The 56,147-nt window shown below is 63.7% G+C and carries 53 protein-coding genes (1 of these 53 running past the window's edge); 41 read left to right on the top strand and 12 right to left on the bottom strand.

The features are described from left to right. The 6 genes in view from J0O65_RS13350 to J0O65_RS13375 are tightly spaced (at most 47 nt apart) and all read left to right on the top strand, a layout consistent with a single transcriptional unit that may run on beyond the window. Positions 1 to 385 carry the 3' end of an ABC transporter substrate-binding protein gene (locus J0O65_RS13350; RefSeq protein WP_215407411.1) on the top strand. The gene continues 590 nt to the left of window position 1, outside the view, so only the last 385 of its 975 coding nucleotides appear in the window; its start codon lies beyond the left edge, outside the window; its stop codon occupies positions 383 to 385. Between the two features lie 9 nt (positions 386 to 394). After that, entirely contained in the window at positions 395 to 1,948 is a 1,554-nt protein-coding gene (locus J0O65_RS13355; RefSeq protein WP_251373737.1) for a sugar ABC transporter ATP-binding protein, read from the top strand. Positions 1,949 to 1,995: 47 nt separating this feature from the next. Then, positions 1,996 to 3,027, top strand: coding sequence for an ABC transporter permease (locus J0O65_RS13360; protein WP_251373754.1), 1,032 nt, complete (start codon positions 1,996 to 1,998; stop codon positions 3,025 to 3,027). Then, positions 3,024 to 3,998: a galactofuranose ABC transporter, permease protein YjfF gene (gene yjfF, locus J0O65_RS13365; protein ID WP_215407414.1), complete on the top strand. Its 975-nt coding sequence runs from the start codon at positions 3,024 to 3,026 to the stop codon at positions 3,996 to 3,998. The genes J0O65_RS13360 and yjfF overlap by 4 nt, the downstream gene beginning before the upstream one ends. 3 nt (positions 3,999 to 4,001) lie before the next feature. Continuing rightward, on the top strand, positions 4,002 to 4,196 hold the full coding sequence (locus J0O65_RS13370; protein WP_215407679.1) for a hypothetical protein: 195 nt from the start codon (positions 4,002 to 4,004) through the stop codon (positions 4,194 to 4,196). Between the two features lie 47 nt (positions 4,197 to 4,243). Beyond that, entirely contained in the window at positions 4,244 to 5,185 is a 942-nt protein-coding gene (locus tag J0O65_RS13375) for a LysR family transcriptional regulator (protein ID WP_070219038.1), read from the top strand. Between the two features lie 62 nt (positions 5,186 to 5,247). On the opposite strand, the gene J0O65_RS13380 is transcribed toward J0O65_RS13375, so the two are convergent. The 4 genes from J0O65_RS13380 to J0O65_RS13400 form a co-directional block, all read right to left on the bottom strand. Next, positions 5,248 to 6,513, bottom strand: a complete 1,266-nt coding sequence (locus J0O65_RS13380; RefSeq protein WP_215407416.1) for a DUF6445 family protein — start codon at positions 6,511 to 6,513, stop codon at positions 5,248 to 5,250. Between the two features lie 46 nt (positions 6,514 to 6,559). Next, a complete protein-coding gene (locus tag J0O65_RS13385; RefSeq protein WP_251373738.1) occupies positions 6,560 to 7,291 on the bottom strand; it encodes a hypothetical protein in 732 nt (243 codons plus the stop codon). 31 nt (positions 7,292 to 7,322) lie between these two features. Then, positions 7,323 to 8,144: a hypothetical protein gene (locus J0O65_RS13395; protein ID WP_215407420.1), complete on the bottom strand. Its 822-nt coding sequence runs from the start codon at positions 8,142 to 8,144 to the stop codon at positions 7,323 to 7,325. 85 nt (positions 8,145 to 8,229) lie between these two features. Beyond that, the gene (locus tag J0O65_RS13400; RefSeq protein WP_215407422.1) at positions 8,230 to 9,609 is read right to left on the bottom strand and encodes a caspase family protein; all 1,380 of its coding nucleotides are present in this window, start codon (positions 9,607 to 9,609) and stop codon (positions 8,230 to 8,232) included. A gap of 175 nt (positions 9,610 to 9,784) precedes the next feature. On the opposite strand from J0O65_RS13400, the gene J0O65_RS13405 reads away from it, so the two are divergent. The 16 genes from J0O65_RS13405 to J0O65_RS13480 all read left to right on the top strand — a co-directional run bounded on the left by J0O65_RS13405 (position 9,785) and on the right by J0O65_RS13480 (position 27,068). Further along, entirely contained in the window at positions 9,785 to 10,549 is a 765-nt protein-coding gene (locus tag J0O65_RS13405; protein WP_215407424.1) for a hypothetical protein, read from the top strand. Next, complete coding sequence (locus J0O65_RS13410) at positions 10,546 to 11,577, top strand: hypothetical protein (protein WP_215407426.1); 1,032 nt, start codon at positions 10,546 to 10,548, stop codon at positions 11,575 to 11,577. Before J0O65_RS13405 ends, J0O65_RS13410 begins: the two co-directional genes overlap by 4 nt. A gap of 33 nt (positions 11,578 to 11,610) precedes the next feature. Continuing rightward, entirely contained in the window at positions 11,611 to 12,459 is an 849-nt protein-coding gene (locus J0O65_RS13415) for a hypothetical protein (protein WP_215407428.1), read from the top strand. A gap of 1 nt (position 12,460) precedes the next feature. Beyond that, entirely contained in the window at positions 12,461 to 14,101 is a 1,641-nt protein-coding gene (locus J0O65_RS13420) for a hypothetical protein (RefSeq protein WP_251373739.1), read from the top strand. Further along, positions 14,076 to 14,990, top strand: coding sequence for a glycerophosphodiester phosphodiesterase (locus J0O65_RS13425; protein ID WP_215407430.1), 915 nt, complete (start codon positions 14,076 to 14,078; stop codon positions 14,988 to 14,990). The genes J0O65_RS13420 and J0O65_RS13425 overlap by 26 nt, the downstream gene beginning before the upstream one ends. 191 nt (positions 14,991 to 15,181) lie before the next feature. Continuing rightward, entirely contained in the window at positions 15,182 to 16,360 is a 1,179-nt protein-coding gene (locus J0O65_RS13430) for a hypothetical protein (protein ID WP_215407432.1), read from the top strand. Positions 16,361 to 16,420: 60 nt separating this feature from the next. Beyond that, on the top strand, positions 16,421 to 17,476 hold the full coding sequence (locus J0O65_RS13435) for a hypothetical protein (RefSeq protein ID WP_215407434.1): 1,056 nt from the start codon (positions 16,421 to 16,423) through the stop codon (positions 17,474 to 17,476). Between the two features lie 84 nt (positions 17,477 to 17,560). Next, entirely contained in the window at positions 17,561 to 18,175 is a 615-nt protein-coding gene (locus tag J0O65_RS13440; RefSeq protein WP_215407436.1) for a hypothetical protein, read from the top strand. A gap of 71 nt (positions 18,176 to 18,246) precedes the next feature. Beyond that, positions 18,247 to 19,686 (top strand): CsgG/HfaB family protein, encoded by a 1,440-nt coding sequence (locus J0O65_RS13445; protein ID WP_215407438.1) that lies wholly within the window; start codon positions 18,247 to 18,249, stop codon positions 19,684 to 19,686. 267 nt (positions 19,687 to 19,953) lie between these two features. Continuing rightward, the gene (locus J0O65_RS13450) at positions 19,954 to 20,979 is read left to right on the top strand and encodes a LacI family DNA-binding transcriptional regulator (RefSeq protein WP_215407440.1); all 1,026 of its coding nucleotides are present in this window, start codon (positions 19,954 to 19,956) and stop codon (positions 20,977 to 20,979) included. Beyond that, positions 20,979 to 22,466, top strand: coding sequence for a sugar ABC transporter ATP-binding protein (locus tag J0O65_RS13455; RefSeq protein ID WP_215407442.1), 1,488 nt, complete (start codon positions 20,979 to 20,981; stop codon positions 22,464 to 22,466). Before J0O65_RS13450 ends, J0O65_RS13455 begins: the two co-directional genes overlap by 1 nt. Next, complete coding sequence (locus J0O65_RS13460; RefSeq protein ID WP_215407444.1) at positions 22,447 to 23,466, top strand: ABC transporter permease; 1,020 nt, start codon at positions 22,447 to 22,449, stop codon at positions 23,464 to 23,466. The genes J0O65_RS13455 and J0O65_RS13460 overlap by 20 nt, the downstream gene beginning before the upstream one ends. Before the next feature lie 97 nt (positions 23,467 to 23,563). Further along, positions 23,564 to 24,505, top strand: a complete 942-nt coding sequence (locus tag J0O65_RS13465) for a substrate-binding domain-containing protein (RefSeq protein ID WP_141172894.1) — start codon at positions 23,564 to 23,566, stop codon at positions 24,503 to 24,505. Between the two features lie 46 nt (positions 24,506 to 24,551). Further along, positions 24,552 to 25,604: a sugar phosphate isomerase/epimerase family protein gene (locus J0O65_RS13470; protein ID WP_215407446.1), complete on the top strand. Its 1,053-nt coding sequence runs from the start codon at positions 24,552 to 24,554 to the stop codon at positions 25,602 to 25,604. 9 nt (positions 25,605 to 25,613) lie between these two features. Next, positions 25,614 to 26,762 carry a Gfo/Idh/MocA family protein gene (locus tag J0O65_RS13475; protein WP_251373740.1) on the top strand — a complete coding sequence of 383 codons (1,149 nt, stop codon included), beginning with the start codon at positions 25,614 to 25,616 and terminating at the stop codon, positions 26,760 to 26,762. Between the two features lie 15 nt (positions 26,763 to 26,777). Next, positions 26,778 to 27,068, top strand: coding sequence for a 2Fe-2S iron-sulfur cluster-binding protein (locus J0O65_RS13480; protein WP_215407448.1), 291 nt, complete (start codon positions 26,778 to 26,780; stop codon positions 27,066 to 27,068). Position 27,069: 1 nt separating this feature from the next. Here J0O65_RS13480 and J0O65_RS13485 read toward each other — a convergent pair whose 3' ends face one another. Then, complete coding sequence (locus J0O65_RS13485) at positions 27,070 to 27,381, bottom strand: hypothetical protein (protein WP_215407450.1); 312 nt, start codon at positions 27,379 to 27,381, stop codon at positions 27,070 to 27,072. 91 nt (positions 27,382 to 27,472) lie between these two features. On the opposite strand from J0O65_RS13485, the gene J0O65_RS13490 reads away from it, so the two are divergent. Both J0O65_RS13490 and J0O65_RS13495 read left to right on the top strand, forming a co-directional pair. Then, the gene (locus J0O65_RS13490; RefSeq protein ID WP_215407452.1) at positions 27,473 to 27,742 is read left to right on the top strand and encodes a MoaD/ThiS family protein; all 270 of its coding nucleotides are present in this window, start codon (positions 27,473 to 27,475) and stop codon (positions 27,740 to 27,742) included. Positions 27,743 to 27,746: 4 nt separating this feature from the next. Continuing rightward, on the top strand, positions 27,747 to 28,850 hold the full coding sequence (locus tag J0O65_RS13495) for a WD40/YVTN/BNR-like repeat-containing protein (protein WP_215407454.1): 1,104 nt from the start codon (positions 27,747 to 27,749) through the stop codon (positions 28,848 to 28,850). Here J0O65_RS13495 and J0O65_RS13500 read toward each other — a convergent pair. Then, entirely contained in the window at positions 28,823 to 29,446 is a 624-nt protein-coding gene (locus tag J0O65_RS13500) for a TetR/AcrR family transcriptional regulator (RefSeq protein ID WP_215407456.1), read from the bottom strand. The two genes, J0O65_RS13495 and J0O65_RS13500, sit on opposite strands and share 28 nt — an antisense overlap. 100 nt (positions 29,447 to 29,546) lie before the next feature. Between J0O65_RS13500 and J0O65_RS13505 the strand changes: the two genes are divergently transcribed. Next, a complete protein-coding gene (locus J0O65_RS13505) occupies positions 29,547 to 30,659 on the top strand; it encodes an MBL fold metallo-hydrolase (protein ID WP_502793561.1) in 1,113 nt (370 codons plus the stop codon). Position 30,660: 1 nt separating this feature from the next. Here the strand turns inward: J0O65_RS13505 and J0O65_RS13510 are convergent, their stop codons facing one another. Next, on the bottom strand, positions 30,661 to 30,993 hold the full coding sequence (locus tag J0O65_RS13510) for a hypothetical protein (protein WP_215407460.1): 333 nt from the start codon (positions 30,991 to 30,993) through the stop codon (positions 30,661 to 30,663). A gap of 453 nt (positions 30,994 to 31,446) precedes the next feature. Here J0O65_RS13510 and J0O65_RS13515 point away from each other — a divergent pair, with 453 nt between their 5' ends. Further along, positions 31,447 to 32,457: a substrate-binding domain-containing protein gene (locus J0O65_RS13515; protein WP_215407462.1), complete on the top strand. Its 1,011-nt coding sequence runs from the start codon at positions 31,447 to 31,449 to the stop codon at positions 32,455 to 32,457. A 65-nt stretch (positions 32,458 to 32,522) separates the two neighbouring features. On the opposite strand, the gene J0O65_RS13520 is transcribed toward J0O65_RS13515, so the two are convergent. The 3 genes from J0O65_RS13520 to J0O65_RS13530 form a co-directional block, all read right to left on the bottom strand. Then, positions 32,523 to 33,617 carry a type I restriction endonuclease gene (locus tag J0O65_RS13520; RefSeq protein ID WP_215407464.1) on the bottom strand — a complete coding sequence of 365 codons (1,095 nt, stop codon included), beginning with the start codon at positions 33,615 to 33,617 and terminating at the stop codon, positions 32,523 to 32,525. A 544-nt stretch (positions 33,618 to 34,161) separates the two neighbouring features. Then, entirely contained in the window at positions 34,162 to 37,758 is a 3,597-nt protein-coding gene (locus J0O65_RS13525; RefSeq protein ID WP_215407466.1) for an indolepyruvate ferredoxin oxidoreductase family protein, read from the bottom strand. Positions 37,759 to 37,952: 194 nt separating this feature from the next. Beyond that, on the bottom strand, positions 37,953 to 38,894 hold the full coding sequence (locus J0O65_RS13530) for a LysR substrate-binding domain-containing protein (RefSeq protein WP_215407468.1): 942 nt from the start codon (positions 38,892 to 38,894) through the stop codon (positions 37,953 to 37,955). Positions 38,895 to 39,043: 149 nt separating this feature from the next. On the opposite strand from J0O65_RS13530, the gene J0O65_RS13535 reads away from it, so the two are divergent. Further along, on the top strand, positions 39,044 to 40,270 hold the full coding sequence (locus J0O65_RS13535; protein ID WP_215407470.1) for an HD-GYP domain-containing protein: 1,227 nt from the start codon (positions 39,044 to 39,046) through the stop codon (positions 40,268 to 40,270). A gap of 120 nt (positions 40,271 to 40,390) precedes the next feature. Here the strand turns inward: J0O65_RS13535 and J0O65_RS13540 are convergent, their stop codons facing one another. After that, positions 40,391 to 41,437: a GGDEF domain-containing protein gene (locus J0O65_RS13540; protein WP_215407472.1), complete on the bottom strand. Its 1,047-nt coding sequence runs from the start codon at positions 41,435 to 41,437 to the stop codon at positions 40,391 to 40,393. A 481-nt stretch (positions 41,438 to 41,918) separates the two neighbouring features. Between J0O65_RS13540 and J0O65_RS13545 the strand changes: the two genes are divergently transcribed. The 14 genes from J0O65_RS13545 (at position 41,919) to J0O65_RS13610 (ending at position 55,031) form a co-directional block, all read left to right on the top strand. Next, positions 41,919 to 42,101 carry a Flp family type IVb pilin gene (locus tag J0O65_RS13545; RefSeq protein ID WP_034752975.1) on the top strand — a complete coding sequence of 61 codons (183 nt, stop codon included), beginning with the start codon at positions 41,919 to 41,921 and terminating at the stop codon, positions 42,099 to 42,101. A 53-nt stretch (positions 42,102 to 42,154) separates the two neighbouring features. Continuing rightward, a complete protein-coding gene (locus tag J0O65_RS13550; RefSeq protein WP_215407474.1) occupies positions 42,155 to 42,688 on the top strand; it encodes an A24 family peptidase in 534 nt (177 codons plus the stop codon). Positions 42,689 to 42,781: 93 nt separating this feature from the next. Beyond that, entirely contained in the window at positions 42,782 to 44,155 is a 1,374-nt protein-coding gene (locus J0O65_RS13555; RefSeq protein ID WP_215407476.1) for a DUF8689 domain-containing protein, read from the top strand. After that, positions 44,152 to 45,009 (top strand): Flp pilus assembly protein CpaB, encoded by an 858-nt coding sequence (cpaB, locus tag J0O65_RS13560; protein ID WP_215407478.1) that lies wholly within the window; start codon positions 44,152 to 44,154, stop codon positions 45,007 to 45,009. Before J0O65_RS13555 ends, cpaB begins: the two co-directional genes overlap by 4 nt. A 27-nt stretch (positions 45,010 to 45,036) precedes the next feature. Continuing rightward, positions 45,037 to 46,473, top strand: coding sequence for a type II and III secretion system protein family protein (locus J0O65_RS13565; protein ID WP_215407480.1), 1,437 nt, complete (start codon positions 45,037 to 45,039; stop codon positions 46,471 to 46,473). Positions 46,474 to 46,489: 16 nt separating this feature from the next. Continuing rightward, positions 46,490 to 46,792, top strand: a complete 303-nt coding sequence (locus tag J0O65_RS13570; RefSeq protein WP_215407482.1) for a hypothetical protein — start codon at positions 46,490 to 46,492, stop codon at positions 46,790 to 46,792. Next, positions 46,782 to 48,209 (top strand): pilus assembly protein TadG-related protein, encoded by a 1,428-nt coding sequence (locus J0O65_RS13575; RefSeq protein ID WP_215407484.1) that lies wholly within the window; start codon positions 46,782 to 46,784, stop codon positions 48,207 to 48,209. Before J0O65_RS13570 ends, J0O65_RS13575 begins: the two co-directional genes overlap by 11 nt. Further along, on the top strand, positions 48,206 to 48,688 hold the full coding sequence (locus tag J0O65_RS13580) for a TadE/TadG family type IV pilus assembly protein (RefSeq protein WP_215407486.1): 483 nt from the start codon (positions 48,206 to 48,208) through the stop codon (positions 48,686 to 48,688). Before J0O65_RS13575 ends, J0O65_RS13580 begins: the two co-directional genes overlap by 4 nt. Continuing rightward, the gene (locus tag J0O65_RS13585) at positions 48,678 to 49,292 is read left to right on the top strand and encodes a TadE/TadG family type IV pilus assembly protein (RefSeq protein ID WP_215407488.1); all 615 of its coding nucleotides are present in this window, start codon (positions 48,678 to 48,680) and stop codon (positions 49,290 to 49,292) included. The genes J0O65_RS13580 and J0O65_RS13585 overlap by 11 nt, the downstream gene beginning before the upstream one ends. Positions 49,293 to 49,344: 52 nt before the next feature. Then, complete coding sequence (locus tag J0O65_RS13590; RefSeq protein WP_215407490.1) at positions 49,345 to 50,514, top strand: CpaE/TadZ family protein; 1,170 nt, start codon at positions 49,345 to 49,347, stop codon at positions 50,512 to 50,514. Positions 50,515 to 50,564: 50 nt separating this feature from the next. Further along, complete coding sequence (locus J0O65_RS13595) at positions 50,565 to 51,911, top strand: TadA family conjugal transfer-associated ATPase (protein WP_215407492.1); 1,347 nt, start codon at positions 50,565 to 50,567, stop codon at positions 51,909 to 51,911. A gap of 12 nt (positions 51,912 to 51,923) precedes the next feature. After that, positions 51,924 to 52,901, top strand: a complete 978-nt coding sequence (locus J0O65_RS13600) for a type II secretion system F family protein (protein WP_215407494.1) — start codon at positions 51,924 to 51,926, stop codon at positions 52,899 to 52,901. Positions 52,902 to 53,019: 118 nt separating this feature from the next. Then, positions 53,020 to 53,958, top strand: a complete 939-nt coding sequence (locus J0O65_RS13605; protein WP_215407496.1) for a type II secretion system F family protein — start codon at positions 53,020 to 53,022, stop codon at positions 53,956 to 53,958. 11 nt (positions 53,959 to 53,969) lie between these two features. Further along, on the top strand, positions 53,970 to 55,031 hold the full coding sequence (locus J0O65_RS13610) for a LytR C-terminal domain-containing protein (protein WP_215407498.1): 1,062 nt from the start codon (positions 53,970 to 53,972) through the stop codon (positions 55,029 to 55,031). Positions 55,032 to 55,096: 65 nt separating this feature from the next. Here the strand turns inward: J0O65_RS13610 and J0O65_RS13615 are convergent, their stop codons facing one another. Continuing rightward, positions 55,097 to 56,089: an EDSAP-1 family PEP-CTERM protein gene (locus J0O65_RS13615; RefSeq protein WP_215407500.1), complete on the bottom strand. Its 993-nt coding sequence runs from the start codon at positions 56,087 to 56,089 to the stop codon at positions 55,097 to 55,099. Between the last annotated feature and the right edge of the window lie 58 nt (positions 56,090 to 56,147).

Consider the following 56,147-nt stretch of genomic DNA (forward strand, 5'->3'; position numbering starts at 1 on the left):
TTCGCAAACGGGCGACTTTACGCGCGCCAAGGGCAAGGAAGTGATGGAAGCCTTCCTGAAGGCCGAAGGCAAGAAGATCAACGTGCTGTACGCGCACAATGACGACATGGCCATCGGCGCCATCCAGGCCATCGAAGAAGCGGGCATGAAGCCGGGCAAGGACATCATCATCATCTCGATCGATGGCGTTAAAGGCGCGTTCGAGGCCATGATCGCCGGCAAGCTGAACGTCACCGTCGAGTGCAGCCCGCTGCTGGGTCCGCAACTGATGTCCATCGCCCGCGACGTGGTGGCCGGCAAACCCGTGCCAGCGCGCATCACGACGGTGGAAGGCGTGTTCCCTGCCGAGGTGGCCGCCAAGGAATTCCCGAACCGTAAGTACTAAGCTTGCCGCATGATGAAGACGCAAGCGCATCACGACGCCGCGCCGGCTCCCTTGCTGGAGTTGCGCGGCATCAGTAAATCGTTTCCCGGCGTTAAAGCCCTCAGCGACGTTGCCCTGCGCCTGTATCCGGGCGAAGTGCATACCCTGATGGGACAGAATGGCGCCGGGAAATCGACGCTGATCAAGGTGCTGACGGGCGTCTACACGCCCGACAGCGGCCAGATTTTGCTCGACGGCCGGCCCATCGCCCCCGCGTCCACGTCGGATGCGCAGGCGCTCGGCATCAGCACCGTGTACCAGGAAGTCAATCTGTGCCCGAACCTGTCGGTGGCGGAAAACATCTTTATCGGCCGCTATCCGCGCCGCTTTGGAGGCCGCTTCGGTCCGATAGACTGGCGTGCCATGCAGCAGCAGGCGCGTGCCTTGCTGCAGCAATTGCAGATCGATATCGATGTCACGGCGCAACTGTCCAGTTTTCCGCTGGCCATCCAGCAAATGGTGGCCATTTCGCGCGCGCTGAACATTTCGGCCCGCGTGCTGATCCTCGACGAACCCACGTCCAGCCTGGACGAGGCGGAAGTCAATCTGCTGTTTTCCGTGCTGCGCCGTTTGCGGGAGCAAGGCATGGCGATCCTGTTCGTCACCCACTTCCTCGATCAGACCTACGCCATTTCCGATCGCATCACCGTCATGCGCAACGGCGAGCGCGAGGGAGAATATGCGTGCAGCGAACTGTCGCGCCTGGCGCTGGTGAATAAAATGATCGGCGTGGCGGCCGACACGCAGGAACAGGCGCTGGACCTGGCGCAGGAAGCGGGTGCCGCCAGCTTCGGTCCGGCCGTGCTCGAAGCGCAGGGACTGGGCCGCAAGGGCGCCCTGCTGCCCATGGATTTCCACATCCGCCAGGGAGAATTGCTGGGCCTGGCAGGCTTGCTCGGTTCGGGCCGCACGGAACTGGCGCGCCTGCTGTTCGGCGCCGACAAGGCCGACTCGGGCAGCATCACCATGCAGGGCCAGCCGCGCCACTTTGGCGTGCCGCGCGACGCGATTGCCCGGGACATCGGTTTTTGCTCGGAAGACCGCAAGCACGAGGGGGCGATTTTGTCGCTGTCCGTGCGCGAAAACATCATTTTGGCCTTGCAAGCCCGCACGGGCTTGCTGCGCGCCATCCCGTTCAAGCGCCAGCAGGCGCTGGCCGACGAATATGTGCAAGCGCTGGGCATCAAGACGGCCAGCATCGAGACGCCGATCGGCAGCCTGTCGGGCGGCAATCAACAGAAAGCCTTGCTGGCGCGCTGGCTGGTGACGTCGCCGGCCATGCTGATTCTCGATGAACCGACGCGCGGCATCGACGTGCGCGCCAAGCAGGAAATCATGAGCTATGTGAGCAAGCTGTGCCGCAAGGGCATGGCCATCCTGTTCATCTCGTCCGAATTGCCGGAAGTGCTGCGCTGCAGCGACCGCATTCTGGTCATGCGCGACCGCAAGGCCTGCGGCGACTATGCGCGTGGCGAGCTCGACGACAGTTCCGTGCTGCAAGTGATCGCCGGAGACGCCACATGAGTTTATCCACGCCATCGAGCGCGCCACTGGCGCGTCCGGCTTCCACTATGGGTGCGTCCACCTTGCATACCGTTTTACACCATCCTTTGAGCCGGCCCCTGGCCGCGCTGTTGCTGCTGTTGCTGGTCGATTTCTTCGCCATCCCCGGCTTTTTCCACCTGGAAGTGCGCGACGGCCATCTGTATGGCAGCGTGATCGACATCGTCAACCGCGCCGCGCCGCTGATGCTGGCCGCGCTGGGCATGACCCTGGTGATCGCCACGCGCGGCATCGACATTTCCGTGGGCGCCGTCGTGGCCCTGTCCGGCACCGTGGCCGCCATGCTGATCGGCGGCACCATGGTGATGGACCATGGCGTGCCGACCTATGTGAGCAATATCCCCATGGGCTGGGCCCTGGCGGCGGCCTTGGGCGCGGCCCTGCTGTGCGGCGCCTGGAACGGCGTGCTGGTGGCGGGCCTGGGTTTGCAGCCCATCGTCGCCACCCTGATCCTGATGGTGGCCGGGCGCGGCCTGGCGCAATTGCTGACGGATGGGCAGATCGTCACCGTCTACTACCAGCCCTTCTTCTTCATCGGCAGCGGCTATCTGTTCGGCTTGCCGTTCTCGCTGTTCCTCGTGGCGTTGGTGTTCCTCGTCACGGCCTTGCTGATGCGGAAAACCGCCTTGGGCCTGTTCATCCAGGCCGTCGGCATCAACCCCGTCGCCGCGCGCCTGGCCGGCATCAAGACGGCGACATTGATCTTTTTTGTCTACGTGTTTTGCGCCGCCTGCGCGGGCCTGTCGGGGCTGATGATCAGCTCGAACATCAAGAGCGCGGACGCGAACAATGCGGGTCTGATGCTGGAACTGGACGCCATCCTGGCCGTGACCCTGGGCGGCACCTCGCTGGCCGGCGGCAAGTTCAGCCTGGTCGGCAGCATGATAGGCGCGCTCATCATCCAGACTTTGACCTACACGATCTATTCGCTGGGCGTGCCGCCGGAAGTGAACATGGTCGTCAAGTCGGTCGTCGTCTTCCTCGTCTGCCTGTCGCAATCGTCGGAATTCAAGCAATTGCTGCATCGGAGAAAAGCATGAAGGGTTTGCTGCACACCCCGTATTTCACCTCGCTCGTCACGGTCCTGCTGCTGGTGGTGATGCTGGGCCTGGGCGGCACCGCCTATCCGGGCCTGCTGTCGACGCAAGTACTCTTCAACCTGTTGATCGATAACGCCTTTTTGCTGGTCATCGCCGTCGGCATGACCTTCGTCATCGTGTCCGGCGGCATCGATCTGTCCGTCGGCTCCGTGCTGGCCCTGTCGACCATGATCGCCGCCTGGCTGCTGAACGTGGCGCACTGGCCCCCGGCCCTGGTGATCGCCACCGTGTTGGCGCTGGGCGCCGTGTTTGGCGCCGGCATGGGCGCGCTGATCCATTATTTCAAGTTGCAGCCCTTCATCGTCACCCTGGCCGGCATGTTTCTGGCGCGCGGACTGTGCTATTTGATCAGCATCAATTCCATCACCATCGATGACCCGCTGTTCGTCGCCATGTCGCAGACTCAGCTGGGCTTCCTCGGCGGCTTCGTGTCGCCCGGCGTGGTGATCGCCGTGATCACTTTGCTCTTGGCCATCTGGCTGGCGCACGCCACGCCATTCGGCCGCGCCGTGTATGCGATCGGCGGCAATGAACAGTCGGCCCTGATGATGGGGCTGCCGGTGGGGCGCACCAAGGTGCTGATCTATGCTTTCAGCGGCTTTTGCGCTTCGCTCGGCGGCGTGCTGTTTTCGTTTTACATGTTGTCCGGCTATGGCTTGCATGCGCAAGGCACGGAACTGGACGCGATCGCCGCCGTCGTCATCGGCGGCACCTTGCTCAGCGGCGGCTACGGCTACGTGGCGGGCGCGCTGTCCGGCGTGCTGGTGCTGGGCACCATCCAGACCCTGATCGCCTTTGACGGCACGCTCAGCTCGTGGTGGACCAAGATCGTCATCGGCGGCTTGCTGTTCGTCTTTTGCGTCGTGCAAAGACTGATGGCCATGGGCCAGAAAACCACCCACGGGAGTTAATCGATGTTGAAGCAACACACACTTGCCGCAGCCATCGGCATGGCGCTAGCGCTCGCCTGCGTGGCCTTGGGGCGGGCGGCCAACCCCATCGTGAAAACCATCCACCAGGCCATCATCGCATTCAATGGCAAGTCCTGCATCTTCCATCACAACGACAAGTTGTCCGGCGGCGCATACCAGACACACCGATATCAGTAGTATCGATATTGAATTAAAACTGATATCGATCATGATATGATTTATTGATGGATACCCTCAACCCCAACTGGTTCTTGCGAGCCCGCCTGAAGACGCGGCAATTGCTGCTGTTGATCGCCCTTGACGAGCAGCGCAACATCCACCGCGCGGCGGAAGAATTGCACATGACGCAGCCGGCCGCGTCCAAGCAAATCAAGGACCTGGAAGAGATGCTCGACGTGCGCCTGTTCGACCGCTTGCCACGCGGCATGGAGCCGACCATCTACGGCGAGACGATGATACGCCACGCGCGCATGGCATTAACCAGCCTGTCGCTGGCGCATGACGACATCGTCGCCCTGAAGTCGGGCCTGACGGGCCAGGTGGAAGTGGGCGTCATCATGACGCCGGCCATGGCCTTGCTGCCGCGCGCGATTGCCCGCATCAAGCAGCAGGCGCCGCTGATGCGCATCGGCGTGCACCTGGAGCACAGCAATACATTGATGGACATGCTGCAGCACGGCACCCTCGACTTCATGATCGGGCGCATCCTGGAAAAGGAAAGCAGCGCCGGCCTCATCTACGAGGAATTGACGGAAGAGCCGGCCAGCGCCGTGGCGCGCAATGGCCATCCGCTGCTGTCGCGCAAGAATTTGCAACTGAAAGACCTGGCGGCCCAGCCGTGGATCTTGCCGCCGCAGGGCAGCATCCTGCGCCACCGCTTCGACATGATGTTCCGCCGCGCCAGCCTGGAGCCGCCCGTCGACGTGGTTGACACCACCGCCTTGCTCTTGATCACGTCCCTGCTGCAGCAAACGGATTCGCTGCACGTGATGCCGACGGAAGTGGCGCACTACTACGAATCGCTGAACGTGCTGAGCATTTTGCCCATCGAACTGCCGTGCAAGATGGATGCGTTCGGCATCATCCGCCAGCAGGATCATTTGCTGTCGCCGGGGGCGGATATGCTGCTCAAAGCTGTGCGGGCGACCGCCGCGGACATGTATTAAACCCAACGGCGAATGCCGGGGTCGTACCCTCAGGGTACGACCCCGGATCTTGCTTTTCGGGTTCAATCCGGCACTTCAAAAAAGAACAGTTGCACCAGCCGGCCATTCTCCGGCGTGTCGCCAAACACATTGCTGATCGAGTGGAAATAATGGCCCTTGTAGACGATCAGGCGGTTGTGGCGCATCGGCACTTCCAGCAGCGCTTGCCAACTGTCGCGCTGTTCCTGCAAGTCATTGAATTTCTGCACTTTGCTGTTCGGCAGCCAGCGTTTCTGGAAATCCTTGAAGCTGGCGTAGCCGCCCGCCTTCACGTCCGCTTCGGGCAGTCTCCGGTACCAGCCGCTGGGCTGGTGGCGCCAGAACGTGGTGCCGCCCTGGCACTGCTCGGGCGGGTTCAGATACAGCACGCCCGCATAGAAATTGAAATTGTTGCCCGTCTCGTTATCCACGTGGATATCCGTGCGCGCCGTCGCGTCCGCATAGCTGAGGCGATACGAGCCATTGTCGGGTGAAATGAAGCGGATGGGGCGGCCCAGCGCCGTGGCGATGCGCTCCATGATGGCTTGACTGGGCTGGCCCGCCGTCTGGCTGCCCGGATAATTCTGTCCCGCATAGCGCTGCTGCTCGAACGGCAAGGCCAGCGCCTGGGCGCGCCAGGCGGCCGCGTCGGGCAGGAAATCGTCGACGATGTGCAGGTCCGTTTCGCCGATAAAATCGTGCAGGCTGTCCGCGACATTGAGCGGCGTCAACGTTTCAGGGTGTTCCGCTTGCGGATTGGCAAAGCCGATGCGGCACGTCTGTTCCAGCGCAGGGTGCAGCGCCAGGGCCTGCGCATAGCGTGCCAGCGCCAGATCCTGCTGTCCCGTGCGGTAATACAGCTCGGCCAGTCCCTGCAGGGTTTGCCAACGCTGCGGGCGCAGGGCGTGGGCCCGTTCCAGTTCGGCGATGGTCTCCACCAGCCGCTGTTTCCCCAGCAGCAATTCCGCGTGGCTGATGGCGAAATCGTGCTCGTGCGGCGCCAGCCGTGCCGCCGTGGCGTAGCTGGCCAGGGCCGCTTCGCTGTCCGTGCCGCGCAGCACGTTACCCAGGTTGTAGTGGAACAGAGGGTTCTCCGGCTGCTGCTTGAGCGACAGTTTCAGCAAACCGAGGCCGATGGCGCCCTGGCCCAGCTCCAGCATGGCCAGACCCTGGAAATGCTGCGCTTCGGCCAGGGCCGGGTCCTGTTTGTAGGCCGCCTGGTAGGCGTTGATCGCCTCGATCAGCTTGCCTTGCCGCTGCAGTTGCTGGCCCTGCGCCAGATGTTGTTCCGCCCGTGTTGGTTCGCCCATGTCGCTATCCCGATGCAATGTGGCGAACAGTGTAACCGAGCCCGTTCTACTGCGCCTGGTTGACGGGAATTTCTTCCCCGTTCAGCTTGATCGCCACCTTGACGATCTGCGCCTTGACCTGGTTGCTGGCCATGTCCGCTTCCTGGGCGTAGGCATACACGACGATGGCGAAGTCCTTGTAGCCGCTGCGCGCCGCCTCGATCTTGCGCGCCGCGTCCTGATTCACCTTCAGCAAGGAGTAACCGTCACCATTCGTGAACGCCAGCTTGTAGTCGCCGTTGTCGTACATGTAGTAATACGTGCCCGCTTCGGCGAACTTGGCGGGGAAGCCGGCCTTGTCCATGGCGTACGGCGCCAGCGCGCCCTGGCCATTGATCTGGTAGCGCAGGTAGCGTTTGGTTTTCGCTTCGCTGACCTTGGCATCGATCTGCGGTTTCAGCGCGTCCAGCACTTCCTGCTTGCGGAAGGCGTCGTTGCTGCCCGCATACTCGCGCGAGATGCGCTGCGCCACGGCCGCGTAGTCGGGTGGCACGCCGGACAGGGCGATGTAGCTGTACATCAACTGGTTGCCGCTGGTAATGTCGACATAGCTGGACGCTGGCGTGGCGGCGTCCGCTTGCGGCAGGCTGGCGGCGGCCGCTTTTACCTGCGCCTTGGCGGCCAGCTCGGCGACATTCGCGGCGACGGGGGCGGAGGCGGCTGGTGTGGCGTTATCCGTCTTGCCGCAGGCGGACAGGAGCACGGTGATGGCGAGCAGGGCGGGCAGGGTACGTTGCATGATATTTCCTTTAATGAATGTGTGAGGTGACTTAGCCGATGGTTTTACGTTGGTATTCGCCGACGCCGTAAGCGGCCAGGACGATGGATGACGCCAGCACCAAATAAAAGCCGATGCCGAACGAGAGTCCCTGCCAGACCTGCCCCAGCATTTCGCTGGCCATCTGTTCGGCCATGCGGGCCGCGCGGTTGCCCATGATGCCGCCCATGGCGTTGCCCGCGTCGCTGACGGCGGCCTTGATCTTGATGAACAGCAAGCTGCTGTGGATGACGATGAACAGCAGGGGCGCGCACTTGCCCAGCGCCGCTTTCGGGTGGCGGCTAACCATGGTGGCGCAGCATCCGGCAATGGCCAGCAGGAAGAAGCATTGTGCGGAGGTAAAACCGCCGCCGCCAGCGCCGGCAAAGCTTTCCAGGCTGTCCGCGGACAGGCCCAGCAACTGCCAATACGTGCGCGACACGGAGGCGAACAGGCGGATGCCGATGGTGTTGAAGATAAAGGCGCCGGCGATCAAGACGCCCAGGCTGGCCAGCACCTTGACGCCCAGGGCCGAGACGGCCTTGCCCCACAGTTGCTGGCCCTTGTCGCGCGCCAGTTTCGCCGCGCCGGCCATCTCTTCCTGCGCCAGTTGCTGCGTCGCCACGGCGCTGACGGTGGCGAGCTTGCCCGCGTCATCGAAGCGCACGTCGACGACGGCGTTGATGGCGGGCGCCACGTCCGAGCGCCAATGGGTAGCGACGTCGAAGGCGTGCTGAATGCCGGCCACGCTGACGGAACCTTGTCCGCTCGGCTGGTAGGCGAGGATGCGGCCCCGTTGGCCGGTGGTGATTGCTGCTGGGCTGGATGCTTGCATGGAATTTCCCTGGTCACTGTCATGCTGTATTGCATGTACCCCCGGATAACGGGGGCAGTTCAGGGAAATCCAAAATTATTTTGAATTATTTTTTCGGCGGCTGCATCAGGTCTTTGGCGGCGCCCTGGTAATCCTTCATCAAGCCCATGAAGGCGTCCTGCAAATGCCGTGCCGCATCCTGCGGCGGTGCACCCGTGCGCCGGGCCAGGTCGAATTTGTAGGCATGGGCGGGGCTGTAGCCCGCCTGCGAGGCGGCGTCCAGCAGCACGCCCGCGCGTTTCAGTGAAGTGGGGTCACCCTTGACCATCAGCAATTCGGCCAGATAAGTCTGGGCAATCGGAAAATCCTTGGCTGCCGCCTTTTCCAGCCACCGCATGCCGATCTTCGGCTGTTTGACACCCGCGTCGCCGCCGCCGATGCCGTAGCCGAGGGCCGTCAGCGCCACGAGGTCTCCGCCCCGTGCGCGCTTTTCCAGTTGCTGGCGGGGAAACGGGCGGGCCGCGATCTGCATGCGGATTTCATAATTGATGTCTTGCAGCACATTGCCTGGCCACACCTTGGCGCCGGGTGCGGCCGGCTTTTCCAGCGCTGGGGCTGGCGCGCGCATGCCGTTGTTGCCCGATGCCAGTACGCCTGGCGTTGCCTGGCTGACGCCCTTGCCGCTGCCCATGTTCAGCACCAGGCGCGCCGACGTTTCGCCGAACGACACGCGCGGCTTTTGCACGTCGTGCGTCATGGCGGCGACTCTGGCCGCCACTTGCGAAAACACTTCGCTCATCGGCAAGCCCGGCGCGTCGAGCGCGTCGAGCAGGGCGCTCGTGTAGGGGCTGTTGCGCGAATCGGGCGACCAGAAATCGCGCGCCAGGGCGCCCGGTCCCGCCGAATAGGCGATCACCACGCCGCGTGGCGCTTGCGTATCGGCAAAGCCATGGCTGGCCGCATTGCCGCCGCCGGGCACCGCCACCGCGCCGCCGCGCGTGTATTCCTGGCGGCAAGCGTCGAGGATCAGCACGGCGCCGCGCGCGCCCGTGCGCTGCAAGTCGCCGGCCAGGCTGGAAACGGAGACGCCCTGCGCGGCGATGGCGGACGCGCTGAGCGCGTTCATGTTGGCGCCCAGCGGCAGCACATAATTGGCTTCGCCCGCCTGCGCGCCGTGGCCCGCGTAAAACACGAGGGCGATATCGGCGCCCCGCGCCTGCGTGGAAAACTCGGCCGACGCCTTTTGCAGCTGCGCCGCATTGATATCCGTGCGCAACAGCACCTCAAAGCCCAGGCGGCGCAGGTGCTCGGCCATGGCACGCGCATCGTTGACGGGATTCAATAAAGGCTGCGGATAGGCCGCGTTGCCGATCACCAGCGCGATGCGCTTGCCGGGGCCGCTGGCGGTATTCCCCGTGGCCGCTTGCACGACGTTACCGCAGAGTAAAAAGATGAGGCTGAAAAGCAGGGAAATCAGGCGATGCATCGGCGTCTCGGGAATTGTCGTGAAAGTAACAAAAGTTAGCGATTTTTACTGTGATATGAGAAAATTGCTTAAATGCATTTTACCTTACTGACAAGTTTCTCTTGTCTGGCCAGCGCACGGAGCGCGTCGCTGCCGGCCAGTGGCGCGTGCCGCCCAACACACGATCGGACCGGCTGTGCAATCGGAACAATTTGAACGGATTCATGCTTTCTGGACCCGCCGCCATCAACTGACACAAGGCGAACTGGGCGAGTTTTACCAGCGTGTCATCGCCGCGCTGACCCCATGCCGCCCGCGCGAGGCGGCGTCGCTGGGCGACTCGCTGGCCGACCTGCGCCACCAGTTTTTCATCGAAAAAGTCTTGCACGGCGACAGCGAGGCCGCGCCCCACCACGTCGGTGCCTTGTTCCTCTACTTCAAGCGCTTCATCATCGACCAGCTGCGCAAGCAGCGTGATGACGACGATGCCGATGCGCAGGACGGCTGCGAGCTGCGCGCGCCCGACTCGTATGCCGAACCGCTGCGCGACTACCGGCTCACGCCGCAGCAGGTGCGCGAGGCGGCCGACGTGTTCATCGCCACCTTGCCCCGTGACTTGATCTTGCTGCTGCGCCATTGCGGCTGCGGCGGCATGCCCGTCAAGGCACTGGCCGAGCAGATCGCTTCCGCGCATTATCACGGCGGCAAGCTGGGCCTCGTGCACCGGCAGAAGGGCGATCCCGACAGCGCCGGGCGCCAGGTGGTCGAGCCGGCCCACCGCGCCACCTTGCTGGGCAGCTGGGTCTTGACCCTGCTCAAGCTGCGCGTCGGTGATGCGCTGTCTGCGCGCGACATGCAGGCGGCGCAAATAGTTTTGGATATCTTGTGCGTGGCCGCGTTATCCCTGCACATGGACCCCGCGTCCACCGACCCGAACACTGATGAAAGGCCACCGGCATGACTGCATTGACGCCCACCTTGGCCATCGTTGCCGCCCGCTTGCCGGCGCCGCCGTCTGCCGCCGAACTGCTGGACGGCGAGGTGGCGGGCGAGACCCCCGACTGGCGCGGCATCGCCGTGCCGGAGCACGTGATGCAAGGCTTTGCGCGCCGCAGCGATGCCGCGCCCCTGGCCGCGCGGCCCATCGCGGGCGGACAGATTCATGTGCTGGCGCGCCGCCCCGGCTTTGGCGCCGTGCTGCTCGACGCCTGGGACAGCACGCTGCAGCGCTGGCGCGGCTGGCTCGTCACGCCCGACACATCGTATGCGGACGCCTGCGGCCTCGTGGTCGAGGAGCGCGACGCGCCTGCCGATCCGCGCGCGGGCCTGGTGCTGTGCGACATGCCCGTGACCGTGGCCGTGACGGACCTGGGCGCCTGCCTGGGCGTGTTCAGCCAGGAGCGCCTGCAGGCGGCGCGCTGGCTGGAGCAGCATGGTCGCGCCAATGAGGCCGCCGCGGCGCCGGGCATGATCGCCCGCGTGGCCTTGCCTGGCGATGATTACGCCTTGACGGGCACGCCATTGTCGAGCGAGCTGGGCACGGATGGCCGCGTGGCGTATCGGCAATTGCTGCGCCAGGGGCTGCAGCAGTTGCAGATCGCTTCGGCCGATGCGGCGGCGCCGATAGCCAAGCCGGTGCAGGCGGCCAATGCGAACCGCTGGCTCAAACTTGTCACGGCCGTGGCCGCCAGCGTGATGCTGGTGCAATCGGCGTGGTTGTTCCTGCCGAGAGACGGCGCCGTGGTCGGCAATGCGGAGTTCCGCAACGGTGCTCCACAGCGCAGCGGCGTCGAGACGGGCGTGCGCATGCGCGTGCTGTTCCGCGCCGAGGCCACGGAGGCGGAAATCCGCACGTGGCTGCAGCGCGAGCAGCTGGAAATCGTCGCCGGCCCGGACACCCTGGGCGCCTTCACCTTGCTGTCGCGCGACCGCGGGAAAGTCTTGCCGCCGCCAGGCCCGGGCAATCCGCTGGCCGTGATCCATCCCTGACCCAGAAATAAGAGAAAGTTATCCAGCATGACAATGTATAAGAATTTTGCATCCGCGCACTGGCGCAAGCTGATGGCTGGCGTGGCCGCCGGCGTCCTGTTGACGGGTTGCGCCATGACGCCGAATGGCCGTGGCGGCGTGTTGATGGGCCTCGATACGGCCGAGCTGTTCGGCACGCCGCTGTCCACCTTCCGCCTGCGCGACGGCACGGAAGGCACCTTGCGCAAGGACCCGCAGGGCAAGTACTCGATCAAGCTGTCGCAGGCCTTCCGCGTCGTGCCGCTGGCCAACGCCATCACGGCCCGCGTGGCGCGCGTGGAAAACGTGGGCGAGCGCACCGTGGTGATCGTGGAAACCCAGGAGCGCGGCTGCGCCTACCGCTATGCAGTGCTGGCCTTCCAGGGCACGGACGTGCTGCAGTGGACGGTCGGCAATTGCAAGGACCGTCCCCGCGTGGAATTGGCGGCGGACGCGAAATCGCTGAATATCGATTTCCCCAACTACAACCGTCTGTCGCGCATGATCTACACGGACAACCGCCTGCTCAACGCCAGCGTGGCCGTGCCGCCCGGCGTCGATACGCGCGCCCAGCCGTTCGCCGACGACAGCTTGCGCGGCACGGCCCCCGTCATGACGACTTTGCCGGCTGGTGACGGCAGCGGACGCGTGATTCCCGCGCCGCCGGCCGCCGCCCCGGCGCCTGCCGCCGCGCCGAAAGCGGGCAGCCGCGCCAGCGCCAAGCCGCGCCGCCAGGAGAGCCAGGCCAAGGCGCCCGCCGCCGTCAGCCTGCCCGCGCCGCGTGCCGCAGCGGCGGCCCCGGCCGCGCCGATGATCTTCCAGGCCGAAGAGATCAAGCCCGTCGTCATCGATTTGAGGAAATAAGATGGCCGCGAGTTTGCGCAGTCTGCAAATCCGGCAGACCTTGATCCTGATCGTCCTGACGATCATATACCTGTGCTTCGAACTGGGCTTCAATGCCCGCCTGCTCGACGTGGTGGGCGGCGACGTCAAGCCGCACGACGTGGAAGGCGTGGAATTCTATGGCCGCAGCCTGTCGGGCATCGCCGCCGCGCTGGTGGTGCTGCAACTGATGTGGCGCCGCCGCCTGAAGAACAATGGCAGCGGCCCCGGCTGGAAAAAAATCATCTTCTGCTGCGTCGCCACGGCGGCGGTCGTGTTCGGCATTTTGAAGACCACGGTCACGGTGCTGGTCGAAACGCGCGATGCGCAATTTCGCCGCCTGGCCTTCAACACCACCCTGATGCAGCGCTCGCTGGTGGGCGGCAGCCTGCAATTGCAGGGCCTGGTCGACGATCCCACCCTGTTCGCCAAGCCCGAAGGCAAGGCCTTTCTCGCGCTGTTCCCCTTCCTGGCCGTCTCGGTGGGCCACCTCGACGAGCGCATGGAGCCGGCCAAGGAACAGTTGATCAATTTCAACGTGCGCAAGATCGCCGGCGGCGCCGCCGGTTACTATGAGAAGTACCAGCAGGCGATGCAAGAGGTGCACGGTAAGTGGAAATTGTATTCGGGTATCATTCCCGACGATGACGCGGGCTTGCGCCAGCAGCAGGAATCGGCCTGGAACGATTACCGGCAAAGCCTGTCGCGCCATGGCTGGCAGCCACATTCCGTGCCGGCGCGGCGCAAGGCGGCCGTGGTCAGCAATGTGCGCAAGAAAGTGCCCGTGGCGGCCAACTGGCATCCGGCCGATCAATTGAGCTTCCGCGCCGCCGTCAAGCGCCGCTATGCGTCGGAAGCGGCCAGCAAGGGCTTGCACATCAAGGGCGAGCGCATTCCGCCTGGCTTGTCCTTCCCCGCCTTCGTGGCGCGTCCCGGCATCCAGGCCGTCCTGCGCGACGGACCGGACGGTGGCGACGGCAGCGAAGCGAGCAAGGGCTTGCGTTTGCCCAAGGGCGCCGTGGTGCAGGAGGCGTATGCGAGCCCGGCCGATTTCAGCCGCTTGTTCGACCAGTTCGCCGCGCGCCAGACGGCGGAAAAGCTGGTGGAATACCGCGCCAGCCGCAACGACTTCGAGGTGGGCGGCAAGTACTATGCAGAGGGCAAGGAAGCGGCGCGCGCGGCCATCGTGCCACCCGTGGCGCTGTTCTTTTCGCTCTTGGGCGCCATCGGCCACTTCTCGAAGCTGCTGTACCTGATCGCCACGGTGGGCTTGCTGGTGCTGGCGGCGCGCCGGGGCGAGCAGGCGGGCGCCGATGGCCAGCTGAGCCGCCGTTCCGCGTGGATCGCCACGGGCGTGCTGGCCGGCGCCTTCCTGGGTACCTGGGGTATGTTTACCCTGTCGGACAACAATGTCACGAAGAGCGAGCTGTTCCGCCAGATGCTGGACTGGAACCGCCAGGCGGCCGACGACAGCACGCGCTGGCAAATCGCCGGCAAGGGCTTGCTGGCCAATATCACGCACGTCGTGGCGGTGGGGCAAGGCTACAGCTACCCCGTCAACGAAGCGATCCGCATCCACGTTTTGCAGGGAATTCATTATGGCTATCACCCGCAACAAAAATAAGGCGGCCGCGCTGGCCTTGCTGCTCAGCATGGCCAGCACGGCGGTGCAGGCCGATTGCCTGGGCATGCAGGTGCATGCCCACCGCGGCGCCGGCAATGCGCCGGAAAACTCGCTGAGCGCGCTGCGCAACACATATTTCGGCACCTGGGACGGCGTCGAGACGGATTTGCAGTTGCTGGGCGACGGCAGCTGGGTGGTGCACCACGACCTGCTGACGGGCAGGGTCGTCGACACGGGCTCGCCCCGCACCGTGAAACAATTGACGGCCGACGACTGGCGCGCCGCCAGCATGAAGAACCGCGGCGTGGCCACGCCGGAAACGCCGCCGTTTGTTTCCGACGTCGCCGACCTGGCGACGGCGTTCCCGGCCAAGACCCTGAACGCGGAGATCAAGGATGTCGTTTCGTCGTGCGCGCCGATCGCCACCCTGGTGGGGCAATTGCGCGCGAACATCAAGCACGGCAACTGGTTTTTGACCTCGGGCGTGCCGAACAACCTCGCTTGCGCGCGCCGCGCCGATCCGCAGGGCTACCTGGGTTTGCTCGTGTTTGACGCGCGCAACGCGCAGGCGGCAGGGGCCAACCGGGTCAGCCGCTATATCGCGAAAAATGCCCGCCCGCCCAAGCTGGACAAGCCGTGGCTGCAGCGCGTGCGGCAACAGATCGGCATGCCCGCCGGCGTGCACGTCGATGCGCGCAGCCTGGACGCCAATCCGACTCTGCTGATGGACGCGGCCAGCCTGAGCATGCCCGTCTTCGTCTACGCCGTCGATGGCGACTCGGCCCTGGCCGCGTCCCTGCTGCGCGCCCGGCAGCGCAGCCACCGCTGGCCCAGCGGCGTCATTCTTGACGGCAATCCCGAGACGTTTTGCGCGATGATGCAGAATTAAAGCTGGGCGGCGGCGATAGGTATCCATGCCGTCTGCTAAAAAATGATCCGCGATTCGCCGATATATTTTCGGCGAAATCACGGAACGTGGGGATTTATCAACAAACCTGATAAATCCGCAAAAGACATGGTTGCCTGATTAAAAATAAGTTACAATTTATAATATTTCCATGAGGTAATAGAGGCTGGTCCGTGTGGTCAAAATCCAAGATATTCGCAGTTCTGTCATTCCAACTGATTCTTTCCCTGTTCACGATCCCAGCCTGTGCCGCCGAGATGGCGGTAGCCGGATTTTCATTTTCCGGTGATTCCGCCACAGCCAGCGTTCGTTTCCCGTACACCCATCAATTATATACGCGACTGCGTGCCGATAATTCGGGCCAGACCCTGTCGCGCATCATTCACGACCGCAGTGGCAAGGTAGTCAATCCGGACCTCAGCCTGTTACCACCTGCCTCCCTCGTGAATCTGAGGAACAGCGATCAGGCATTGATCACGGTGTTGGTACTCACCGGCGAAACGGTATTGACGGAAAATTTCGGCAATTATTACAAGACATTCGTCAATTTGCGTGGCGATGCCCTGATATTCGATTACAAGAGCAAGACCGTGGTGCGCAGCTATCCCGTGAATGCAGCCTTGTTTGACGCCACGCCGGACGTGCCCGATGCGGCGCGTATTAGCGGATTCATCGAACAGTTATTGTTGAAGGAAGAAGGCAAGGGCCTGGTGACGCAATATTTGGAGCGCCTGTCGCACGCGACCTTGCCGACGCCGGGCCAACGCACGATCCAGATCCGGCGTGCCAAGGTGGCGCCCGAAGCGCTGGCGGCCATGCCCGACGCGCTGCGTAGCCAGCCGCAGCTTATGGAAAGCATGGTCGTCGACGCCTTTGCCTCGGTGCTGTCCGCCAAGGCCGGTGTGCCCTTGCTGCCGACCAAGGCTGGCGATGCCTTGGGACGCATGTCGCTGCGGTTGGAGAATGGTGACGATGTCGATTTGAGTATCGGCGAGGGTGATTATGTTTTTGATATTTCCCTGAGCAAGTTTGCCAAGATTAAAACGGCGGAAACCGCAGTCGCCGTATCGTATGTATATGGCGCTTATGCGCATGTACAGTTTTCGGAACCGTTGCTCAATTCGGATTTCCTGAATACCGACTTGAAAAATGGTGAAATGGCGATTGTTCCTGCCGGCCGCATAGGTGCTGACGATTTTGCCGCCTATCAAGATGCATTGCGAGGTCTGTTTTTAAAACTGACTGCCGCATTTGAAGGCGGAGATATGAAATGGATACAGACCGCGGCAAGTGCCAAGGATATTGGGAAACAACTTGAGGCAACTCGGGTGATATTAAAGGCGAGTAAATAGATGAAAAAATTGATATTGTTTTGCCTAGGCCTGCTTTTGGCTGGCCCGGGATTTTCCCAAGTGATCCAGGTAAAAGGCACGGCGACCGTGAAATATGCGGCCATGTTGACGGATGCCGATAAGGAAATGGCTTATCAGAAGGCGCAAATGGCGGCGATCGAACGCTATTTCGCCGAAAGCGGCGAAGCGGAATCGGAAAACTTTGAAGCGATCCAGGGAAAAATTGAAGCCAATCTGGATAAATTCCTGCTCAGTACCGTGGTCCTGAACGAGCAGGATCAGGCCAGCCTGCGTAAATATTCGGTGGCGGTGCGTGCCGAATTGAATGTGGCGAAACTCAGAAATACCCTGAAAGGCGCCAGTGCCACCGGTCGGGTATCGAACGGGGAGAAATCGCAGATGGTGTATGTGTTCGTTGGCCGCGAAGTGGCCAGCGTCAAGGCATTCGACGAGCGTGTCGTCAAGCGTGCCGAGCTGACTTTCGACGGCAGCGCGAAAACGACGGGCAGCGTGAATGGCCGCGAAGGCGAATCGCTGAGCGGCGGCGCCATTGCCACGAGCGCCACGGTGCGCCGCAACGAAAATGTTGCACTCAAGCAAACCGTCAAGGTCGAAATGGGTGGCAGCACCGTGCGCAAGGCCGATGAAACCGACTACCGCGTGTTTTCGCTGGCGAACCAGAAGACGGCCGTGACGAGCGTGTTTTCTCAGGCGGGGTATCTGGTCGCCGATCCTGAGTACGTACTCGGAGACAAGGATATTCCATCCGTGAATAAAGATTTCTCCAAAGGCAATGATCTGGCGCCAGCGACCATGCGCTCCATCGTTGCCGCCTTGCGCAAGGCGAATGTACCGCTGCTGGCATTGGCTACCTTTGACGTCAATCCTGCCGCGACCGATGAAGCGACCGGTTTGCAGCGTGTCGTCGTATCGGTCACCGGCCGCGTGCTCGATTTGCGTGGCGCGTTGCCGCGTGAAGTGGCGGCCGTGCCGCCGGTGCAGTATTTTGGCCTCGGCGGGGACAACGCGACGGCGCAGACCAAGGCATTGAAGGACGCTTCCGCGCTGGCGGCCAAGGAAATCATCAGCCGCATGAGTGCTGCCGGCGTGTATTGAGATACCGGGGCGGGCGGCAGGTCGAACGCCCGCATCCTCCCACCCTTCGACTGATTCCCATTCTTATTATAAAAAAGGCAAATTATGAAGCATATCCGTATTTCCGCACTGTTGGGCGCGACCCTGTTGGCAGTTTCGGGCCTGGCATCGGCGCAATTTGGTGGCCTGTCTGGCGCATTGGGCGGCGGCAAGGGTGTTACAGCCGAGCAAATCGTCAAAAAATATGTCGGCGGCACGCAAAGCGTCATGAAGGCCGATGCCACCATGCTGGCCGCGTTTGGTCTGAAGGAACAGTCGGACAAGGCCGCACTGGAAGCGCAGAACCTGACCGAAGGCGCCACCAAGGATAGCCTGCAGGGCGCGAGCAAGATGCAGAGCGACAACAGCAAACTGTTGGAAGAGCAAATGAAGGGCAAGAAAGTGGCCATGGACGATGCCAGCAAGCAGCGCTTTACGGAAGGCCTGGTCGATCTGTCGAAAGGCGTGATTCAGTACGTCGGCATGAGCAAGGACGTGGGCAGCTTCAAGCCATCGGTCAGCTCGCTGGGTGCATCGGCCAATTCGGCCCTGTTCATCGCACAGAACTTGCCATCGTCGATCAAGGCCGTCGGCAGCACCTTGAAAGTGGCGATTGACTTTGCCAAGAACAATAACATTCCGCTGCCGAAAGAAGCCAACGACGCTACGGCATTGCTGTAATTCAAAAGCTTGGCAGGTAGGACAGCAGGGCGACTGGTTCGCCCTTTTTTTTTGCAACAATGGAATTGCCTATGAAGATCACAATGAAATCCGGCATGCCGGCCATGCTGCTGAGTATTGCGCTGGGCCTGGCTGCTTGCGGCGAAAAAGCGGCGCAGGCGCCTGTGGCGTCGAGCGCGCCCAAGCTGACGCAGACACCCGACGTTGGCCAGGTTGAACAAGTCACCACGACGGCAAGCGGCAGCGGCATTTCGCCCGGTGCCGCGCTCAACGACGCACTCAAGCTGGCCATCATGCAAGTCAATGGCACCGCCGTGCAAGCCACGTCGAGCAATGCGTCCATGTTTGAACAAGTAACGGCAACGCTCGATGTCGATTCGACGGCCGGCTCGGGGAGCGCCAGCATGAAGGCGACCATGCAGGGCCAGGCTTTTGCCGAACAGATCATCAGTCAATCGAAGGGCGTGGTGTCTTCGTTCAAGGTGGTCGATGTGTCATCGCCGTTTTCAAAGGGTGGACTTTACAAGGTCGAGATCGAGGCGCGCATTGCCAAGTTCAAGGCACCCGCCGACAGCGGCAAGATCAAGATCGTCGTGGCGCCGCTGCGTAGCGAGCAAGCCAGCTTCAACATTGGCGGGCGCGCGGTGCCGGCGCAGGAAGTGCTGGCGCCGATACGCCAGCAGATCATTGACGTCCTCTCGCAGACAGGCCGCTTCAGTGTGCTGGATCGCCAGTTTGAGGGCGAGTTGCAGGATGAATTGAATATGATTACCTCAGGTAACGCCCCGAGTAGCGACCTTGCCAAGCTGGGACAGGCGCTGAGCGCGGATCTGGTATGGGTCGGCGTGGTCAATGAATTCGCTTACCAGCGTCATGCGCGCAAGTTGCAGACCTCGGACCGCGAACTGGTGTCGTACGCCGGTGCCTGGTCGGTCTCGCAACGCATGATCAATCTGGCCACGCGGCAAATCCTGCAATCGACCACCCTGCGTGGCGAGCCGCCAGCCATTGCCGCCACGACCCTGGGCAGTAACTTCAACGAGAGCCAGACGCTGAAGAATATGCAGGCAGAGATCGTTAAACAGGCCACCGAGGCTATCCTGCTGCGCACCTTCCCCATTTCCATCGTCGAACGCGATGGCGATAACGTCGTGTTGAGCCAGGGGGGCAACGCCGTGGCGGAAAATGGCCGCTATCGTGTGTATCAGCAAGGCAAGGAAATCAAGGATCCGCAGACCGGCCAGTCGCTGGGCAATATGGAAAAACTATGTTGCGAGGTGCGCATCGAGCGCGTGACGCCGAACTTGTCGTATGGGGTGCTGGAAAACGTCAAGATCAAGCTCGACGGTATCGCTGCTGGCGCGTTGCAGGTGCGGGAAGCGGCGCCGGTAGAAAAGTCCGTCGTCAAGGCCGAGCCTGCGGCGGCGGCGGTGAAAACCGAAGCCAAGCGCAGCGCGCCTGGCGCGGCAGCCAAAAATGCCGCCGCAGAGGCGGGCGACAAGGACTGGTGAGAGCTGCATGGCCCAGCGGATCCTGGCACCTCGCCACGGATCCAGGCTGCCGGGCCGTTGCCGGGCCACCGGCGCGCTGTGGCTGGCGCCAGTCTTTTCCTGAAATATCATTTTGCTACGCAACACACGCCCGCCCTGCCCCGCAACGCTGTACTGCGGCGGCATCTGCGGGCCATTTTTTTTTGCGCATCGCAGCATCGATAATGTTTGCATCGCTCGCGCGGCTGGCTTATAAATGTAATCGATTACATTTTATTCAAAAGCACCATGCCGCCAGCCGTTCCCTCTTCCTTGCCGACAGAAACCGTCTCCATCAGCGCCGTTGCCGCGCATGCGGGGGTGTCGGTGGCCACCGTCTCGCGCGTGATGAATGAGCAGGCGGGGGTGCGGGCGCCCACGCGCGACAAGGTGCTCGCTTCCGTGGCGGCGCTCGGCTACCGCATGAACCACCTGGCGCGCAGCCTGCGCACGGCCGAGAGCCGCATGCTCTTGACCATGGTGCCCGACGTGGGCAACCCCTTCTATGCGCAGATCGTGCGCGGCATCGATACGGTGGCGCGCGAACATGGCTATTTCGTGCTGCTGTGCGATACGGGCGCCGACGCGGGCCGCGAGCGCTCCTATTTCGACTTGCTGCGCATGCACCGCGCCGACGGCGCCATCTGCCTCGACCCGGACACGGTGCAGCATGCGCTGTCGCATGAGTCCGTCAGCCTGCCGTGGGTGGCGTGCTGCGAATTCGACCCCGGCGTGGCCGTGCCCTATGTCGGCATCGACAATCACCGGGCCGCCTCCGACGCCGTCGCGCATTTATTGTCGCGCGGCCATACGCGCATCGGCCTGATCAACTCCGACGAACGTTATCTGTATGCGCGGCAACGCCAGCAAGGTTATCTGGACACCCTGGCCGCCGCCGGCCTGCCCGTGCAGCCGCAGTGGGTGCACACGGTGCAAAGCCTCGACTATGAAGCGGGCACGGCCGCCACCCTGCGCATGATGGCGCAGCCCGATGCGCCGACGGCCATCTTCGCCGTGTCCGACACCCTGGCCATCGGCGTGCTGAGCGCGCTGCGCCAACTGAAGAAACGCGTGCCCGAGGACGTGGCCGTCATCGGCTTCGACGATATCGCCATCGCCGCGCAGATCGACCCCGGTCTCAGCACCATCGCGCAACCGATGCGCGAACTGGGCGAGACGGCGGCCCGTTTGCTGCTGCAGCGCTTGGCGGACCCGGCTGTGAACGTGCCTGGGGTGCTGCTGCAACACCGATTAATTCTGCGAGGGAGTGCATAGTGAGCGTTGCCGTCGGTTTCGAGGGGGTGTGCAAGGATTTCGGCCCCGTGCGCGTCTTGCATGGCGTCAGTTTTACCCTGTCGCCCGGGCGCGTGTATGGCTTGCTGGGCGAAAATGGCGCCGGCAAGTCCACCCTGATGAAAATCCTCGCCGGCTACGAGAGCGTGAGCGAAGGCCAGCTGCTGATCGATGGCCAGCCCCGGCGTTTCGCCAGCTCGCGCGCGGCCGAGAGCGCCGGCATCGTGCTGATCCACCAGGAATTCAACCTGGCCGAGCACCTGACGGTGGCGCAAAACATGTTCCTCGGCCACGAGCAGACGCGCGGCTGGCTGCTGGATGAAGCCGCCATGCGCGAGGAAGCGTCGCGCTACCTGAAACAGGTGGGGTTGGACGTGTCGCCCGATACCACAATCCGCGACCTGATCGTGGCCGAAAAACAACTTGTGGAAATCGCCAAGGCCCTGTCGCGCCGCGCCCGCTTCCTCATCATGGATGAGCCGACCGCCACGCTGACGTCGTCGGAAACCCAGCGCCTGTTCGCCGTCATGGCCCAGCTCAAAAGCGATGGCGTGACGATTTTGTATATCTCGCACAAGCTCGACGAAGTGGAGCGCAACACGGACGAGGTCATCGTCATGCGCGACGGCCGCTTCGTCACGCGCGAGCCGACGGCCAGCCTCACGCGCCAGCAGATGGCGAACCTGATGGTGGGGCGCGAACTGTCCGACATGTTCCCGGCGAAAGCGGCGCTGGCCGAGGATGCTCCCGTGCTGCTGAAGGTGGACGGCTTGTGCGTGCCCGGCTGGTCGCAGGACTTGTCCTTCGAGGTGCGCGCCGGCGAAGTGCTGGGCTTTGCCGGCCTGGTGGGCGCGGGGCGCACGGAATCGTTCGAGGCACTGCTGGGCTTGCGTCCGCGCAGCGCGGGCAAGATCGAGCTCAACGGCCAGCCCGTGGATATCCGCACGCCCAGGCAAGCCATGCAGCACGGCATGACGTATCTGAGCGAAGACCGCAAGGGCAAGGGCTTGCATGTGAACCTGGGCTTGCGCGAAAACCTCACCATGATGACGATGGAGCGCTATGCGCGGCCGTGGCTCGATGTGGCAGGCGAGAAAGCGGCGCTGGCCAGGGCCGTGCTGGACTTCAATATCCGTACGGGCGACCTGGACAGCCGCGCGCGCATGCTGTCGGGTGGCAACCAGCAAAAGCTGGCGCTGGCGAAATACCTGCATTCAGATCCGCGCGTCGTCGTGCTCGACGAGCCGAGCCGTGGCGTGGACGTGGGCGCCAAGCGCGACATTTACTTCTTGATCCACCGCCTGGCCGCCGAAGGGCGCGCCGTGATCGTGATCTCGTCCGAACTGATCGAATTGATCGGCCTGTGCCACCGGGTCGCCGTGATGCGCGCCGGCACCTTGCAAGCCACCCTGTCTGCTGACCACCTGACCGAAGAGGAGTTGATTGCCCATGCAACCGGCACGCACTGACACCACCGTATCCCCGCTTGCCACCGCCGTTGCCCGATTCGGCGCGCGCATCAAGGGTTTCGGCCCCGTGCTGGGCCTGTTATCTTTGTGCATCGCGGGCACCCTGCTCAACGGCGACTTCGCCACCGTGGACAACTTGATGAACGTGCTCACGCGCACGGCCTTCATCGGCATCATCGCCGTCGGCATGACCTTCGTCATCATCTCGGGCGGCATCGATCTGTCGGTCGGCTCGATGGCGGCCCTGATCGCCGGCTGCATGATCTATTTCATGAATGCGCTGGCGCAAGGGGCGGGCGGCGACCTGGCGCCGCTCACCATGCTGGTGCTGGGCATCGCCATGGCCTTGATCCTGGGCGCCGGATTCGGCCTGATGCATGGCTTGCTCATCAGCAAGGGCAATATCGAACCGTTCATCGTGACCCTCGGCACCTTGGGCATCTTCCGCGCCGTGCTCACTTACCTGGCCGATGGCGGCGCCCTGACCCTGGACGCCACCCTGTCCGAGCTTTACAGCCCCGTGTACTACACGAGCGTGCTGGGCGCGCCGATCCCGATCTGGATCTTTTTGTTCGTCGCGGCGGCCGGCGCCATCATATTGAACCGCACCACGTTCGGCCGCCACGTGCAGGCAATTGGTTCCAACGAGCAAGTGGCGCGCTATGCGGCCATCAACGTCGACAAGGTGAAAATTGCCACCTACATGCTGCTGGGCGTGTGCGTGGGCATCGCCACGGTGCTGTACGTGCCGCGCCTGGGCTCGGCCACGCCGACCACGGGCTTGCTGTGGGAACTCGAAGCGATCGCCGCCGTCGTCGTTGGCGGCACGGCCCTCAAGGGCGGGGAGGGGCGCATCGTCGGCACCGTCATCGGCGCCATCCTGCTGTCCGTGATCAGCAATATCCTGAATTTGACCAGCATCATCAGTGTCTACCTGAATGCCGCAGTGCAAGGTGTGGTGATCATCGCCGTCGCCTTCCTGCAGCGAGGCCGCAAATAAAACAAGAGCGGCGTTCTGAAAGGGCGGCCACCGGGCGCCCTCAACCTTGGAGGAGAGCAGCATGAAGAGCTTTAGACGGGTAGCAGGGGTAGCAGGGATGGCAGTGCTGGTGATGCAGGCGTGGGCGCTGCCGATGGGGCAGGCACAGGCGGCAGAGAAATTGGTGGTCGGCGTGGCGATTCCCACGGCCACGCACAGTTTCACCTCGGGCATCGTGTGGTGGGCCAACCAGGCCAAGGCGGAGCTGGAGAAGGCCCATCCAGGCGTGAAAATCATCGTCAAGACGGCCGCCACGGCGCCCGAGCAGGCGAACCAGTTGCAGGACATGTTGACGGTGAACAAGATCAACACCCTGGTGATCTTCCCCATCGAGTCGGCGTCCTTGACGCAGCCCGTGGCGCAAGTGAAAAACAAGGGCGTGTACGTGACGGTGGTGGACCGCGGCTTGACGAATACGCAGTCGCAGGATGCCTACATCGCGGGCGACAACACGGCCTTCGGCAAGCTGCCGGCCGAATATCTGGCGAAAAGTTTAAATGGCAAGGGCAATATCGTCGTGCTGCGCGGCATGCCGACGACCCTGGACAACGAGCGCTACGATGCATTCAGTGCCGTGATGAAGGGCCATCCCGAGATCAAGGTGCTCGACGCCAAGTATGGCAACTGGAACCGCGACGATGCCTTCAAGGTCATGCAGGATTATTTGACGCGCTTCAAGCACATCGACGCCGTCTGGGCCGCCGATGACGACATGGCCATCGGCGTGCAAAAGGCCATCGCGCAAGCCAAGCGCACGGACATCAAGCAAGTGTTCGGCGGCGCGGGCGCGAAGGGCGCCGTGAAGAAGATCATGGACGGTTCCGACCCGCTGATCGTGGCCGACGTGTCGTACTCGCCCAAGTTCATGTATGACGCCATCAAGCTGACGACGGAAGCGCGCCTGAAAGGTGATAAATTGCCGGCCAATACGATCATCCCCTCGGTGCTGATCACGCGCGAGAACGCGAAGCAATTCTACTTTCCGAACTCGCCTTTTTAAACTGAACCTCCCCCGGGGCCAGATTTCCGGGGGCTAAAGGATACCCATGAAAACCATCCAGGGCCCGGCCATTTTCCTGGCCCAGTTTCTCGGCGACGAGCCGCCGTTCGACTCGCTCGAGCACCTGGCGCAATGGGCGGCCGGCCTGGGCTACAAGGGCTTGCAGCTGCCGACGGCGCCGCGATTGTTCGACCTGGAGCAGGCGGCTGCCAGCCAGCAGTATTGCGACGACGTGCAAGCCCTGCTGGCGCGCCACGGCTTGCAGGTGACGGAACTGTCGACGCATTTGCAGGGCCAGCTGATCGCCGTGCATCCCGCCTACGACGCCTTGTTCGACGGCTTCGCGCCCGAGCATGTGCGCGGCGATTCCGCCGCCCGCACGGCCTGGGCCACGCAGCAATTGCTGTGGGCGGCCACCGCCTCGCAGCGCCTGGGGCTCACTGCCCACGTGACGTTTTCCGGCGCGCTGGCCTGGCCGTATCTGTACCCGTGGCCGCAGCGCCCCGCCGGCCTGGTGGAAACGGCGTTCGCGGAACTGGCGCAGCGCTGGCTGCCCATCCTTGACGCCTTCGACGCGGCCGGCGTGGACCTGTGCTATGAGTTGCATCCGGGCGAGGACTTGCACGACGGCGTGACCTTCGAGCGCTTCCTGGCCGCCGTCGACGACCACCCGCGCGCGGCTATCCTGTACGACCCCAGCCACTTCGTGCTGCAGCAGCTCGACTATCTTGCCTTCATCGACATCTATCATGCGCGCATCAAGGCCTTCCACGTCAAGGATGCGGAATTCCGGCCCAACGGGCGCCAGGGCGTGTATGGCGGTTATGGCGACTGGCAGGAGCGGGCCGGGCGCTTCCGCTCGCTGGGCGACGGGCAGATCGACTTCAAGGCGATTTTCTCGAAGATGGCGCAGTACGACTTCCCCGGCTGGGCCGTGCTGGAATGGGAATGTTGTCTGAAACATCCGGAGGATGGCGCGGCCGAAGGGGCGCGCTTCATCCGCGAGCACATCATCCACGTGGCGCAGCACGCGTTCGACGATTTCGCGGACAGCGCGGTGGACCAGGATCAAATTCATCACTTGCTGGGCTTGAAATAGGGGGACGACATGCAGCGACGGATACGCTTGGGCATGGTAGGGGGCGGGCAGGGCGCGTTCATCGGCGCCGTGCACCGCATCGCGGCGCGCATCGATGACCAGTACGCACTGGTGGCGGGCGCCCTGTCGTCCGACCCGCAGCGCGCGCGCGACAGCGGCGCCGCGCTGCATCTTTCTCCGGAGCGCTGCTACAGCGATTACCACGCCATGGCGCAGGCGGAGGCCGCGCGCGCGGACGGCGTCGAGGCCGTGGCCATCGTCACGCCGAACCACTTGCATGCGCCCGTCGCCACGGCGTTCCTGGAGGCGGGCATCCACGTGATCTGCGACAAGCCGCTGGGAATATCTCTGGCGGAGGGTCAGGCGCTGGCGGCGCTGGCCGGGCAGAAAAATCTGCTGTTCGCGCTCACGCATACCTACAGCGGCTACCCGCTGCTGCGCCACGCGAAAGCCATGGTCGAGGCGGGCGACATCGGCGAGCTGCGCCTCGTGCAAGTCGAGTATTCGCAGGACTGGCTGGCCGATGCGATCGCGGCCGGCGGCATGAGCGAGGGCAACTGGCATAACGACCCGCACAAGGCCGGGCCGGGCGGCGTGCTGCTCGACGTGGGCTTGCACGCGTATCACCTGGCGCAGTTCGTCAGCGGCCAGACGCCGCAGCAGGTGCTGGCGGAACTGTCGACCTTTGTGCCGCATCGCACCCTGGACGACCACGTGCAGGTGATGCTGCGCTACGCCAACGGAGCCAAGGGTACCCTGTGGGCCAGCCAGGTGGCGACGGGCTGTGAAAACACGGTGCGATTGCGCCTGTTCGGCAGCAAGGCGCAGCTGGACTTTGACCAGGAACAACCGAATGAGCTGTGGTGTACGCCGCAGGGCGGCAACCGCCAGCTCTTGCGTCCTGGGCGGGTCGACAGCGCCGCCGCGCGCCACGCGACGCGCGTGCCGGCCGGCCATCCGGAAGGCTATTTGGAAGCGTTCGCCCAGCTGTACCTGGACGCGGCCTTGCGCATCCGCGCGTTGCAATCGGGCTTGCCCGTGCCGCAAGCGGCGCGCTGGCTGCCCACCGTCACCGATGGCGTGGCCGGCCTGGCCTTTGCCGAAGCCGTGCTGCGCAGCCATGCGGCGGGTGCCAGCTGGACGACCCTGGCAAGCTGACTGTTACACTGGGGCATGCGCTCCTTTACCATCACCCTCGTCCCGCAAGGCTGGCAATTCCCGGCCGCCGCCGGCGCCACCGTGCTGGCCGCCGCCGAGCTGGCCGGCATCCGCCTGCTCAGTTCCTGCCGCAACGGCACCTGCCGCACCTGTCTCTGTCACATGCCCGAGGGACAGATACGCTACACGGTGGAGTGGCCCGGCATCAGCCCCGATGAACGGCTGGATGGTTACATTCTGCCCTGCGTGGCCGTGGCGGAAAGCGACCTCACCATCCAGGCGCGGGCCGTGCGCACGGGCGGCTGACTCAGGATGGCTTGCCGCCCTTGAGGCGCTCCAGCAGCGCCTCCACGCTGTCGCTGACGGGCAAGCCGTGGCGGCGCAGCAACTGCACGTGCAAGACCAGGTTTTCCAGCACCAGCTTGGCGGCCACGGCCAGCAGGGCCAGGTTGCGGTCTTCCGGGCTGAAGCTTTCCATCGCATCGGCCATCTCGCACAGGTGGTTGGCGATCAGGCCCCGCAATTCCTGCTCGTTGAAGGGCAGGTCGGCAAAGTCGATGGGATCGGCCACTTCCACTTCCTGCATCAGCACCGCTAGTTCTTCCGGGGTAATCGTCATGCCTGGCCTCCTTGTGTGCTTGCCTCTATTTTAATTGTATTGGACGCAAAGGGGACTAGAATGACTCCAGGCCGATGACGTCGAAGGCAGCATGGCGTACTTGCATTTTACACAGCAACTGGCGCGTTTCCTCAACATCCCCACGGTGGAGGTGGCCGAGCCACGCCTGCGCGCCGCCCTCGATGCCGTGTTTGCGCGGCAGCCGCGCCTGCGCGGCTACGTGCTTGACGAGCAGGGCGCCTTGCGTGCCAACGTGGTGATCTTCATCGACGGCGCCCGCTGCCGCGAGCGGCGCGTGCTGGACGACGCCTTGCGGCCCGACAGCCAGGTGTATATCTTGCAGGCACTTTCAGGAGGTTGACGCCATGACAGCAGTCCCGCAGCGCGCGTATCTCGGCACCCGCAAGGGGCTGTTCCAGTTCGATGTCGATGCGGCCGGCGCCTGGCAGCTGGCGCTGGTGCAATTTGCCGGCGACCCCGTCTCCATGCTGCTGCACGATGGCCGCGACGGCGCCCTGTACGCGGCCCTGAACCTGGGGCATTTCGGCGCCAAGCTGCACCGGCGCGACGCGGGCGGGCAATGGCAGGAAGTCGCCGTGCCCGCCTACCCCACGAAACCGGAAGACAGCAGCGATAGCGTGGACTGGACCCTGCGGCAGATCTGGTCGCTGGCGGCCGGCGGCGCGGACCAGCCCGGCGTGCTGTGGGCGGGCACCCTGCCTGGCGGCTTGTTCCGCTCAAGCGACCGTGGCGACAGCTGGCAACTGGTGGAATCCCTGTGGAACGTGCCGCAGCGGGCGCAGTGGTTTGGCGGCGGCTATGACGTGCCCGGCATCCACAGCATCTGCGTCGACCCGCGCGACAGCGCCAAGGTACTGGTCGGCGTGTCCTGCGGCGGCGTATGGCAAACGTTGGATGGCGGCGCCAGCTGGGCCTTGAGCGCGACGGGCATGCGCGCCGACTACATGCCGCCCGAGCTCGATGAAAACGAAGCCGTGCAAGACCCGCACCGCATCGTGCGCAGCGCCGGCACGCCCGACGCGCTGTGGTGCCAGCACCATAACGGCATCTGGCGCTCGCAGGACGCGGGCTGGCACTGGCAGGAAGTGAGCACGGCGCCGCTGTCGCATTTCGGCTTTGCCGTGGCCGTGCATCCGCGCGATGGCGGCACGGCCTGGTTCGTGCCCGCGCAGGCGGACGTGCTGCGCATTCCCATCGATGGCGCGCTGGCCGTGACGCGCACGCGCGATGGCGGGAACACCTTTGAGGTGTTGCGCGATGGATTGCCGCAGCAGCATTGCTACGACCTCGTGTATCGCCACGGGCTGGCGCTGGCCGACGATGGGCGCAGTTTATTGATGGCGTCGACGACGGGCGGCGCCTGGTATTCCGGCGACGAAGGCGAGCATTGGCAAACCATCTCTGCCCACTTGCCGCCCGTTTATGCCGTCTGTTTTGCCACGCCGTAGTAGCACAGGAAGATATCGACGGCCAGTTCCGTCACTTCGCGCCGGCGTTCCGGGCTCAGCAGAGGCTCACCGAGGGTGATCTGCGGCCAGAAGGCAAACGTCTTCAGTGGCGACATCAGCAGGTGCGCCACTTCCAAGGTCTCGCCCGCCTTGATGCGCCCATCTTGCTGCGCCGCGCGGATCCAGATATTCAAGCCCGTTTCCTTTTCATTCAGGCGCGCCACCATCGCTTGCGCGCGTTCGGGCGAGTGGATGGTTTCGCCAAAGATCACGCGCGCCAGGTCGATGAAGGCCGGGTCGCACAGCAAGTCCATTTTTTGCTCGACCAGGGCCAGCACTTGCGGGCGCAGCGGCTGGTCGGCAACATAGGGTACGGCAGGCTGGGCCATGCTGCTTTCCCACATGCGCTGCAGGATTTCCGCGAACAGCTCGTCCTTGCTGGGGAAATGGTTGTACACGGTGCGCTTGGAAACGGCGGCCGTGGCGGCGATCCTGTCCATGCTGGTCGCATCAAAACCGTGCTCGCGGAACTCGGCGATGGCGGCATCGACGATGGCGACGCGCTTGCGGTCGGTGAGGCGTTGCGGTGCGGCCATGACTGAAAATCTCCTTTGAAAACAATATTTTACACCTCCTGGTTTACTTTGCCAGAAATAGGAACTACACTGTGTAGTGTAATTTAATCCTTGCGTTTTATTGACCGGGCCGCACATGCACTTGCACCGTATCTTATTCTTGGGAGTCTTGATCATCATGAGTTCTTGCACCTTGCGCGGCGAGCCTGTGGCCCCCGCGTCTTCCTCAACCTTGTCTTTACAACGCCACGAAGGCAAGTTCCGCAATCCCGTGCAGATGCACAAGCTGGGCACGGCGGCAACGCTCAAACTGATGTGGACATTTGTCTTTGACAAGCCGGACAGCACGGTGCCGGCCGCTGCCGTGCCCGTGCAAGCCTTGACCCAGGCGCAGTTGCTGGCCGCGCCAGACAACAGCCTGTTTCGCCTCGGCCACTCGACCCTGCTGCTGAAACTGAACCATGAATTCTTCCTCACCGACCCCGTGTTTTCCGAGCGGGCCTCGCCGGTGCAGTGGGCCGGACCGAAGCGTTTCCACCAGCCGCCCATCAGCATCGCCGACTTGCCGCCGATCAAGGCCATCATCCTGTCGCATGACCATTACGACCACCTCGACCAGGCCGCCGTGCTGCAACTGGCCGCCAAGACCGAGCACTTCGTCGCACCGCTGGGCGTGGGCGACACCCTGGTCGCCTGGGGCGTGCCGGCCGCCAAGGTACGGCAGTTCGACTGGTGGCAAGGCACCACGATTGCCGGCGTGAAACTCGTCGCCACGCCGTCGCAGCATTTCTCGGGGCGCGGCTTGTTTGACGGCAATCAAACCCTGTGGGCGTCGTGGGTCATCGACGCGCCGGACGTGCGCGTGTTTTTCAGCGGCGACTCCGGCTATTTCGATGGTTTCAAGCAGATCGGCGACCAGTACGGCCCGTTTGACGTGACCATGATCGAAACGGGCGCGTATGACAAGCTGTGGCCGGACGTGCACATGCAGCCGGAGCAGACCTTGCAAGCCCATCTGGACTTGCGCGGCAAGTGGCTCATGCCCGTGCATAACGGCACCTTTGACCTGGGCCTGCACGCGTGGCATGAACCGTTTGACCGCATCACGGGACTGGCGGCGAAGCAGGGCGTGCACCTGGCCACGCCGCAGATGGGCGAAGCGGTCGACCTGGCGCAGCCGAAGAAGGGCGAAAAATGGTGGCTGGCGATGCTGGAAGAGGAAATGCTGCGGTAATTTACGCCGTCACGTCGATCAGGCGCCCCACAGTCTGGCCGTAGCCGTTCAGCTGGGGCGTGCTTTTCGGCGCGGCGGGGGCCGGTTGCTGCGGCACGGCCACCTTGATCGCCCGGTCCAGCTGCGGCGCCTTGATGGCGGGCTGGGCATCGGCCTGCGCTTGCCGGCTGCTGCGCTGCGTCTGGCTCAAGGTTTCCTGTTCCCGCGCCAGCAGCTGGCGGCTTTGCGCCAGCTGTTCGCTGTCGCGCCGCACCTGGTTCTGGCCTTGTTCGACCCTGCGCTGCGCCGTGGCCAGCGAGGCTTGCAAGTTGTTGACGGACGTAGGCGTGAGCATATTGTTCACCTTTGAAAGTATATCCAGGCGTGCAGGCAAGGGAGCAAGCCGGGCCGATGTGCCGCGCCAGGCATCATTGCCCGAACATGCCAGGCGGTAACCTTTACCTGAATCAAGAGTAGGACAAATTCTCCCACAGTGCCAGTCAATTATGTTTTCTTGATAATGCTATCGTGTGCGCCATGCGTTGCCGATCGGGCAGGCCTCTGCTGCTGCAGCAGCTGTCAAAGTGAGTACACGCTATCAATTCAGGCCTTGGTCTTTATGCTTCCCCCTATGCCAGGCTGCGGCGAGGGGGCAAGTGCGCCCACTCAAAATGTTGCTTTTTAAATAGTCAATATATTGTTGTTTTTCTACCATGTCTGCGCACGTGTATGCGCGGCCTGTGTGGCGCTCTGGGCTATAATGGACGGTCAGAGTTGGTTTCTTTTGCCATACAGACAGGTAGTTAACATGAATCTCAAGAGCCTCGCAATTGCCCTCGGCATGTCGAAAACGACAGTCAGCAGGGCGTTGAACGGCTATCCGGAAGTCAATTCCCGCACCCGTGAAATCGTCCTGGCCGCCGCCAAGAAAGTCGGCTACCGTCCCAATCCGCTGGCGCGCAGCCTGGCCGTTGGCCGCACCAATGTGCTGGGCATGATCTATCCCCTGCTGCCCAGCGACCTGGGTGACAGCGTCTTCCTTTCCGTGGTGAACGGCATGTCCGACGCCGTCGAAGCGTCGAAGATGAGCCTGATCATCGCCCCCGTGTCGCCGCAGAATGAGCAGCCGTCATATGAAACCATGGTGCGCGGGCGCCAGGTCGACGGCCTGGTCGTGGGCCGCACCAAGGTGGTTGACGAGCGCATCGCGTATTTGACGAAGGTGGGTTTTCCCTTCGTCGCGAATGGCCGCACGCGCATCGACGCGCCGTATGCGTATTTTGATTACGACAACGACACGGGCATCGACCTGGCCGTTTCCTTCCTGGCGGCACACGGCCACCAGCGCATCGCCCTGCTGAGCGCGCCGCTGGAGCTGCATTTTGCTTATGAGCGCAAGGAAAGCTTTATACGCTGCATGGCGCAGGCGGGCTTGCCGCTGGACCCGGACTATCTGCTCGACAATACTTTTGATCGCCGCAGCGGCTACCAGGCCATGCAGCAATTGCTGGCCTGCTCGCCCCGCCCCACGGCCGTCATCGTCGACAACCATTTGTCCGGCGTAGGCGTGGTACGCGCGCTGATGGATGCGGGCATCGCGATCGGCAAGGAAATCTCCGTCATCGTCTGGGGCAATGTGGAAGATACCTTGATCGGCATCAACGTCACCACCATCGACCAGCCCGACCTGCGCCGCGCCGGCGCCAAGATGGTCGAAATGCTGCAATCCTTGCTGGCCGGCACGCCGCCGGAAAAACTGCAGGAAATCTGGCAACCGGTGCTGTTGCCGGGAGCGACGGTGGGGCGTTGCGCGGATTGAATCAGGATGCGTTGCAAGTCCGAGACTTCTCCCGGACTTGACTCTACTGTACCTAATACTATTTCTTACGCTGTTTTCTCTGCATCTTCCGCAGGCAAATGCATCAGGACGGTAGCTTTTAGTTGCTCTGCATGTGTGTACAGATCGTCTAGGCTGGCAATTGGGAACTTTTCTTCTTCTCGCTTTTGATTGAACAGGCCAACGGCAAGTTTTTCAGTATTGTTGAAGCGTAGGCGACAAACTGGCTTGCGATTGTTGTCGTCTAGCAGTATTGCACAGTAACTCTGCGAATCACGCATGACAATGCGGCGTGAACTGACGACACCCCGCAGTATCGCGCGGATGATGTGCAATCCTTCGATCTCTTCTGGTGTCGTGATAATCGGGTTTTCAACGACACCTTCAGGAGAAATAACGGGGGTCAATTCTTGTGCTGGCGATGATTCCGGTGTCATCGCGCCCTTGAGGCGATCATTGATGCGCTCCCCCAACAATTGCTCAAATGCCCGCTTGGTAATGACGGTAAACTGATCTTTGACAGCGGGTGTAAAGCGCTTTCCTCCGAGTAAATCTGACGACAGTATTTTTACGAACTCTTCGGATGGATTGTGCGTCCATTCCGCCAGACGATTTTGGATGGCACGCGTATATTTTAGATCGTTCGCTGTCGTTAATATGGTATCGACGTCGAATTGAGATTTTGCAAATTTCTTGAGCTCATCCACATCCCGTTCTTTGAAGTCCAGAATATTAAATTCAAAGAAGGGTTTTTCGTCCATCTTGTTGGTTTGTTCAAGGTCGGTGAAGAATTTATAGGTAAGCCCATTTGTCAACACACCGAATCGTGCTGCGGTGACATGGAAATATCTGAACAACTGCCCAGCATGATTGATGCTCAGGTCTCCACCACTTTTCTTGCATTCGAAGAGAATAATCGGCTTGCCATCACTGAGAATTGCATAATCGACCTTCTCTCCTTTTTTTGTGCCCACATCGGCAATTAATTCTGGTGTCACTTCCGTGGGATCGAATACGTTGTAGCCAAGTATCTGGATGAAGGGCATGATCATCGCGTTTTTTGTGGCCTCCTCCGTCTGAATAATATCCTTGGTTGCTGCAATCCGGGAGGCAAGAGCTCTGAGTTGGTCGATTAAATCCATTGCTTTTCCTATGACGTGGTTAGAAATGCGTGAACGTACTCGTTCCCGTTGAAAGTACAGAATGAACGAATAAGTTTTGCACGAATTTCATCTTCATGGCAATGAAAATCGAATTTTATGAAAAAAGCAGACACAAAGAAAAAATCATGAAGTTTCTTTTGATTATTTTAAGGAAATTATTTACATTGAAAGTGTAGATAATTTAATATTATTAATAAAGTAAATGCTACGAGAATTATCGGCATTGGTGAAAGTCATAAAATACTCGATCAGTCTCTTTTTATTGCCAGACAGGTTCTGCTTCCAATCCCGTTCATTTGCTTCATGCGGTACCGGATCGCGGCTCGATTGAAGCAGCGCCATTGCCCGGGTGACCAAGTGCTTGGTCATGCGATAGTAAGTAACTGATTTTTATGAAGAATATGGCTTTGTCGTTTTTCTGGTGTGATAAAAATGTGCAGCTCTGAATAAAAATGCGCTATACCGGCAGTGTGTACTGTTGCCGGTATAGCGCATCGCGAAGCACGCGCTCTAACTTGGAGTCTTAGGCCGCGTGTTTCGTTCCATTGGCCAGCACCGCCAGCAATCTCGCCCTGTCCTGGCGATACGTGGCGACGGCCGCTTCCTTGACGTGGCCGAAGCCGCGGATTTTTTCGGGCAGGGAGGCCAGTTCCACGCAGGTGGCCAGGTTGTCCGCCGTCAGCTTGACCAGCATGCCCGCCAGCAATTCGCGATATTCGACGATCAGCGCGCGTTCCATCTTGCGCTCGGCCGTATAACCGAAGAGGTCGAAGGTGCCGCCGCGCAGTCCCTTGGCTTTCGCCAGCAGCTTGAAGGCGCGCCACATCCAGGAACCGAACTCCGCTTTCACGAGGTGACCTTTCGCATCCTTCTTGGCGAACAGTGGCGGCGCCAAATTGAATTTGACGGAGAAATTCCCCTCGAACTGCTGCTGCAATTGCTCGACGAAACGGCCATCCGTGTACAGGCGCGCCACTTCGTATTCATCCTTGTAGGCCAGCAATTTGAAGTAGCTCCTGGCGACAGCCGTCGACAGTTTCTGGCCCAGCCCCAGGGCGTTTTCGCGGTCGCGTACCTGTTTCACCAGGGTCAGATAGCCATCCGCATACGCGGCATTTTGATACGCGGTGAGGAACTCCACGCGTTTCTTGACAACGCTGTCGAGGCTTTGCGGCAGCTGCACGACGATGGCTTGCGACGGCGTGGCGATCTGCGTGACTTTGCGCACGTCGACGGCGGCGCGGCGGCCCCACAGGAAACTCTTCTTGTTCGACTCGATGCCCACGCCATTCAATTCGATGGCGCGCAGCAAGGCCGCTTCCGTCAGCGGGATGCGGCCCTTTTGCCAGGCGTAGCCGAGCATGAACAGGTTGGCGGCGATGGAGTCGCCCATCAGCGCGGTGGCTAATTTTGTGGCGTCGATGAAGTCGGCCGCGTCCGCGCCGCCCACGGATTCCTCGATCAGCTGGCGCACGTCCGCCGTCGGATATTGCCAATCGGCATTCTGCGCAAACGTGCCCGGCGGCTGTTCGTGCAGGTTGACGACGGCCAGGCTTCTGCCCGGACGCATTTTCGACACGGCATCCTGCGCGCCGGCCGTCAGCATGTCGCAACCGAGAATCAGGTCCGCCTCGCCCGTGGCGATGCGCTGCGCGCGGATGTGCGCCGGGGACCTGGCGATCTTCACGTGCGAGGTGACGGAACCGTTCTTTTGCGACATGCCCGTCATGTCCAGCACGGACGCGCCCTTGCCTTCCAGGTGCGCCGCCATGCCCATCAGGGCGCCGACGGTGATCACGCCCGTGCCGCCGATGCCGTTGATGAGGATATTGTACGGCGCGTCGCAAGCGGGTAATTGGGGTTCCGGCAGGGGACCGAAGTTGTCCGTCTCGCCCGCTTTACTCGCGCCCGTCTTGGTTTTCTTCAGGCTGCCGCCTTCGACGGTGACGAAGCTGGGGCAAAAGCCCTTGGCGCACGAGTAATCCTTGTTGCACGAGGATTGGTCGATGGTGCGCTTGCGGCCAAATTCCGTCTCTTTTGGCAAGATCGACACGCAGTTCGACTGCACGCCGCAATCGCCGCAGCCTTCGCAGACGGCGTCGTTGATGACCATGCGTTTGGCCACGTCCGGATACTCGCCTTTTTTGCGGCGCCGGCGTTTCTCGGCCGCGCAGGTCTGGTCGTAGATCAGCACGGACACGCCGGGTACTTCGCGCAATTCGCGCTGCACGGCATCCATGTCCTTGCGGTCGTGCAAGGTCAGGTGGGCGGGCAGGTTGCTGCGGTCGCTGTAGCGGCTCAAATCTTCCGTCACCAGCGCGATGCGCGCGATGCCTTCGGCCGCCACCTGCTGCGCCATCATCGGCACGGTGATGAGGCCGTCCACGGGCTGGCCGCCCGTCATGGCGACGGCGTCGTTGTAGAGGATCTTGTAGGTGATGTTGACCTTGGCCGCCTGCGCGGCGCGGATGGCCAGGTAGCCCGAGTGGAAATACGTGCCGTCGCCCAGGTTCTGGAACACGTGCGGCAGTTCGGAAAACGCGGCCTGGCCGATCCACGGCGCGCCTTCGCCGCCCATGTGCGTGGTCAGCTTGTTCATTTCCGGGTAGATCGACGTGGCCATCACGTGGCAGCCGATGCCGGCCAGCGCCAGGCTGCCATCGGGCACCTTGGTCGAGGTGTTGTGCGGGCAGCCGGAGCAGTAGAAGGCGGGGCGGAACGGCGTGTTCACGGCCTTCTTCAGGACCGCATCCTTGGCGTCGAGAAAACTGAGTCTCGCCTTGATCAGGTCGCAGGTGACGGGGTCGGAAATGAGGCGCGCGATGCGGCTGGCGATGACCCGCGCCACTTGCGAGACGGAAAAGTCGGCCTTGGACGTCAGCAGCCATTCGCCGCGCGGCGCCACCCATTCGCCTTTTTCATCGAACTTGCCGATGACGCGCGGGCGCACGTCGTCGCGCCAGTTGTACAGCTGTTCCTTGAGCTGGTATTCGACGATTTGCCGCTTCTCTTCGACGACGAGAATTTCATCGAGGCCTTGCGCGAATTCGCGCACGCTGTCCGGCTCCAGCGGCCACGGCATGGCCACCTTGAACAAGCGCATGCCGACGTCGGCCGCCATCTGCTCGTCGATGCCCAGCTCTTCCAGCGCTTCCAGCACGTCCAGGTAGGATTTGCCGGAGGCAATGATGCCCAGCTTGGCGTTCGGGCTGGCTATGGTGGTGTGGTTGAGCTTGTTTTCGCGGGCGTAGGCCAGGGCCGCATAGATCTTGTAGTCCTGCATCAGCGCTTCCTGGTTGCGCGCCTGCTGGCCCAGCGGGATGCTCGACAGGCGGGCGTTCAGGCCGCCTTCGGGCATGACGAAATCCTGCGGAATTTTCACTTCCACGCGGAACGGATCGGCGTCGATGGAGGCCGACGATTCAACCGTGTCGGCCAGCGCCTTGAAGGCCACCGTGCAGCCGGAAAAGCGCGACATGGCCCAGCCGTGGATGCCCAGGTCCAGGTATTCCTGCACATTGCACGGATACAGGACGGGGATCATCGAGGCGGAAAACAGGTGGTCGGACTGGTGCGGCAGGGTCGACGAGTAGGCGCCATGGTCGTCGCCGGCCACCAGCAGCACGCCGCCCAGTTTGGATGTGCCCGCATGGTTCATGTGCTTGAAGACATCGCCGCAGCGGTCCACGCCCGGGCCCTTGCCGTACCACATGGCGAACACGCCGTCGTACTTGGCCGGACCGATCAGGTCCACTTGCTGCGAACCCCAGACGGCCGTGGCGGCCAAGTCCTCGTTGACGCCGGGCACGAACTGCACGTGGTGCGCTTCCAGCTGTTTCTTCGCTTTCCACAGGTTTTCGTCGAGGCCGCCCAGGGGCGACCCGCGGTAGCCGGAGATGAAGCCGGCCGTGTTCAGCCCGGCGGCCTGGTCGCGCAGGCGCTGCATCATGGGCAGGCGCACGAGGGCCTGGATGCCGGACAGGAAGATGGCGCCGGAAGTGGCCGTGTATTTGTCGTCGAGGCTGACGGTGGTCAAGCGGGAAGGTTCAAGCGGTGTAGATGGCGCGGCACCGGCGTTTCTAGCGAACGCTGCGGAGCCGTTTTCCGTGGTCACGGACATGGCTGTCTCCAAAAGGGTGTTTCAGATAGCGGCTGTACATGGGGCGCGCCCGGTAAGGCGCGCGCTGTGCAGACGGGATGGCCGCGTGTGGGCGGCACATAACTAGTTTAAATTTAAAATAGTTAATGTGGTCAGTGTAGAACGACCGGGGGGAAGGGGCAAATACGCTTTGGCGATGGGGGTATAAGAAATGCTTATGCCATGGGCGAGAGCACGTTCGCCCCCACCCAGCGCCCGCTGCCGCACAGTTCGGCGGCCACTTGCAGCACCAGCTGCTTCACGGCGTTGCCCGCGTTCGTCAGGGGAATGTTTTTCGAGGCGCACAGGGCTACCGTGCGCGACAGGACGGGGCTGTGGATGGCGTAGCTGCGCATGGCGCCGCTGTTCAGTTCGGCCAGCACGGGCGCGGCGGGCAGGATGGTGGCGCCCATGCCGGCCAGGATGGCCGATTTTAAAATGGCGATGGAGTTGATCTCGATCACGTTCGCCGTTTCCAGGCCCAGTTCGCGCGCGCGGCTGTCGATGCGCGGGCGCACGCCGTGCTGCAGGCCCGGCAGGATCAGGGTGGCGCTCAAGGCTTGCTGGAATGACACGGCATGGCCGGCGGGCGCGAATGGCGAATCGCTGCGGCAAATAAAACGCATTTCCTCTTCCACCAGCGGGCTGCAGGCAAAGGGCGTCAGCTGGCCATCGTCGAACAGCACGGCCAGGTTGATGCGCCCCGACTTGAGCTGTTCATTGAGGTTGCCCGTGATTTCTTCCGTCAGTTGCAGGATGATCTCGGGATAGCGCTCGCGCGCGGCCAGCAGCAGGGGCAGGGCCAGGGCGCCGGAGATACTGTGCGGCAAGCCCAGGGTGACATTGCCGGACGGCCGCGTGGCGCTTTGCGTGACGGCCGAGCGGGCGTCGGCCACCTGTTTCAGGATCGCCTGCGCATGTTCGTAAAACACCTTGCCCGCATCCGTGCTGAGCACGCCCTGGGCCGAGCGGTGCAGCAGCTGCACGCCCAGTTCCTCTTCCAGCTGGCGCAGCTGCTGCGTCAGGGCCGGCTGCGCCACGTGCAGGATCAGGGCCGCGCGCGACAGCGAGCCGTGGTCGACGATGGCAACAAAGTAGCGTAATTGGCGCAGTTCCATGGGTCCCAAAAGTAGTGCGTTGAGGGTGCGGTGAGCGGAAAAAACAGGCTGTTGCGCCGCAGTGCCGAAGGCGGCCAGCAGAATAACAATTTTGTTATACTCATTCTAGCGCCTTCGGTACTCCAGCCGCGTATTTGTGGGATGACAGCATGCTCAAGAAAGTTGATTCGTCTCAATTAAAAGTGGGCATGTACATCCATGACCTCAGTTGCGACTGGATGACGCACCCGTTCGTGCGCAACCGTTTCTTGTTGCGCAGCGACGATGAAATCCGCAAGATCGTGCAGGCCGGCATCCATGAAGTGGTGATCGACAGCGACAAGGGCATCGACGTGCAGGACGCGCCCACCGTGGCGCAGGCGCGCGCCGAGACGGAGCGCGAACTGGTGCGTATCGCCACGCCGCCGCAAGTGCTCACGCGCGTGTCGTTGGGCATGGAGCTGGAGCGTGCCACGCAGGTGCGGCGGCAGGCGGCGAGCCTGGTGCGCACGGTGATGGCCGACGTGCGCCTGGGCAAGGCGGTCGAGCTCGACCGCGTGCAGCACACCGTGCAAGACATCACCGAATCGATCCTGCGCAATCCCGGCGCCCTCGTCGGCTTGCTGCGCATCAAAAGCAAGGATGATTACACCTTCCTGCATTCCGTCAGCGTGTGCGCGCTGCTGGTGGCGTTTTGCCGCTCGCGCGGCATCGATGCGGCCACCACGCACCAGGCAGGCCTGGGCGGCTTGCTGCACGACACGGGCAAGGCGCTGGTGCCCGACAGCGTGCTGAACAAGCCAGGCCCGTTGACGCCGGAAGAATTTGCCATGATCAAGCGCCATCCGCGCGACGGCTACGACATCCTGCGCCAGTCGCCCGAGGTGGGCGCCATTCCCCTCGACATCGCCTTGCACCACCACGAACGGCGTGACGGCAGCGGCTACCCGGACCAGCTGGCCGGCGACGCCATCGGCGAACTGGCGCAGATGGCCGCCATCGTCGACGTGTATGACGCACTGACGTCCGACCGCAGCTATCACAGGGGCATCGCCGCCGCCGAAGCCCTGCGCAAGATTTATGAGTGGAGCAAATTCCATTTCAACCCCGTGTTCGCGCAGGATTTCATGCGCTGCGTGGGTATCTATCCGGTCGGCACCATGGTGATGCTGGAATCGGGCCGCCTGGCCGTCGTCGTCGAGGCGCACGAAAGTAATCTGCTGGCGCCGAAGGTGAATGTGTTTTTCAGTACGAAGAGCAAGACCTACATCAAGCCGGAAACGGTCGACCTGTCGCGCGGCTTCGGCTTCGGCGGCGCCGACAAGATCGTCGGCCATGAGTCGGCCGCCAAGTGGCAGGTCGATCCCATGCGTTTTTTATCGCTGGCGGATGCCTGAACGGTGTACGTCTTTGAAAAAGAGCGCCTGAAAAACGTTCAGGGCAAGGCGCGGGCGCGAAGACAGTACGATCAGTACGGCGAGCACCTGCAACGCCGCCATGGACGTTTTCTCAGGTGATCAGAAAAATTCTGCCGTATCGTTCGAGGTAATGGTGGTCAGCAATCCCTTGGCGACGAGTTCGTCGTAATGGCAGGCCAGGTTGCGGCCATGGCTTTTCGCGTAATACAGGGCCTGGTCGGCGCGGCCGAGGATGATGACGGGCGGCTCGTAGGCGTTGATGCTGACGAAGCCCACGCTGACGGTCACCCTGCCCACTTGCGGGAAGTCGTGCGCCTCGACGTTGGTGCGGAAGCGGTCGATGATTTTCTGCGCGTTTTCCAGGGTGATCGAGCGCAGCAGCACGACGAATTCCTCGCCGCCGAAGCGGAAGATGCGATCTTGCGAGCGGAACGACGATTGCAGCTGGTTGGCGATCAGGATCAGCACTTCATCGCCATACAGATGGCCAAATTTATCGTTGACCAGTTTGAAATGATCGACGTCGATCACGGCCAGCCATTGCCGTTCCGTGTCCGTGTGGTGGCGCCGCTCCTCATCGACGGGACGCGGCTTGTCCGCCTCCGGTTCGCCGCGGCTTTGCAGGATCTTTGCCAGCTGGTCGTCGAAGGTCTTGCGGTTCAACAAGCCGGTGAGCGAATCGCGCTCGCTGTAGTCGAGCAGGTTCTGGAAATTGCGGTACACGCTGACGATGCCGCCGATCACCTGGATGGTGGCGCCCGTGTACGGCGTGGGGTTGGTGATTTCCAGGCAGGTGGTGACCTGGTCGCCGATCCAGATGGGTAGCCACAGCAGGTGGCGGCCATCGGCGCACAGGGTATCGGCGCTCGCTTCATGGCGTTTGATGCAGGCGGCCAGGGCCGGATAATCCGCCAACGGTTCGCCCGGCAGGGTCGGGTCGTTATGCTCTTCCATGCGGGCCACGCTGCCCGCCACGATGATGGCCCGCGACCGCACGAACACCTGGCCCCGCACGGTGGTCAGGGCCAGCACACGGGTCTGCGACGCGGCAGCGAGTTCCTGGACCGCCGAGATCACGGAGATGTCGAGCATCGTGTGGTCGCGGTGCCCGGTCATGTCCACCATGTGTTTCAGTAGGGAATCCATTGTCGTTCTCTGGAAAGTAGTCACACAAGTGTCGTCATAGCAGCATTGCATCAAGCAAGAGCATGTTCGCGTCCGTCTACAAGAAGCCAAGATTTATTTGGTGGCATGACGCTCTGTACCGCCGGGCGAGAGGCCTTTCCAAAGAAGAGCTAAGCAGGATAATGTCTTTTTGCCTAATAGGCAATTAACGTATGCAATATTTCATGTAAATACATGAGATTCATGCACGTCATTGCAAAAAACTTGCCCTGACGAAGGCTTTCAATCCTGATCGCAACATTTGCGTGCATCAGCCGTCATCTCAACAGGGTTTGATAATTTCCATATGGAAACTTGTGGCGCGTCAATTTGCCAAAACGTGGACGCTTTATAGTCAATGCAATGGCGCAGAAATTTACGGCAGGAAACATATTAGCAGGAATGGGCAATGTTTCACACCCGATTGCGCCAGGGACTTGTGATTCACTTTTGGGAGCTTGTCATGCATACCTTCCTGTCGGCAGTACAGCAGTTTGTCAAGGATGAGGATGGCATTACGGCAATCGAATACGGCCTGATTGCGGCCTTGATGGCTACCGCCATCACGGCCGGTTTCTTGCTGATCAAGACCAACTTGCTGGCCGTCCTCACCGACATTTCGTCGAACCTGGTGTTGACGCCTTAAGCGGGTGCCCGCCATTGGCCGGCCAATGGCGGGTTTTTTTTCGGAGGTGTGCCATGCCTGCAACTGCCTTGTGCGACCTGCTGTTGCTGTGCTTCGTGACGGGGGCCGCCGTCAGTGATTTGATCCGCCGCAAGATACCCAATGGTGTGGTGTTGTCCGGCATCCTGGCGGCGCTGGCCTTGCACCTGTGGCTGTGGCCGCAAAGCGTGCTGCCGCTGTGGCTGGGCGGCATGGCGACGGGCTTCTTCCTCTTCCTGCCCTTGTACGTGCTGCGCGGCATGGCCGCCGGCGACGTCAAGCTGATCGCCATGGTGGGCGCCTTTGCCGGTCCCTGGCCCGTGCTGCAGATCTGTTTCGCCACGTTTGTGCTGGGCGGCGTGATGGCCGTGCTGATGATCACGTACCAGGGCAAGTGGCGGGCCTGCCTGGGCAATCTGCGCCAGCTGCTGTGGCCGATGATCGCGCGCATGGCCGGTATTCCCCTGGCGCCAAACGCACTGGGCAGCGGCGCCAGCGTGGGCAACATGCCGTACGGACTGGCCATTGCCCTGGGCTGCCTGGTGGTGCAAGGGCGGCATTATTTCTGATTGGTATTCATTGCTATTGATCAATGGGCGCCGATTCCCGCTCGCTAGAATGAATTCTGTTGAATGCCCTCTTAACCGGCTTGGAGACGCAGCATGACCGAAGTCGACTATTCCATGAGCACCGAGAGCGCGCCGCGCCCTGCCGACGCGAACCTGATGCCGCCCTTGCCGCCGCAGCCGAAGAGCTTGCGTGAAACGGGATTGGAGCGACCGCTGGTCGTCGAACTGATCGCCAAGCTGATGTTTGTGAGCGGCAAGACGCACCTGTCCGCGCTGACGACCCGCTTGCGCCTGTCGATCAATGTCTTGCGCGAAGTGCTCGATTTCATGGTGACGGAGCAGATGGCCGAAGTGGCCTGGCGCGGCGAATCCGAGATCGACGTGCAATATCAGCTGACGAACGCCGGCAAGCAGCGCGCCAGCGCCTTCATCGAGCGTTGCGCGTATATCGGCGCCGCTCCCGTCACCCTGGAAGCATACCGCGCCATGGTGGCGCGCCAGTCGTGGCTGGCGCAGGACCAGCGCGTCGGCAGCGATGATCTGGCTGCCGTGCTGGGCGGCGCCCATGCGGGACCGGGCATGCTCGACGTGGTGGGGGCGGCCCTGCATTCGGGGCGCTCGCTGCTGCTGTACGGTCCGCCCGGCAGCGGCAAGTCGACCCTGGCGCTGCAGCTGGGACAGTTGCTGCACGGGCTGGTCGCCGTGCCGCACGCCATCGTCGTCGGCCAGGACATCATCCAGTTGTACGATCCGGCCCAGCACCTGCCGCCCGCGCCGCAGCACGTCAGCCATGCGCGCCAGGCGCTGGAGCGGCGCAGCACGGACATCCGCTGGGTGCTGTGCCAGCGTCCCGTGATCCACGTGGGCGCCGAGCTCGACGCCGGCATGCTGGAACTGCGCCATGACGCCAGCGGCGGCTGCTACCAGGCGCCGCCCCATGTGCGCGCCAACAATGGCATGCTGATCATCGATGACCTGGGGCGCCAGCGCCTGGGCGCGCAGGAGCTGCTGACGCGCCTGATGCAGCCGCTGGCGCGCGGCAGCGACCAGCTCGGCCTGCCCGGCGGCGTGCAGGTCAGCGTGCCGTTCGACAACGCCCTCGTGCTGGTCACGAATGTAGCGCCGGGCGAACTGTTCGACCCTGCCTTGCTGCGCCGCATCGGCTACAAGGTGCAGGTGGGACCCCTGGCCGAGAGCGCCTATCGCGCCCTGTTCCGCCAGCAATGCCGGCTGGCCGGCATGGCCATCGACGAGCTGGCCCTGAACCATGTGCTGCAGCTGCATGGCGCGCAGGGGCGGCCCTTGCTGGCCAGCTATCCGCAGGAATTGCTGGCGCGCATAGGCGACTTCGCCGGCTTTGCCGGCAGCGAGGCGCGCCTGACGGTGGGCGCGCTGGAACAGGCCTGGAGCAGCCTGTTTGCCAGCTGCGACATGCCGGCCGCCAGCCTGTGCGAGCGTATCGCATGAAAAACCGGCGCGCCCTCTTGATGATGGGTCTGGCTGTGGTGCTGGGTCTGCTGGCCGTGCTGCTGGCTTCGCACTGGCTGCTGCGCCAGACGCCGGCCGGCAAGGGCAAGATCGTCGTCGCCGCCAGCGACGTCAACCTGGGCCAGCGCCTGACGCCGGAGATGCTGCGCCTGGCCGAATGGCCGGCGGAAAGCTTGCCGCAGGGCGCGCTGCAAGACCCGGCAAAACTGGCGGGCCGGGTGCTGAAGACGAGCGTGCTGCGCGGCGAGCCGCTGAGCGAAGCCAAGCTGGCGCCGGCCGGCACCCTGGGCGGCCTGTCAGCCCTGATCACGGAAGGGCGGCGCGCCATCACCGTGCGCGTCAACGACGTGATCGGCGTGGCCGGTTTCGCCTTGCCGGGCAACTATGTCGACATCATCGTCAGCACCCAGCAAGATGCCGGCGACCGCGCGTTTCCGCAAAGCCGCAATATTTCCAAGATCGTGCTCGAACGCATCCTCGTGCTGGCCGTGGCGCAGGAAGTGGGGCGCGACGAGACCAAGCCGCGCGTGGTCAATGCCGTGACCCTGGAAGTGACGCCGGAACAGGCGGAAAACCTGGACCTGGCGCGCAGCGTGGGCAGCCTGTCGCTGGTGCTGCGCAACCAGGTCGACCCGCAGCCGGGCGTGACGACGGGCGCCACCAAGCTGACCCTGCTGGGCGGACCGCACGACGCCGAGCCCGCTCCCGCCGCCGTCGCGCCCGTGCTGGCCGTGGCGCCGCATCCGGTGCGCGTGGTGAAGGCGCCGCCGGAGCCGCGGCGCCAGTGCAGCGGTGTCATCGATGGGACGCGCCAGTCGCGCGAATGCTTTTAGCTGCCTTGCTCAACCATGGACACGCTCATGAACCGCGCCTTGCTGATACTGTGCTGCCTGCTGTCGCCGCTTGCCGGCGCGGCGGCCGATCCTGGTCCGCGCTGCGGCGGTGAAGCGGCCTCGCCCGGCAACCTGCAACTGCAGGTGGGCAAGTCGAGCATGCTGCGCCTGCCCGAGGCGGTCCTGAGCCGCAGCGTGGGCAATCCGGCCGTCGTGCAAGCCATGCTGGTCGCGCCCGACACTTTATATGTGGTCGGCGTCGACGTGGGCAGCACCAACATGATCATCCAGGGGAAAAGCGGCGTGTGCAGCGTGGTGAACGTCAGCGTCAGCATGGACCCGGCCGGCTTGCAAGCGACCCTGGCGGCACTCATGCCGGAAGAGAAAGCCATCCGCGTGACGGCCGTGGCCGACACCCTGGTGCTGTCGGGTACGGTGCAGGATGCGGGCGCCGTGCTGCGCGCCGTCGAGCTGGCGCACGCCTATGTGCGCCGCGCTACAGTGCCGCTGGCCTTGCCCAAGCCCGCCGATGGCGCCGCCATGCCGCCCGCCGCCACGGCGCCCGGCAGCGGCGCGGGCGGGGCGAACAGCCGCATCATCAACATGCTCGACGTCAGCGCGCCGCAGCAGGTGATGCTGGCCGTGCAGATCGCGGAAGTGTCGAAGTCCCTGCTGGAACGGCTGGAAGTGGGCGCCACCCTGCGCCTCGCGTCCGGCAGCTGGGCCACCACCTTGCTGTCGAATTTCCTCAGCGGCACGGCCAATGGCTCGCTCGACGTGCGCAAGTCGAATGGCCGCCAGCAGCTGACCATCGAAGCGCAGAAACAGGATGGCCTGGTGCGCATCCTGGCCGAACCGACGGTGATGGCGATCAGCGGGCAGGAGGGCAGTTTTCTGGCCGGCGGCAAGATCTTCATTCCCGTCGGCCAGGACAACAACAAGATCACCCTGGAAGAGCGCGAGTATGGCGTCGGCCTGCGCTTTACCCCCACCGTGCTGTCGGGCGGACGCATCAATTTGAAGGTGGCGCCGGAAGTGTCGGAACTGTCGCGCGAAGGCGTGGGCATTTCCGCCGCCGGGGTCAGCGCACGCTCAATTTTGCCCGTCATCACGACGCGGCGCGCCTCGACCACAGTGCAGCTGTACGACGGCCAGAGCTATGCCATCGGCGGCTTGATCAAGAACAACCAGGTGAGCAACATCACGGGCGTGCCCTGGCTCAGCGAAGTACCGATTCTTGGCGCGCTGTTCCGCAGCACGGATTTCCAGCACGACCGCACGGAATTGCTGTTTGTCATTACCGCGCACCTGGTGAAACCCTTGCCGGCCGATGCCGTGCTGCCGACGGCCCGGCTGGCGCCGCCTTCGCGCAGGGACTTGATGTTGGGCGGCAAGATGGAAGGCGCGCTGGCGCCGCCGTCCGTGCCGCCGCCGCGCGCGGCCAATGGTTTCGAGTTGAAATGAGACGGGGAGATACGCCATGCCGAACTCGCTCTTGACGTCACTGCGGCATTGTGCCGCCCTGGTCCTGGCCGTGCAGCTGGCCGCCTGCGCGCACGGCAGCACGCCGCAGCTGGACCGGCGCTTCGGCGACGCCGTGCGCCTGGCCATGGCGCAGCAGGTGCGCGATCCGGCCAGCGCGGGCAATCGCGCGCCGGCCGACGGTCTCGACGGTCCCAGCGCGCACGCCGTCATGCAGCGCTACCGCGCCTCGTTCGTCGAACCGAACGGCCAGGCGCCGCAGCCGGTGCAGTTCATGCTGGGAGGCGGCAATGGCAAATAGACGCCAGGGTCAGCGCGGGGCGATGCTGATCGCCTTTTCCATCCTGCTCATCGTGGTGCTGGGCTTTATCGGCTTGGCGCTCGACGTGGGCCAGGTCATCGGGCGCAAGACGGAATTGCAGAACCTGGCCGACAACGCGGCCCTGGCCGCCGCCGCGGAACTGGTGGGCACGCCCGAGGGCCTGCTCATCGCCGTGGAAAAAGCCAAGGGCAGTGCGGCCGACAGGAGCGCATGGCGCCGCCGCATGCAGGGCGCCATCCTGTCGGACGCCAGCATCCGCTTCGCCAGCGCGCCCGACGCGCCCGCCAGCGGGTGGCATGCGGCGGGCGCCGTGCCCGACGCCGCCACGGCGCTGTTCGTGCGCGTCGATACGCAGGCCACTACACCTTCGCTGGGGCGGGTGGCGACGGCCTTCCTCGGCGCCTGGTCGCCGGCGCTGCGCACCTTGGACACGGGGGCGCGCGCCATGGCGGGGCGCACCAGCTTGCGCCTGACGCCGCTGGCCGTCTGCGCGTTGTCGGGCAGTGTCGCCAGCCCGCGCACGAATGCGGCGCTGCTGCCGGCCGTCGAGTTGCTGGAATATGGCTTTCGCCGCGGCGTGGCGTATAACTTGTTGAAACTCAATCCGAACGGCCCGGCGGCCGAACATTTCGTCCTCAATCCGCTGGGCCAGCCAGGCGTGCTGGGACCGCCGCAGCAGGTCGGCGACGCGAGCGTGTTGCCGTTTGTCTGCAGCGGCACGGTGCAGTATCCGCGCATCGGCAGCGCCCAGGTGCATGTGCACCGGCCTTTTCCCGCCGCGCTGTGGACGGCCTTCAATGCGCGCTTCAACCTGCATGCGGGCAGCGGCTGCCATGTCGTCACGGCGCCGCCCGACACGAATATCCGCGCCTATCCGAATACGGCCCCGAGCTGGTGGATGACGAACGCGCCCGATGCGCCGAGCGCCCTGAGCACCGGCAATCCGCTGCTGTCCGTGGCCGATCCGGAATCGAACGCGACGCCGCCTGCGGTTGGCAGTTATGGACCGCTGTGGTCGTTTTCCAGGGCAGCCAGGTACAGCAACCCGAAGCCGGCCGGCGGCTATCTGCCGTTTGCCACCAGCGACTGGCCCAAGCTGTATCCGGCCAGCCCGGCCGCGCCGGCCGCCAAGTCCGGCTACCCTGCCACGGCGCCCTACCTGACGCTGGGATTCCAGACGGCGCCGGCCAGCAACACGGGCGTGGCGCAGCGGCGCCTGCTGCACATTGCCCTGCTGGCCTGTCCCGTGCCGCCCGGCAGCGACGTGCTGGCGCGCGTGCGCGGCATCGGCCGCTTCTTCATGACGGCGCCGGCCAGCAATGGCGTATTGAGCGCCGAATTTGACGGCTTGGTGGACGAGGGGACGCTGCTCGGCCCCGCGGAGCTGCTGCAATGAAGCCGCGCTGCCGCACCGCACGCCGCGAGGGCGGCGTCGCCGCCATCGAACTGGCGCTGATCCTGTTGTTTTTCATGGCGCTGCTGCCCTTCGTGCTGCTGTTCGGCCGCGCGCTGCTGGTGTATACGGCCCTGCAAAAAAGCGCGCACGATGCAGCGCGCTACATGGCGACCATGCCGCTGCCGCAGATGGGCAGCATCGGCACGGCGAACCAGGGCGCCGCGCTGGCCCGGCAGATGGTGGTCGAGGCGATGGCGGAAAGCTGGCCGAACATGGAGGCCGCCAGGGTCAACGTGGACTGCGTGTATGCCGACGATTCCTATGGTTGCGGCAGCTACGCGACGGCGCCGCTGCAGGTGCGCATCAAGATCACCGCCGACATGCCGGTCGATTTCCTGCCTGCGCTGACCCGCAAGTGGTTGCCGCAACTGGCACCGATTCCCTTGCGCGCCAACGCGACATTGCGCTATGTTAATTAACCTGCCTATCCAGCAGCGCCGGCAGCGCCAGGGTGGCGTCTTCGCCGTCGAATTCGCCATGCTGGCGCTGCTCTTCTTCCTGTTCCTGTTTGCCATGCTGGAAGTGGCGCGCGCCGTGTACGTGTGGAACATGGTGCATGAAATCACCCGGCGTGCCGCGCGCGCCGCCGCCGTCACCGATTTCAGCGATGCCGGCGCCTTGCAGGCCGTGCGCACGCACGCCGTGCTGCGCGCCACGCCGGGAACGCTGCCGCTGGGCGGCGGCATCAGCGACGCGCACGTGCGTATCGATTATTTGTCGGAAAGCGCCGGTGGCGCCGCGCCGGCGGCGGTGCCGGTGCCGGTGATGCCGGCTTGCCCGCAGCGCAACCGCATCAATTGCCTGGACGATCCGCATGGCGCCAGCTGCATCCGCTTCGTGCGCGCGCGCCTGTGCCAGCCGGGCGTCGGCGCGCGCTGCGAGGGCGTGCCCTACCGACCCGTCCTGCCGCTGCTGGGAATGATGTTTCCCTCCGGTGCAGCGGCCATACGTTTGCCCAGCGGGACCACCATGGCGGTGGCCGAGTCGCTGGGCTATCCGGACAATCCCGGTTTTTGTCCATGAGCGCCAAGCCGTCGGCGCAGCCGAGTGTATTGCATAGAGTGAAGGAGGGGCGATGAAAGCCTTGATGATTAGCCGCGACGCCAGCTTGCACGATGAAATCGCGGCGCAAGGCGCGGCCCGCATGCCGGTGCTGCGGCTGCTGGAACGGCGCAGCGGCTTGCGCGACGCCGTCGAGCGCATGCAGCCCGAAGCGCCCGAGCTGGTGATCGTCGACGCCAGCGGCATCGATGCCGACGAAGCCGACCTGCTCGAACGCCTGGCGCGCCAGTATCCGCTGGCCGTGCTGATGCTGCTCACGCGCGGCCAGCAGCAGGATGTGCTGATCCGCGCCATGCGCGCCGGCATGCGCGAAGTGCTGCAGCTGCCGCTGGTGCACAAGGCCTTTCACGAGGCGATGGACAGGGTCGATATCCAGGCCGGCGTGACGCAGATGCGCGACGGCAAGGTCCTCGCCTTCATCTCGTGCAAGGGCGGCAGCGGCGCCACCTTTTTGTCGACGAATTTTTCCTATGCGCTGGCCAGCCTGGCCGGCTGCAAGGTGCTGCTGATCGACCTGCACGGCCAGTTCGGCGATGCGACCCTGTATGTCTCGGACCAGAAGCCGGCCATGACCCTGTCCGACATCTGCGCCCAGATCGCGCGCATGGACGGCGCCTTTCTCGCCTCGTGCCTGGTGCACGTGACACCGAACTTCGGCGTGCTGGCGGCGGCCGACGATCCGGCGCACAAGGTCGACATGCAGCCCGAGCACATGGACCGCATCCTGGCCGTGGCGCGCCAGCACTACGACTACATCGTGCTCGACGTGGGACGCCAGATCGATGCGCTGTCGCTGCGCGCGCTCGACAACGCCGACGCCATCTATCCGGTGCTGCAGCTGGCCTTGCCCGACATCCGCGACGGGCGCCGCCTGCTCGACATTTTCCGCTCGCTCGGCTATCCGGGCGAGCGATTGCGCCTGATCGTCAACCGCTATGAAAAGGGCGGGCGGCTGCGCCTGGCGGACCTGGAGCAGGCGCTGGGCGCGGAGGTGGTGCACACGGTGCCCAACGATTACATCGCCGCCACCGATTCCGTCAACCAGGGCATCCCGCTGCTGCAGCTGTCGCGCACCAGCGCCCTGGCGCGCAGCCTGGCCGAGCTGGTGGAACTGGTGACGGCGCGCCGCGTGACGGAAAGCCGCGGCCTGTTCGACCGCCTGTTCAGCCGCAGCGAGGCTTAGGACGGGGATGGATGTCAAGGCTCCCGCCGGGGGCCATCATGGGAGCCGAGATGACTTTACGCGAACGTCTGGCGGCAAATGAAACGGTGCGCCCCGCCAGCAATGGACAAGGTGCGCTGGCGCTGCACGCCTACCAGGAACTGAAAAAAACCATGCACCAGACGATACTCGACCGTATCGATCTGGAACGCTTGAAGCGCCTGACGGCGGAGCAGTTCAAGCACGAGCTGGCGCTGCTGGTGCAGCGCGTGATCGAGGAAGAGCGCATCGTCCTGAACCAGCACGAACGCCACAGCCTGGTGCTCGACATCCAGCACGAGATGCTGGGCTTTGGCCCGCTCGAACCCTTGCTGGCCGACGCCAGCGTGTCCGACATCCTCGTCAATACCTGCGACAAGGTGTATGTGGAGCGGGGCGGGCGGCTGCAGCTGACGGACGTGACCTTCCACGACAATGCGCACCTGATGAAGATCATCGAAAAGATCGTCTCGCGCGTGGGACGGCGGGTCGATGAATCGAGCCCGATGGTCGACGCGCGCCTGCCGGACGGTTCGCGCGTGAACGCCATCATTCCGCCGCTGGCCGTCGATGGCCCGATCCTGTCGATCCGGCGCTTTGCCGTGCAGCCTTTGACGATCGCCAACCTGCTCGACTACAAAAGCCTGACGCCGCCCATGGTGCAGGTACTGCAGGCGCTGGGCCAGGCCAAGGTCAACATCCTGATCTCGGGCGGCACGGGCAGCGGCAAGACGACCCTGCTCAACGTGCTGTCCGGCTTCATTCCCGGCAGCGAGCGCATCGTCACCATCGAGGATGCGGCCGAACTGGCGCTGCGCCAGCCGCACGTGGTGCGCCTGGAAACGCGCCCGCCGAATATCGAGGGCAAGGGCGAGGTGAGCCAGCGCGCGCTGGTGCGCAACGCGCTGCGCATGCGGCCCGACCGCATCATCCTGGGCGAGGTGCGCGGCGCCGAGGCGCTCGACATGCTGCAGGCGATGAACACGGGCCATGAAGGTTCGCTGGCGACCATCCACTCGAACACGGCGCGCGACGCGCTGGCGCGGCTGGAAAACATGGTCGGCATGGCCAGCGTGAACCTGACGCCGCGCGCCACGCGCCAGCAGATCTGTTCGGCCGTGACGGTGGTGATGCAAGTGTCGCGCCTGACGGATGGCGCGCGCAAGCTGGTCAGCCTGCAGGAAGTGACGGGCATGGAGGGCGACATCATCGCCATGCATGAAATCTTCCGCTTCGAGCAGACGGGCGTCGATGCCGACGGCAAGGTGCTGGGCCATTTTTGCGCCACGGGCGTGCGGCCCCGTTTCACGGAACGCTTGCGCATGTTCGGCGCGCCGGTGCCGGACACGGTCTTCGACCCGGATCGAATTTATGAGTAAGGGGGAGGAATCATGGACCTGGTGTTCTACGGCTTTGCCGTGCTGCTGTTCGCCGCCTGCATCCTGATGGTGGAAGGCGCCTGGCTGTGGTGGGCGGGCACGCACGGCAGCGCGGCGCGGCGCATCAACCGGCGCCTGCGGCTGATGGCGGCGCGCGGCGAGGCGGGCGGCGAGCGGGTTTCCATCCTCAAGCAGCGCCGCTATGCGCGTGCGCCCGGCCTGGAGCGCTGGCTGCGGCGCGTGCCGCAGGCGGCCAAGCTCGACCACCTGCTGCTGCAATCGGGCTTGTCGTGGTCGGTGGCGCAATTGCTGGGCGGCGCGGGCGGCCTGCTGCTGGCGGCGCTGCTGTGGCTGGCCATCTGGCCCATGCCGCTGCCGGGCGCCTTGCTGCTGCTGGGCGTGGCGGGCGGCGGACCATGGATGGTGGTGCTGCGCGCGCGCGCGGCGCGGCTGAAAAAGATCGAGGCGCAACTGCCGGAAGCGGCCGATTTCCTGGCCCGCGCGCTGCGCGCCGGGCACTCGTTTTCGAATGTGCTGCAGATGGTGGGCGATGAACTCAATGAACCGATCAGCGGCGAATTCAAGATGGCGCACGAAGAGATCAATTACGGCGTGCCGATGAACGAGGCGCTGCAAAACCTGGCCGCGCGCATTCCGCTGACGGACTTGCGCTACCTCGTCATCGCCGTGCTGGTGCAGCGCGAATCGGGCGGGAACCTGGCCGAAGTGCTGGTCAGCATCGCGCGCATCATCCGCGCCCGCTTGAAATTGCTGGGGCAGGTGCGCGTGCTGTCGGCCGAGGGGCGCATGTCGGCCTGGGTGCTGGGGCTGATGCCGGTGGTGATGATCGGCGTCATGGCGCTGGTCAACCCGCAATACATCCGCCTGCTGTGGACCGATCCCAGCGGCATCAAACTGCTGTGGTACGCGGCCGGCATGGTAGCGCTGGGCGTGGTCTGGATGCGCAACGTCATCCGCATCCGCATCTAAGAGATCGCCTGAAAAAAGTCCATGGCGTTGTTGCGTCGCCTTGTCGTACTGTCGTACTGCTTTCGGCGACACGCCTAGCCCTGAACGTTTTGTCAGTCGATCAATCGGAGGAAACGCCATGACTGGCCCGCAACTGCTGTTTTTGTTGATCGTCTTCGCCGTGGTGGTGGCGCTGGCCCTGCTGGCGTGGCTGATCTTCTTTCCCGGCGCCTTGCGCCAGCGCCTGTTCGGTACCATGGCGCCGGCCGCCAGCGAGGCGGTGTCCGACACTGGCTGGGTGGAGCGCGTGGCGCGCGTGGCGCAGCCGTTCAGCAAGCTGTCGCTGCCGGAAGAGGGCTGGGAACGCTCGCCGCTGCGCACGCGCTTCATGAACGCGGGCTGGCGCCAGGCGAGCGCGCCGGCCCTGTACTTTGCCGCGAAAACCGTGCTGGCCCTGCTGTTCCCCACCGTGCTGGGCCTGTATGCGGCCAGCGCCATGGCGGCGCAGTTGCGCAGCGTGCTGCTGTTGCTGCTGTGCGTCAGCGCCACCGTCGGCTATTACCTGCCGAACCTGGTGCTGGCCAGCACGGCCAAGCGGCGCCAGCGCGACATCTTCGAAAACATCCCCGACGCGCTCGACTTGCTGACCGTGTGCGTGGAAGCGGGCCTGAGCCTGGAGCGCGCGCTGGTGAAGGTGTCGGGCGAGATCCACATCAAGAGCGTGGTGCTGGCGCAGGAATTGCAACTGGTGCTGATGGAAATGCGCGCCGGTTTTTCCAAGGAAAAGGCGCTGCGCAACCTGGCCCTGCGCAGCGGCGTGGAAGATGTCGATACCCTCGTCGCCATGCTGATTCAATCGGAACGCTTCGGCACCAGCATGGGCGATTCGCTGCGCGTGCATTCGGAAAACCTGCGCGGCAAGCGCAGCCTGCTGGCCGAGGAGGCGGCAGCGAAGATCGCCCTGAAACTGCTGTTCCCGCTGATCTTTTGCGTCTTTCCCACCCTGATGCTGGTGCTCATGGGGCCGGCCGTGATCGAAGTCTATCGCGTGCTCGTGCCGGCCATGGCCAGCCGCTGAAAGGAGTCACCATGCGCTTGACGATTTCCCGCCTGGCCGCCGCCTGCGCCTGCCTGGGCCTGGCAGCCTGTACCACGCAGCCGGCCCACGCGCCGGTGCCGGCGTGGCCCGACGCCGATGCCGCCTACGCGGCGGGGCGTCAGCATTTCGAGCGGGGCGACCTGCCCGCCGCGCAAGCGGCCTATGAGCAAGCCCTGCGCACCGCGCCGCGCCACGTGAACGCGCGCAACGGCCTGGCCGTGCTGCACGCGCAGCGGGGCGAACATGACGCGGCGATCGCCCATTGGCTGGCCCTGACGCGGGAAGCCAGTGCGCCGCAGCCGCGGCAGGCATATCTGTTCAGCAATCTCGGTCACGCCTATGCCCTGAGCGGGCGCGATGCGCAAGCCTTGTCCGCGCTGGAACAGGCGTGTCTGCTGGACCCGCTCAATGCGCTGGCCTGGCAGCACCTGGCGCAAGTGCTCGAACGGCTGGGACAGCACGCGCGCGCGGCCGTCATGCGGCGCCAGGCGCAGAGCCTGCAGGAACACGACCTGCGGCGCGACCTGGCCGTCTTGCGCGACGAGGCGCCGCCGCAGAGTGTGCCCGTGGCCGTGCCGCGGCAGGATGCGCCCGCCATGGCGCGCATCGAGATCACGCAGAGCGACGGCATGGCCCGCTTGCAGCGCGTGCCGGCGGCCGCGGCCGTGGCGGAGCGCTCCATGCCGGCCGCTGCCGTGCCTCGTCCGCGCCTGGAAATTGTGAACGGCAACGGCGTGCCTGGCCTGGCCGCCGCGCTGGCGCGCAGCCTGGCTGCTGTTCCCGTGCAGGTGGTGCGCCTGGCCAATGAAACCAGCTTCCAGGTGGCGCGCACGCGCGTCGAATACCGGCCCGCGCAGGAGCAGGCGGCGCGCCAGCTGGCCCGCCAGTTGGGGCTGCAGGTGCAAAGCCAGGTGCGGACCCAGGCCGCCGATTGCCCAGCCAGCGAGCTGCGCCTGGTACTGGGACGCGATCTGAGCGATCCGGCCATGCTGCACCGCTATTATCTGCAGCAACTGCAACTGGCGCGCGAGGCGCTGGCACGGCTCGGTTAAAACGCCTCCGCCGGCATGAAAAAACGCGGCGCCTTGGCGGGCGCCGCGTTTTTTCATGCAGCTGATTATGTCGACTGGCGGCGGCGCGTGAAAGCCAGGGCCGCCAGTCCCAGTCCCAGCAGGAACAGCGTGCCAGGCACCGGCACGGCCGGAGGATCGATGACGACGATATCGGTGCGCGTGGACTTGGAAAAGTTCAAGGTGTAGCTGCCGGCGGGCAGGGCGAAATTCGAGGTCAGGGAAAACATCGCGAAGTCATTCGTGAAGGCGCGCCCGGTGGCCGGGTCGTTGGTGCCGCTCGTCATGTTCAGGCTGAACGGATCGAGGCTGCCGACCGTATGGTTGCCGTTGACGTCGCTGCCATTGTTGGCGTCGCCATCGGGCGCGAACTGGAAGATCACGCCATCGGCATTCGCATGCGACAGGCAGCCGGCGGGGCTGGCGCTGTTGCAGGAGATATTGAAGATATCCATGATCGACACGTTCGACTTGTCGCCCATGGTCGTCACGCTGGTGCGCAGGTCGCGCCGTCCCATGAAGCTGAAAGTGATGAAGCCGGCGCTCGACAGCGTCAGGTTGACGGAGCCGGTGAGGGTGTCGCCGGCCGTGGCCGTGGCGGCGCCGATCGTGTTGCGCTGTGCTTCCGCCACGGCGCTCACGGTGGCGCCGGTGCCATTGAGCATATTGCCGAAGGCGTGCGCATCGCCGCGCGCGAATTCCAGCGTGGAACTGGGACTGGGGGCGTAGTGATTTTGCGGCAAGCCGCCGCAGCCGCCGCCCGAACACACTTGTGGCACGTCGGCGTTGGCGGCCGGGCCCGTATTGACGGCGCGCGGATTGACGGCCACGCCGCCTTGGAAAAAGGCGCTGTCGCTGGCATTGCGGTTGGCGCCGGCCAGCGACAGCGCGCCGGCGCTGGTGGTGATGCGGAAATTGTTCAACTCGTTGACGGCCAGGCCGTACGCGCCGGCCTGCGCCTGGCCGCTGGCCAGCAGGCTTGCCGCCGCCAGTGCGCCCAGCCAGCCCAGGGTCTTGCTTCGTGTGTGATTGACGTTCATCGCAGCCTCTTATCGTAGTCAGTCTCGGAAAATCCGGGGGATCAAGAATCCAGAATGA

This window comes from Janthinobacterium sp. JC611 (assembly GCF_018682595.1).
GTDB lineage: Bacteria > Pseudomonadota > Gammaproteobacteria > Burkholderiales > Burkholderiaceae_D > Janthinobacterium.

Bases quoted from the DNA above. Each gene is read 5' to 3' on its own strand.
- J0O65_RS13355 (WP_251373737.1), top strand. From the start codon at position 395: ATGATGAAGACGCAAGCGCATCACGACGCCGCGCCGGCTCCCTTGCTG.
- J0O65_RS13360 (WP_251373754.1), top strand. From the start codon at position 1,996: ATGGGTGCGTCCACCTTGCATACCGTTTTACACCATCCTTTGAGCCGG.
- yjfF (WP_215407414.1), top strand. From the start codon at position 3,024: ATGAAGGGTTTGCTGCACACCCCGTATTTCACCTCGCTCGTCACGGTC.
- J0O65_RS13370 (WP_215407679.1), top strand. From the start codon at position 4,002: ATGTTGAAGCAACACACACTTGCCGCAGCCATCGGCATGGCGCTAGCG.
- J0O65_RS13375 (WP_070219038.1), top strand. From the start codon at position 4,244: ATGGATACCCTCAACCCCAACTGGTTCTTGCGAGCCCGCCTGAAGACG.
- J0O65_RS13380 (WP_215407416.1), bottom strand. From the start codon at position 6,513: ATGGGCGAACCAACACGGGCGGAACAACATCTGGCGCAGGGCCAGCAA.
- J0O65_RS13385 (WP_251373738.1), bottom strand. From the start codon at position 7,291: ATGCAACGTACCCTGCCCGCCCTGCTCGCCATCACCGTGCTCCTGTCC.
- J0O65_RS13395 (WP_215407420.1), bottom strand. From the start codon at position 8,144: ATGCAAGCATCCAGCCCAGCAGCAATCACCACCGGCCAACGGGGCCGC.
- J0O65_RS13400 (WP_215407422.1), bottom strand. From the start codon at position 9,609: ATGCATCGCCTGATTTCCCTGCTTTTCAGCCTCATCTTTTTACTCTGC.
- J0O65_RS13410 (WP_215407426.1), top strand. From the start codon at position 10,546: ATGACTGCATTGACGCCCACCTTGGCCATCGTTGCCGCCCGCTTGCCG.
- J0O65_RS13415 (WP_215407428.1), top strand. From the start codon at position 11,611: ATGTATAAGAATTTTGCATCCGCGCACTGGCGCAAGCTGATGGCTGGC.
- J0O65_RS13420 (WP_251373739.1), top strand. From the start codon at position 12,461: ATGGCCGCGAGTTTGCGCAGTCTGCAAATCCGGCAGACCTTGATCCTG.
- J0O65_RS13425 (WP_215407430.1), top strand. From the start codon at position 14,076: ATGGCTATCACCCGCAACAAAAATAAGGCGGCCGCGCTGGCCTTGCTG.
- J0O65_RS13440 (WP_215407436.1), top strand. From the start codon at position 17,561: ATGAAGCATATCCGTATTTCCGCACTGTTGGGCGCGACCCTGTTGGCA.
- J0O65_RS13445 (WP_215407438.1), top strand. From the start codon at position 18,247: ATGAAGATCACAATGAAATCCGGCATGCCGGCCATGCTGCTGAGTATT.
- J0O65_RS13450 (WP_215407440.1), top strand. From the start codon at position 19,954: ATGCCGCCAGCCGTTCCCTCTTCCTTGCCGACAGAAACCGTCTCCATC.
- J0O65_RS13460 (WP_215407444.1), top strand. From the start codon at position 22,447: ATGCAACCGGCACGCACTGACACCACCGTATCCCCGCTTGCCACCGCC.
- J0O65_RS13465 (WP_141172894.1), top strand. From the start codon at position 23,564: ATGGCAGTGCTGGTGATGCAGGCGTGGGCGCTGCCGATGGGGCAGGCA.
- J0O65_RS13470 (WP_215407446.1), top strand. From the start codon at position 24,552: ATGAAAACCATCCAGGGCCCGGCCATTTTCCTGGCCCAGTTTCTCGGC.
- J0O65_RS13475 (WP_251373740.1), top strand. From the start codon at position 25,614: ATGCAGCGACGGATACGCTTGGGCATGGTAGGGGGCGGGCAGGGCGCG.
- J0O65_RS13480 (WP_215407448.1), top strand. From the start codon at position 26,778: ATGCGCTCCTTTACCATCACCCTCGTCCCGCAAGGCTGGCAATTCCCG.
- J0O65_RS13485 (WP_215407450.1), bottom strand. From the start codon at position 27,381: ATGACGATTACCCCGGAAGAACTAGCGGTGCTGATGCAGGAAGTGGAA.
- J0O65_RS13490 (WP_215407452.1), top strand. From the start codon at position 27,473: ATGGCGTACTTGCATTTTACACAGCAACTGGCGCGTTTCCTCAACATC.
- J0O65_RS13495 (WP_215407454.1), top strand. From the start codon at position 27,747: ATGACAGCAGTCCCGCAGCGCGCGTATCTCGGCACCCGCAAGGGGCTG.
- J0O65_RS13500 (WP_215407456.1), bottom strand. From the start codon at position 29,446: ATGGCCGCACCGCAACGCCTCACCGACCGCAAGCGCGTCGCCATCGTC.
- J0O65_RS13510 (WP_215407460.1), bottom strand. From the start codon at position 30,993: ATGCTCACGCCTACGTCCGTCAACAACTTGCAAGCCTCGCTGGCCACG.
- J0O65_RS13515 (WP_215407462.1), top strand. From the start codon at position 31,447: ATGAATCTCAAGAGCCTCGCAATTGCCCTCGGCATGTCGAAAACGACA.
- J0O65_RS13520 (WP_215407464.1), bottom strand. From the start codon at position 33,617: ATGGATTTAATCGACCAACTCAGAGCTCTTGCCTCCCGGATTGCAGCA.
- J0O65_RS13525 (WP_215407466.1), bottom strand. From the start codon at position 37,758: ATGTCCGTGACCACGGAAAACGGCTCCGCAGCGTTCGCTAGAAACGCC.
- J0O65_RS13530 (WP_215407468.1), bottom strand. From the start codon at position 38,894: ATGGAACTGCGCCAATTACGCTACTTTGTTGCCATCGTCGACCACGGC.
- J0O65_RS13535 (WP_215407470.1), top strand. From the start codon at position 39,044: ATGCTCAAGAAAGTTGATTCGTCTCAATTAAAAGTGGGCATGTACATC.
- J0O65_RS13540 (WP_215407472.1), bottom strand. From the start codon at position 41,437: ATGGATTCCCTACTGAAACACATGGTGGACATGACCGGGCACCGCGAC.
- J0O65_RS13545 (WP_034752975.1), top strand. From the start codon at position 41,919: ATGCATACCTTCCTGTCGGCAGTACAGCAGTTTGTCAAGGATGAGGAT.
- J0O65_RS13550 (WP_215407474.1), top strand. From the start codon at position 42,155: ATGCCTGCAACTGCCTTGTGCGACCTGCTGTTGCTGTGCTTCGTGACG.
- J0O65_RS13555 (WP_215407476.1), top strand. From the start codon at position 42,782: ATGACCGAAGTCGACTATTCCATGAGCACCGAGAGCGCGCCGCGCCCT.
- cpaB (WP_215407478.1), top strand. From the start codon at position 44,152: ATGAAAAACCGGCGCGCCCTCTTGATGATGGGTCTGGCTGTGGTGCTG.
- J0O65_RS13565 (WP_215407480.1), top strand. From the start codon at position 45,037: ATGAACCGCGCCTTGCTGATACTGTGCTGCCTGCTGTCGCCGCTTGCC.
- J0O65_RS13570 (WP_215407482.1), top strand. From the start codon at position 46,490: ATGCCGAACTCGCTCTTGACGTCACTGCGGCATTGTGCCGCCCTGGTC.
- J0O65_RS13575 (WP_215407484.1), top strand. From the start codon at position 46,782: ATGGCAAATAGACGCCAGGGTCAGCGCGGGGCGATGCTGATCGCCTTT.
- J0O65_RS13580 (WP_215407486.1), top strand. From the start codon at position 48,206: ATGAAGCCGCGCTGCCGCACCGCACGCCGCGAGGGCGGCGTCGCCGCC.
- J0O65_RS13585 (WP_215407488.1), top strand. From the start codon at position 48,678: ATGTTAATTAACCTGCCTATCCAGCAGCGCCGGCAGCGCCAGGGTGGC.
- J0O65_RS13590 (WP_215407490.1), top strand. From the start codon at position 49,345: ATGAAAGCCTTGATGATTAGCCGCGACGCCAGCTTGCACGATGAAATC.
- J0O65_RS13595 (WP_215407492.1), top strand. From the start codon at position 50,565: ATGACTTTACGCGAACGTCTGGCGGCAAATGAAACGGTGCGCCCCGCC.
- J0O65_RS13600 (WP_215407494.1), top strand. From the start codon at position 51,924: ATGGACCTGGTGTTCTACGGCTTTGCCGTGCTGCTGTTCGCCGCCTGC.
- J0O65_RS13605 (WP_215407496.1), top strand. From the start codon at position 53,020: ATGACTGGCCCGCAACTGCTGTTTTTGTTGATCGTCTTCGCCGTGGTG.
- J0O65_RS13610 (WP_215407498.1), top strand. From the start codon at position 53,970: ATGCGCTTGACGATTTCCCGCCTGGCCGCCGCCTGCGCCTGCCTGGGC.
- J0O65_RS13615 (WP_215407500.1), bottom strand. From the start codon at position 56,089: ATGAACGTCAATCACACACGAAGCAAGACCCTGGGCTGGCTGGGCGCA.